Source organism: Azohydromonas aeria, from assembly GCF_009760915.1.
Taxonomy (GTDB): Bacteria; Pseudomonadota; Gammaproteobacteria; order Burkholderiales; family Burkholderiaceae_C; genus Azohydromonas; species Azohydromonas aeria.
This window is the reverse complement of record NZ_VIDQ01000057.1, coordinates 1-50,725: the sequence shown is the minus strand read 5'-3', so window position 1 is coordinate 50,725 and position 50,725 is coordinate 1. Positions and strand designations below refer to the sequence as shown.

The window sequence follows — 50,725 nt, the reverse complement described above, 5'->3', positions numbered from 1 at the left end:
TGCCGCCCGCGGCCGGCGCACGGCCGGCCGGCGTTGCTGCCGGCTGCGCCGGCGCGGCCGCCTCGCCCGGCGCTTCGGCGGCCGGCCGCGGCCAGGCCATCACCGACAGTGCCTGCGCCGCCGTGCCGGGCTGCGCCGCCATCACGACCACGGGCGTGTGCGCGACGGGCCGCGGCACCAGCAGCATCCAGCCGGCGGTGGCCGACAGCGCCGTCAGCGCCAGCACGCCCAGACCTTGAACTCCCCTCATCGCCATCTCCTCGTGTTGCCCGGGGACGATGCGTCCGCAACCGGGCCGCCGTCCGCGCCCGCTGCCGGCGGGCCTCTCTCATGCACCTGCACACAAGGTAGGCGCGCCGCGCGGCCGCCGCCTCCCCAGGGAGGTCTAGGTGCGAACCCGCGGCGCATGGCTCCGATGGAGGCAAGCCCCCGCCCAGGGGAGCCAGGCGCGGTGCGGCCAGGTCTCCCCCGGAAGCGGGGGCGGGAAAGCGCGAGGGGTTGGCCGAGCCGGCCGCCTGCTGCGCCGGGCGCGCGGAGGTCCGCTGCCTTCGGGCTCAGAACCGCGGCGGCTGCTGGGCCGAGGCGGCGTCCTGGCGCAGGCTTTCCTCCAGGTCGTCGAGCTGCTCGCGCGCGCGCGCCTGCAGCGCCGGCTGCGGGATGCGCAGCACGGTGTTGAGGGCCGCGCGCAGGTCGTCGTCGGTGCCCGAATGGGCCTCGACCCAGGCCTCGTAGGCCTCGATGCGCACGCGCTCGGACGAGTCCGTTTCCATGAGCGAGCGCAGCGTGCCTTCGGGCAGCATCAGCCCCTCGGCGCGCGCGTGCATCAGCGCCTGGTAGCGCACCGACTCGGCCGGGTCGCGCAGCCGCGGCAGCAGCCGGGAGACGTCGGGCGGGGCCAGCTCCGGGGCGGGGGTCAGCGCCGCCACCGGCGCCGCCGGCTGGGCCTGGGCCGTGGCCGACGGGCCGCAGCCCGGCAGCCCGCGCGCGCCCTGGCGGCACAGCTCGGCCAGCACCCAGGCCGGCGGCCGGTGCTGCACGCGGATGCTGGCGCTGCCGTCGGCGTGCAGCTCCACCTCCGGCGCGCCGGCATCGGGCGCGGCGCCGCTGCCCGTGACCTGCGGAAAGGCCAGCAGCGAGCCGCGCGACGCCGCATCCGCCGGCTCGGCTGCCGCGGTGGCCGCCGGCTCGGCCTGCGGCGGCCGGGCCAGCCCGTGCAGCAGCCATCCCGCGCTGGCCGAGCCGAGCACCAGCGCCAGCATCCCGATCCCCGATTGCAAGCTCATTGCCATTCCTTCTCCGCGCCGGTGCAGCCCGCCACAGCGCAGGCATAGTCCGGCGCTCGCGACAAATCCAGCACCGCCGCCGTAGCCGTTGGCACAGGAGGTAACGGCCGCGCGCACCGGCCCGCGATCGCGGCCCGCAGCGCCGCTGCAGGCAGCCGGCATGCCGGGCGGCGGCGCGGGGGGCGCAGGCGCGGTCATTCAATCGAGGAAAGGAACGGCATGGACAGGTGGTGGACCCGGCGGCCCGAGCCGCGCGTGCTGGCGGCGCTGCTGGCCGCGGCGGCGGGGCTGTGGCTCTTCATGGCACTGGGCGACGACATCGGCGAGGGCGAGACGCACGCGCTGGACCGCGCCCTGCTGCTGGCGCTGCGCAACCCGGCCGACCCGGCCGATCCGCTGGGCCCACGCTGGTTCGAGAGCTTCATGCGCGACCTCACCGCGCTGGGCAGCCATGGCGTGCTGGGCCTGCTGCTGCTGGGCGTGGCCAGCTTCCTGTTCCTGGCCGGGCGGCGGCGCACGGCGGTCTCGGTGCTGGCGGCGTGCCTGAGCGGCGCGCTGCTGTCGGACCTGCTCAAGGATCTGTTCGGCCGTCCGCGCCCGGACCTGGTGCCGCACGGCGCCTACGTGCTCACGCCCAGCTTTCCCAGCGGCCATGCGCTGCTGGCGGCGCTGGTGTACCTGACGCTGGCGGCGCTGGTGGCGCGGCAGCTGACACGGCGGCGGTTGCGGCTGCACGTGATGGCCTGCGCCGTGGTGCTGACGGTGCTGGTGGGTGCCAGCCGTGTCTACCTGGGCGTGCACTGGCCCAGCGACGTGCTCGCCGGCTGGATCATCGGCGCGGCCTGGGCGCTGGCCTGGTGGGGCATCGCGCAGTGGCTGCGGCCGCCGCCGCAGGCGCATTCGCCGGAACGGTGAGCGCCCCGGGCCGCCGCCGCCGGCCGTTGCCCGGACGCCACAAGCTGGCGTTGTCACGGACTGAAACCGCCCGACATGGGGATCATCCTGTCCCACCTGAGAGGGAGGCGCGCGGCGCGCATCCCGTTCCAACCGCTCGATCGACTCGTTTCGCAGGAGACAACGCATGACAAGGATCTCGACGCCCGCCCGCCCGTACAGCAGCCGGCTCAAGGCCGTGCCCGCCGCGCTGCTGGGGCTGCTGGGCTGCTCGCTGGCGCAGGCCGCGGGTTTCCAGCTGCTGGAGCAGAACGCCAGCGGCATCGCCAATGCCTACGCCGGCTCGGCCGCGGCCACCGACAACGCCAGCACCATCTTCTTCAACCCCGCGGGCATGACCGAGCTGCGCGACCGCGAGGTCTCGCTGGGCGGCTCGGTGGTGGACATCAGTGCCAAGTTCCGTGACAACGGCTCCCAGGTCGGCGCGCTCGCTGCCGCGGGCAACGGCGGCAACGCGGGCACGACCAACTTCGTGCCCAACGCCTACCTAAGCTGGAAATTGAGCCCGCAACTGTGGGCCGGCATCGGGGTGAGCGCACCGTTCGGGCTCAAGACGGAGTACGGGAATCCGTGGGTCGGCGGCGCCCATGCCCTGCACTTCGACGTCAAGACCATCAACATCAACCCGTCGCTGGCCTTCAAGGTCAACGACACGCTCTCGCTGGGCGCGGGCGTGAGCTACCAGCTGCTGGACGCGGACTACCTGCGCCTGGCGTCCGTGGCCACCCCCGGCCTTGCCGCCTCGACGGTGAGCTTCAAGGCCGATGACTGGTCCCTGGGCTGGAACGTGGGCCTGCTCTACAAGCCTTCGCCGGACACCCGCGTGGGCCTGTCCTACCGCTCGGCCATCAAGCACACCGTGTCCGGCGACCTGAAGGCGGGCGGGCTGGCTGGGGGGGTGCTGGCTCCGGCCGTCAATGGGCCGGCGTATGCACGCATCAAGCTGCCCGACACCGTGCTCCTGTCGCTGGCGCAGCGCGTGAATCCGCAGTGGGAACTGCTGGGCGACCTGTCCTGGACCGGGTGGGACAGCATCCAGGATGTGGACATCCGGCGCAGCGGCCCCACCGCGGCCAACCCCGACGCCGCCAACGGCCCGCCGGCGCAGACGCTCAAGGCCAACTTCCGCAACTCCTGGCGCATGGCACTGGGGGCGAACTACACCCTCGACAGCGCCTGGACGCTCAAGGGCGGCCTGGCCTACGACCGCACACCGGTGCGCGGCCCGAGCACCACGCTGGTGTCGCTGCCCGATGGCAACCGCCTGTGGCTGACCGCGGGCGCCCAGTGGCGCCTTTCGCCCGACAGCCGCATCGATTTCGGCGTCGCCTACATCCGCGTCAAGGACCCCAAGATCGACAACGACGAGGTGGCCCTGGGCCGTGGCCGCGTCACCGGCAGCTACGACAACCGCATCTGGATCCTGGGCGCGCAGTACTCGCAGTCCTTCTGATTCCTGCCGGCGCCGCGCCGCGCCGCGCGGCGCCGCGCTACGCACAAACCCCGGCTTGCGCCGGGGTTCTTCATGTCCCTAGAATAGAACGAACGTTCGTATTCCAGGCGATGCCATGACCCCAGCCCTGCGCTCTCCCGACGCTGCCGCCGATGCCCGCTCCGGCAAGGGGCGGGCCACGCGCGCGGTGATCCTGGACGCGGCGCTGACGCACGCGCTGCACGCGGGGCTGGAAGGCCTGTCCATCGGGCTGCTGGCCGAGCACACGCGCATGAGCAAGTCGGGCGTGTTCGCGCATTTCGGCTCGCGCGAGGAACTGCAGATCGCCGTCATCCGCGAGTACCACCGCCGCTTCTCGGCCGAGGTGTTCGAGCCCGCGCTGCGCGTGCCGCGGGGCTTGCCGCGGCTGCGCGTGCTGTTCGAGAACTGGCTGGAGCGGGTCACGGCGGAGCTGGCCGCGGGCTGCATCTACATCAGCGGCGCGGTGGAGTTCGACGACCGCCCCGGCGCCGTGCGCGACGCGCTGGTGGCGATGGTGGCGGACTGGCACGCGGCGCTGGAGCGCGCCATCGAGCTTGCGCTTGACGAGGGGCACCTGCGCGCCGAGGCCGACGCGGTGCAGCTGCGCTTCGAGATCCACGGGCTGATCCTGGCCGTGCACCACGACGCGCGGCTGCTGCGCCGCGACGACGCGCCGCGCCGCGCGCGCGCCGGATTCGACCGCATCGTCGAGCGCTGGGCCGCGGCGCCCGGCGGCGCCGACGCCACCGTCTCCCCATCGCCTGCCGCGCGCGGCTGAGCCCCTTCAACAGCCTTTCGAGGAGAAGCCCATGCCCCAGTACACGCCCCCGCTGCGCGACATGCAGTTCGTGCTGCACGAGATGCTGCAGGTCGCCGAGGTGTTCAAGGCCATGCCGCGGCACGCGGATGCCGACGCGGACACCATCAACGCCGTGCTGGAGGAGGCGGGCAAGTTCGCCGCGCAGGTGGTGCAGCCGCTCAACGCCGTGGGTGACCGCGAAGGTTGCACGCTCGACAAGGACACGCATGAGGTGCGCACGCCCACGGGCTTCAAGGCGGCCTACCAGCAGTTCGTCGAGGGCGGCTGGGGCGCGCTGTCGTGCGACCCCGGGCATGGAGGCCAGGGCCTGCCCATCGTGCTCAACCAGTGTCTCTACGAGATGCTGAATTCCGCCAGCCAGGCCTGGACCATGTACCCCGGCCTCTCGCACGGCGCCTACGAATGCCTGCACGCGCACGGCACCGAGGAGCAGAAGGCCCTCTACCTGCCCAAGCTCACCAGCGGCGAGTGGAGCGGCACCATGTGCCTGACCGAGCCGCATTGCGGCACCGATCTGGGGATGCTGCGCACGAAGGCCGAGCCGCAGCCCGACGGCTCGTACCGCCTCACGGGCCAGAAGATCTTCATCTCCGCCGGCGAGCACGACCTGGCCGAGAACATCGTGCACCTGGTGCTGGCGCGGCTGCCCGACGCGCCCCCGGGCAGCAAGGGGATCTCGCTGTTCGTGGTGCCCAAGTTCCTGCCCCAGGCCGACGGCGGCCTGGGCGAGCGCAACGGCATCTTCTGCTCGGCCCTGGAGCACAAGATGGGCATCCATGGCAACTCGACCTGCCAGATGGTGCTCGAAGGCGCGCACGGCACGCTCGTGGGCGAGCCGAACCAGGGGCTGCAGGCCATGTTCGTGATGATGAACGCGGCGCGGCTGGGGGTGGGGATGCAGTCCCTGGGCCTGACCGAGGTGGCCTACCAGAACGCCGTGGCCTATGCCCGGGACCGGCTGCAGATGCGCGCGCTCTCCGGCCCCAAGGCGCCGGACAAGCCGGCCGACCCGATCATCGTGCACCCCGACGTGCGCCGCATGCTGCTGACGGCGCGCGCCTATGCCGAGGGCGGCCGGGCGCTGGCGATGTACAGCGCGCTGCTGCTGGACCAGGCGCACGCGTCCGAGGACGAGGACGAGCGCCAGGAGGCGGCCGAGCTGCTGGCGCTGCTCACGCCCGTGGTGAAGGCCTTCCTCACCGACAACGGCTGGATCGCCACCTCCGAGTGCCTGCAGGTCTTCGGCGGCCACGGCTACATCGCCGAGTGGGGCATGGAGCAGTTCGTGCGCGACGCGCGCATCAACATGATCTACGAGGGCACCAACACCATCCAGGCGCTGGACCTGCTGGGCCGCAAGGTGCTCGCCGACAACGGCCGGCGCATGAAGATCTTCGGCGCCAAGGTGCGCGAGCTGATTGAGGAGGAAGGCGTCAACGAGGCGATGCAGGAGTTCGTCAACCCGCTGGCGGACCTGGGCGACAAGGTCGTGAAGCTCACCACCGAGCTGGGCTTCAAGGCCTTCCAGAACCGCGACGAGGTCGGCGCCGCGGCGGTGGACTACCTGCGCGTGTGCGGGCACCTGGTGTTCGCCTACCTGTTCACGCTGCAGGCGCGCATCGCGCTGCAGAAGCAGGACGAGGACGCGTTCTACCGCGCCAAGCTCGCCACCATCCGCTTCTACTTCGCCAAGCTGCTGCCCGAGACGGCCATGCTCATCCGCCGCGCGCGCAGCGGCGCGCAGCCGCTGATGGCGCTGGACGAGGCGCTGTTCTGATGCGCGCGCAACTGCTTGGCGCCGCGGCGCTGCTGGCCGTCGCGGCCGTGCCGGCGGCCGCCTGGGCCCAGCCGGCCACGCCGGTGGGCCTGTGGCGCACCATCGACGACGCCACCGGGCAGCCGAAGTCGCTGGTGCGCATCACCGAGTCCGGCGGCGTGCTCTCGGGCCGGGTCGAGCAGGTGCTGGACCCGGCCAAGGCGGACTCGCGCTGCGACGCCTGCAGCGACGAGCGCAAGGGCCAGCCCGTGCTGGGCATGACGGTGCTGCGCAACGTGCGCCAGGAGGAGCCCGGCCAGTGGGGCGGCGGGGACATCCTCGACCCGAACAACGGCAAGGTCTACAAGGTGCGGCTGCGGCCCGAGGACGGCGGCAGCCGCCTGGGCGTGCGCGGCTACATCGGGCTGCCGGCGCTGGGCCGCAGCCAGACCTGGCAGCGCGTGGAATAGCGGCGCCGCGGCGCGCCTTTCCTGGTCGCTTGCCCCTCGATTTCCTCTCCAAGCTTTCCAAGGAGACTTTTCCATGAGTCGATTCCAGGTCCGCAAGGCCGCCGTGCTCGGCGCCGGCGTGATGGGCACGCAGATCGCGGCCCACTTCATCAACGTGCGCGTGCCGGTGGTGCTGTTCGACCTGCCGGCGAAGGAGGGGCCCAAGAACGCCATCGTCGCCAAGGCGGTGGACAACCTGAAAAAGCTGAAACCCGCGCCGCTGGCGCTGGCCGAGGAAGGCGCGCTGATCCAAGCCGCCAACTACGACGACGACCTGGCGCTGCTGGCCGAATGCGACCTGGTGATCGAGGCGATCGCCGAGCGCATGGACTGGAAGCAGGCGCTCTACGAGAAGATCGCGCCGCACGTGGCGCCGCACGCCATCGTCGCCTCCAACACCTCGGGGCTGTCGATCACGCAACTGGCGCAGTCGCTGCCCGAAGGCCTGCGCACGCGCTTTTGCGGCATCCACTTCTTCAACCCGCCGCGCTACATGCAGCTCGTCGAGCTGATCCCGGCGCCGCAGACGGCGAGCGAGATCCTCGACCAGCTGGAGACCTTCGTCACCACCGGCCTGGGCAAGGGCGTGGTGCGCGCCAAGGACACGCCCAACTTCGTCGCCAACCGCGTCGGCGTGATGAACATGCTGGCCACGATGGTGGAGGCCGAGCGCTTCGGCCTGACGTACGACGTGGTGGACGACCTCACCGGCAAGAAGCTCGGCCGCGCCAGCTCGGGCACCTTCCGCACCGCCGACGTGGTGGGCCTGGACACGCTGGCGCACGTGGTCCGCACCATGCGCGAGCAGCTGCCCGACGATCCGTTCAAGGAGCACTTCGCCACGCCGCCGGTGCTTGCCGGCCTGATCGAGCAGGGCGCGCTGGGCCAGAAGGCCGGCGCGGGCTTCTACCGCAAGCAGGGCAAGGACATCCTGCGGCTCGACCCGGCCAAGCGCGAGTACGTGCCTTCGGGCGCCAAGGCCGACGAGATCGTCGGCCGCATGCTGAAGAAGGCACCGGCGGAGCGGCTGAAGCTGCTGCGCGAATCGACCAACCCTCAGGCGCAGTTCCTATGGGCGATCCTGCGTGACGGCTTCCACTATGCGGCGGTGCACCTGCAGGACATCGCCGACTCCGCGCGCGAGGTGGACCTCGCGCTGCGCTGGGGCTTCGGCATGAGCCAGGGCCCCTTCGAGCTGTGGCAGGCCGCGGGCTGGGCCCAGGTGGCGCAGTGGGTGCGCGAGGACGTCGAGGCGGGCAAGGCCTTGTCGAATGCGCCGCTGCCGGCCTGGGTGTTCGAGGGGTCCGTGGCCGAGCGCGGCGGCGTGCACGTGCCGGAGGGCTCGTGGAGCGCCTCGCAGGCGCGCTTCGTGCCCCGGCGCGAGCTGCCGGTGTATGAGCGCCAGCTGTTCCCCGAGACCGTGGCGGGGCTGGGCGCCGATGCCCTGAAGTCCGGCACCGAGCTGTTCCGCGAGCCCGAGCTGCGCGCCTGGACGCTGGACGGCGAGGTGCTGATCGCCAGCATCACCTCCAAGCTGCACCTGATCAGCCCGGATGTGACCGCGGCGCTGGTGAAGGCGGTGGAGCTGGCCGAGAAGCAGTTCAAGGCGCTGGTGATCTGGTCGCCCGACGAGATGTTCTCGGCCGGCGCGAACCTGGAGTCTTTGATGCCGGTGTTCATGGCCAAGGGTCCGGCCGGCATCGGGCCCGAAGAGCAGAAGATGCAGCAGATGATGCTGCGCGTGCGCTACGCCGGCGTGCCGGTGGTGGCCGCGATGCGCGGCATCGCCCTGGGCGGCGGCTGCGAGCTGGCGGTGCACTGCGCCAGGCGCGTGGCGGCGATGGAGAGCTACGTCGGCCTCGTCGAGGTCGGCGTGGGCCTCATCCCCGGCGCCGGCGGCCTGACCTACATCGCGCGCCGCGCCGCGGAGAAGGGTGCCGCCGCACCCAACACCGACCTACTGCCTTTCCTGAAGGACGGTTTCACGGCCGCAGCCATGGCCACCGTCGGCACCAGCGCGCTGGAGTCGAGGAAGCTGGGCTACCTGCAGGACGGCGACGTGGTCGTGCCGCACAAGGACGAGCTGCTGTTCGTGGCGCTCAACGAGGCGAAGGCACTGGCCGCTTCCGGCTGGCGGCCGCCCTTGAAGAAGGCTTTCCCGGTGGCGGGCCGCTCGGGCATCGCCACCATCGAGGCGCAGCTCGTGGGCATGCGCGACGGCGGCTTCATCAGCGCGCATGACTACCGCATCGCCCGCATGATCGCCGACGTGATCTGCGGCGGCGACGTGGACGCCGGCACGCCGGTGACCGAGGAATACCTGATGGCCCTGGAGCGCAAGCACTTCTGCGCGCTGCTGGGCCACCCCAAGACCCAGGAACGCATCATGGGCATGCTGCAGACCGGCAAGCCCGTGCGCAACTGAACACCGAACACGAGGACACACCACATGAGCACGGTGCAAGTTCAGGAGGCCTACGTCGTCGCGGCCACGCGCACGCCCATCGGCAAGTCGGGCCGCGGTTACTTCCGCAACACCCGGCCGGACGACCTGCTGGTGGCCGCGCTGCGTGGCGCGCTGGCGCAGGTGCCGTCGCTGGACCCGGCGGCGATCGAGGACGCCATCGTCGGCTGCTCCTTTCCGGAAGGGGAGCAGGGCATGAACGTGGCGCGCCTGGGCGTGCTGCTGGCCGGGCTGCCGTCGTCGGTGGGCGGCGCCACGGTGAACCGCTTCTGCGCCTCGGGCCTGACGGCGATCCAGATGGCGGCGGACCGCATCCGCGTCGGCGAGGCCGACGTGATGATCGCCGGCGGCGTCGAGTCGATGAGCCTGGTGCCCATGGGCGGCAACAAGCCGTCCTTCAACCCGGAGATGTTCACGCGCGACGAGAACGTGGGCATCGCCTACGGCATGGGCCTGACGGCGGAGAAGGTGGCGGCGCAGTGGAAGGTGAGCCGGCAGGCGCAGGACGAGTTTGCGCTGGCCTCGCACCAGAAGGCCGTCGCGGCGATCGCCAGCGGCGAGGTGCGTGACGCCATCACGCCGGTGGAGGTGGTGGAGCGCCGGCCCGACCTGGCCACGGGCGAAGTCATCAAGACCACGCGCCTGGTGGACACCGACGAAGGCCCGCGCCCCGACACCACGCTCGAAGGCCTGGGCAAGCTGAAGCCCGTGTTCGCCGCCAGGGGCAGCGTGACCGCGGGCAACAGCTCGCAGACCAGCGACGGCGCCGGCGCGCTGATCCTGGCCAGCGAGGCGGCGGTGAAGCGCTTCAACCTGCAGCCGCTGGCGCGCTTCGTGAGCTTCGCGGTCAAGGGCGTGCCGCCGGAGATCATGGGCATAGGCCCGATCGAGGCGATTCCCGCGGCCCTGAAGTACGCCGGGCTGCAGCTCTCCGACATGGACTGGATCGAGCTGAACGAGGCCTTCGCGGCGCAGGCCATCGCGGTGGTGGACAGCGTCGGCATCGACCGCGCCAAGCTCAACCCCTATGGCGGCGCCATCGCGCTGGGGCATCCGCTGGGCGCCACGGGCGCCATCCGCGCTGCCAACCTGATCCACGGGCTGCGCCGGCGCGGCGGGCGCTACGGCCTGCTCACGATGTGCGTGGGCACGGGGCAGGGCGCGGCGGGGATCTTCGAGCGGCTGTGAGGCCCATGTCCCCGGCGGGCTGATCAGCGCTCGCGCATCAGGGCGATCCAGCCCTCGGGGTCGCTGCTCCTGAGCTCGGCCAGTTCCGCGCGCAGCCGCCGCAGGCGCTGCGCGCGGTTTTCCTTCTTGAGCTCGCATACCTCCTGGGCGAGCTGCTTGAAGCGCCTGAGCGCCGGCTGCTCCTGCTGCGCGGGCGGCAGCGCGTCCACCAGCGCTTCCACGGCGTCCATCAATCGGCCGATCTGGCGACCGTAGCTGTAGCGGGCGAGCACCGCCTGCTCCACTTCGGGGGCCGAGGAGTTGCCGTGGTTGACGGTGACGTTGCCGAAGCTCCAGCCCGGGTTGACCGGCTGCCAGAGCTGGTCCGGGGCGAACTTCAGCCAGCCGCCGTCGCCCCCGGGCGGCCAGCGCAGGGTCCAGGCCCAGCCCTCGCGGCCGGACGTCGTGGCGTCGTTGCTCAAGGAAGCCTCCTGTCGTGATGCCCCAGCGGGCGCCGGTCGAGGATAGTCACGGCCGGTGCCGCGGCGGCACGCGGCTTACCGATTGCTACCGGGCGGCCCGGGTTGGGTCCCGGCCGCGCAAGGAGGAGCGATGAACCTGGGCACCCTCATCGAAACCCACGGCTACTGGATGCTGGCGCTGGGCTGCCTGCTCGAAGGTGAGACGGTGCTGGTGCTGGCCGGATTCGCTGCGCACAAGGGGCGGCTGGAGCCGGAAGCGGTGCTGTCCATCGCCACGGTGATGGCGATGGTGGGCGACCAGATCTACTTCTGGCTCGGCCGCTGGCGCGGGCCGCAGCTGCTGGAAAGGCATCCGAAGCTCGCGGCCAAGGCCGAGCGCGTGCACGTGCTGCTGGAGCGCTGGCACGCGCCGCTGATCATCGGGCTGCGCTTCGCCTACGGGCTGCGCATCGCGGGGCCGCTGTTCATCGGCGCGTCGCCGCTGCCGGCCTGGCGCTTCATCCTGTTCAACGGCATCGGGGCGGTGATCTGGGCGGTGCTGGTGGGCGGCATCGGCTGGGTCTTCGGCGCCGCGGCGCAGGCGCTGCTGGGCGAACTGCAGCACTACCAGATGGCGCTGATGGGCTCGCTCCTGGGCGCGGCGCTGCTGGTGTGGCTGTGGCGGCGGCATCGGCGGCGAGTGCATTGACAAAACGGTACTCGCCTGGAATTTGTGTATTCGTGTGTATATTGAGCTTCCCGCCAGGAGTTGCCATGCTGTATCCCGTCTACGTGCACATGGGTGACGCCACGCACGCGCACGGCGTGACCTTTCCAGACTTCCCGGGCTGCTTCGCCGCGGCCGATGACTGGGAGGGATTGCCCAACGCGATCCAGGATGCCGTGGAGGCACACTTTCACGACGAGCCCGAGGCGGTGCCGCCGCCCACCCCGCTGGAACAACTGGCCCGCGATCCGCAATACGAGGGCGGCGTGTGGCTGCTGGCCGAGGTGGACCTGAGCCGCCTCGACGCCAGGCCGGTACGGCTCAACATCAGCCTGCCGGCGCACCTGGTGCAGCGCATTGACGCGTGGGCCGACGCGCACCACATGACGCGCTCCGGGTTCCTCGCCAAGGCGGCGCAGGAAGCGATGCGCTGAGGCTCGTGTCCAATCCCGTCTTCGCCGACAACGGAGGAGACGGATTGGGACAAGCCGTGATGGTGCTGGGCACCACCAGCGGGGCGGGCAAGAGCTGGCTCGCCACCGCGCTGTGCCGCTGGTATGCGCGCCGGGGCCTGAAGGTCGCGCCCTTCAAGGCGCAGAACATGAGCAACAACGCGCGCGTGGTGCCGGGCCTGCACGGCCGCACGGGCGAGATCGGCAGCGCGCAGTACTTCCAGGCCCTGGCCGCGCGCGCCGTGCCCGAGGTGCGCATGAACCCGGTGCTGCTGAAACCCGAGCGCGACACCGCCAGCCAGGTCGTCGTGCTGGGCCAGGCCCGGCCGGACCTGATGGCCGTGCCCTGGCGCCACCGCAGCGAGCTGCTGTGGCCGCCGGCGCGCCAGGCGCTGCAGGAGCTGCTGGCGGAGAACGACCTGGTCGTCATCGAGGGCGCGGGCTCGCCCGCCGAGATCAACCTGCACGCCAGCGACTACGTGAACATGCGCACCGCGCTGGCCGCGCGCGCGGCCTGCCTGCTGGTCACGGACATTGACCGCGGCGGCGCCTTCGCGCACCTGTACGGCACGCACGCGCTGCTGCCGGCCGAGGAGCGCGCGCTGATCCGCGGTTTCGTGCTCAACCGCTTCCGCGGCGACGCGGCGCTGCTGGCGCCGGGACCGCAGCAGCTGCGGGACCTCACCGGCGTACCCACGGTCGGCGTGCTGCCGATGTGGCGCGAGCATGGCCTGCCCGAGGAGGACGGCCTGCACGACGCCGAGGGCGCGCGCGGCGAGGGCCTGCACGTCGCCGTGGTGGCGTACCCGCGCATCTCCAACCTCGACGAGTTCCAGCCGTTGCGCCGCCTGCCCGGCGTGCGCCTGACCTGGGCGCGCACGCCGGCCGAGCTGGCGGGCGCGGACTGGATCGTGCTGCCCGGCTCCAAGCACACCAGCGGCGACTTGGCGTGGCTGCGCGCACAGGGCTTCGAGGCGCCGATCCGCCGCCACGCCGCCGCGCACCGGCCACTGCTGGGCGTGTGCGGCGGGCTGCAGATGCTGGGCCGCGCGCTGCACGACCCGCATGGCGTGGACGGCGCCGGCCCGGGGCTGGACCTGCTGCCGCTGGAAACCACCTTCGCGGCGGAAAAGCTGCTGCGCCCGGGCCGCGTCGGCTTCGAGGCACTGCCCGCGCCCTGGGGCGCGCTGTCCGGCCTCGCGTTCGAGGGCTACGAGATCCGCCACGGCCGCACGCAGGCCGTGGACGGCTGCGCCGTGGCGCTGCGCAACGAGGCCGGCGAGCCCATCGGCTGGCAGCGTGGCAGCGTGCTGGGCCTGTACGCGCACGGGCTGTTCGAGTCGGGCGACGTGCTGCACGCGCTGTTCGGCGCGCGGGTGCGGCCGCTGGACGCGGTGTTCGACGGGCTGGCGGACTTCATCGACGGCCACTTCGAGCCGGGCGTGCTGGAGGCGCTGGCGCGGGGCGCCTGACGGGCCCGGCCAAGGTGTGGTTGCGCACGCAGCGCGCACCCGGGAATGGGCGTTGCCGACCGCCGTGCTTCCGCCGCCCTCCGGCGGCCGCAGTGAAGGAAGCATTCCATGGATTCCCCCGACGACTCCGCCATCCCGCCGCGCCGCGGCGCCCTGCGCCTGGGCGCGGGCCTGGCCCTGCTGGGCACCGGCGCCACGGCCACCGCGCAGAACGTCCCGGCCGGCGGCGCGCCCGCGCCCGGCGCCGCGGCGCAGCCGCCGCAGGACCCGCGCAGCGCCTACGCGCGCCCGCCGTTTCCGAAGCAGGAGCAGCCGCGCCCGGGCCTGACCAACAAGATGACGCCGCGCCCCGACCACGGCGAGCGCAGCTACCGCGGCGCCGGCAAGTTGCTTGGGCGCAAGGCGCTGATCACCGGCGGGGATTCCGGCATCGGCCGCGCCGCGGCCATCGCCTACGCGCGCGAGGGCGCCGACGTGGCCATCGGCTACCTGCCGGCCGAGGAGGAAGACGCGCGCGAGGTGGTGCAGCTCATCCGCGCCGAAGGGCGCAAGGCCGTGACGCTGCCGGGCGACATCCGCAGCGAAGCCTTCTGCCGCCAGATGGTCGAGGAGGCCGTCAGGCAGCTCGGCGGCCTCGACATCCTGGTCAACAACGCCGCCTTCCAGCAGGCGCGCGACTCGCTGGCCGAGATCACCACTGAGGACTTCGACGCCAGCTTCAAGACCAACGTCTACGCCATGTTCTGGATCACCAAGGCGGCGCTGCCGCATTTGAAGCCTGGCGCGGTGATCATCAACACGGCGTCCATCAACGCCTACGACCCCTCGCCCGAGATCTCGGATTACGCCGCGACCAAGGCGGCGATCACGTCGTTCACGAAATCCTGGTCGCGCCAGCTCACGCCCAAGGGCATCCGCATCAACGCCGTGGCGCCGGGGCCGTACTGGACGCCGCTGCAGCCCAGCTGCGGCCAGAAGATGGAGCGTCTCACCAACTTCGGCGGCGACACGCCCATGGGCCGCCCGGGCCAGCCGGCGGAGATCGCGCCGCTGTACGTGCTGCTGGCGGACCCGGCGTCGCCCTTCACCAGCGGCGACATCTTCGGCAGCACGGGAGGCAAGCCGCAGGGTTGAGGCCGGGCCGCGAACCCGGGCCTGCCGGACCTTCTTCCGGTGGGGTCCGGGACTGTCCCGGGACGGCCAATTGCTGACCTGCCTTGTCTTTTCACGCCAACTTTCCCGCCGTGCCTGTCGATGATGAACCCTTCGCCGCCCGGGCTGCCGCTGGGCCGTCCGGCGCGGCGGCTCCAGCGCCCGCCGCCGTGGTGTGGCACGCCGCCGCCCACGGCGGCATCGAGATCGAGAACCCCTCCTGGAGTGCCTTCACCGGCCAGCGCTTCGACGAGTACCGCGGCTGGGGCTGGAGCCAGGCCGTGCATCCCGACGACCGGGCCGAGGTCGCGGCGCGCTGGCGCCAGGGGCTGGCCGCGCGCGCGGTGGTGCTGCTGCAGTACCGGCTGCGCCGCTTCGACGGCGAGTACCGCGAGGTCATGGCGCAGGGCGCGCCGGTGTTCGCCGCGGACGGCGGCATCCGCGAGTGGGTGGGCACCTGCGTGGACGTGACGGCCGAGCGCCGCGCGCAGGAGGCGCTGCGCGCCAGCGAGGAGCGGCTGCGCTTCCTGGACCGCATCGGCCAGGCCGTGCGCGGCCTCAACGACGCCACCGAGATCATGGCCGTCACCGCGCGCATGCTTGGCCAGCACCTGGGCGCCACGCGCTGTGCCTATGCCGACGTGGAGCCCGACAACGACCGCTTCACCATCCGCAGCGACTGGGCCCGCCCGGGCGTGCCCAGCAGCGCCGGCGTGTACTCGCTGGACCTGTTCGGGCCACAGGCCACGTTCAACCTGCGCCGAGGGCGCCACCTGGTCGTCAACGACGTGGACCGCGAGCTCGGCGACGACGGCGGCGGGCGCATGTTCAACGCCATCGGCATCAAGGCCATCGTCTGCGCCGGCTTGGTCAAGGGCGGCCGCCTGGTGGCGATGATGGCCGTGCACCAGGCGCGGCCGCGGCGCTGGAGCGAGGCGGAGATCTCCGTGATCGCCGAGGTGGTCGAGCGCAGCTGGGCGCACATCGAGCGCGTGCGCGCCGACGCGCTGCTGCGCGAACAGGACCGGCACAAGGACGAGTTCCTGGCCACGCTGGCGCACGAGCTGCGCAACCCGCTGGCGCCGATCAAGTACGCCATCGCGCTGCTGCGCATGTCGGCCGACCCGGGGCGGCAGGCGCAGGCGCAGAACATCATCGACCGGCAGGCCACGCACATGGCGCGGCTCATCGACGATCTGCTGGACGTCTCGCGCATCAGCCGCGGGCTGATCACGCTGCAGCGCGAGGTGGTGCCGCTGCGCCGGCTGATGCAGGAGGCGGTGGAGACGGCGCGCCCGGCCATCGAGGCCGCGCAGCACCGGCTGGCGCTGCAGCTGCCCGACGACGCCGTGCTGCTCGACGCCGACCCGGCGCGCGTGGTGCAGGTCATCGGCAACCTGCTGACCAACGCCGCCAAGTACACGCCCGACGGTGGCGACATCCGCCTGGCCGGCTGGAGCGCGGGCGCGCGCGCGGTGGTGGAGGTGGTGGACAACGGCATCGGCGTGCCGCCGGACCAGCAGGGCAAGCTGTTCCGGATGTTCACGCAGCTGCACCACAGCGCCGCGCGCGCCAAGGGCGGACTGGGCATCGGCCTGTCGCTGGTGAAGAGGCTCGCCGAGATGCACGGCGGCAGCGTGCGCATGCACAGCGACGGGCTGGACGAGGGCAGCACGTTCACGGTGGAGCTGCCGCTGGCGCCCGTGGCGCGGCCGCCCGTGCCGATGGCGCCCGCACGCTCTGAAGGCGCACGCTCGGCGCTGCCGCGCGTGCTGGTGGTGGAGGACAACCCGGACGGGCTGACCATGCTGGTGGCGCTGCTGCAGGCGCTGGGCCACCGCGTGGCCTGGGCGGCGGACGGCCCCGCGGCGCTGTGCCAGGCGCGCGCCTTCGACCCGCAGCTGGTGCTGCTCGACCTGGGCCTGCCGGGGCTGGACGGCTACGAGGTGGCGCGCCGGTTGCGCGCCGAACCGCAGACCTCGGGCGCGGCCATCGTCGCGCTCACCGGCTGGGGCGCCGAGAGCGACCGGCGCCGCACGGCCGAGGCCGGCTTCGACGGGCACCTGACCAAGCCGGTGGAGCTGGACGCGCTGCGCGCGCTGCTGGCTCAGCACGCGCGGGTGTCGGGCTGAGGCAGCGGACATCGGCGCCGGCAGGGCATGCGACTTGCCGACCTTCGGGTTCCATCATTCCTCTGGAGAGCACCATGCCTGGATTCCTGGTCGGCCTCGTCATCGGCGCGGTTGCGATGTCCGCGTACTCGAAGAAGAAAGGCGGCGCGTCGCTGATGTCGTCGCTGCCGTCCCTGTCCTCCCTGGGCGTCGGCGGCAAGTCCTACCGCGAGACCGCGGCCTCGGGCGGGCGCGTGGACGAGTTTTCCAGCGCGGCGCAGTCGCCCATCCGCTCGGAGAACGTGTCCTCGGTCAACGCGGGGGACGGGACGCCCTCGGGGAGCAGCAGCGCCGGGACCGGTTCCAGCGCCAGTTCCGGCTCCGGCTCCAGCACCCTGGGCCAGCCGCTGACGGGCGGCACCGGCTCGGGCCTGGGAGGGCAGAGCCCAGCGGCGGGGTTGTCGGAGAGCCGGCATTGAGCGGCTGATCCAGCGTTCGGGCGCGCCACGGCTGAAGCCGTGGCGGCTGCGGCCAACAGCCGCTCGCGGTCCTGTGCCGGACGGTGCCCGCCGCCATCAAGACTGCGGTATTGAATTCACCGGCTAAATTGGGGCCCTACCTGTACCAGAATGGTTTGCTGGATGGTACAGGCCGCTGACATATTCACTCCAGCAGCTGATAAGCATTTGCCGGCCAGCGCGTGCTGACATAACAGGGGTTCAGCCGCAGGTAAGCGACAAGATTGTCCGGCCGGTAGGGATCACGTTGCAGCTCCTTCTGGCGTTGCAACACGCTCTCGTGGACATATTCCCAAGTGTTGAATTCATCCGAGTTGCCCGATGCGCGGTGCGCATCCAGCATGCGCTCATACCGGCCCATGACCTCGAATGCGGGCGACATGGAGTTGACCAGCCTTCCGGTCGGCTTCGGGCGCGTGGACAGATTGACGAGATTGTCGTCGAAACGCAGCCTGGTGCGGTCCTGCACGCGCTCGATCATCCAGCGGAAGGCCACGTCGGATAGCCCGGTATCCGGATAGCCTCCGCCGATATTGGAATGGGCTCCGGCAAACCAGGCCTGCTCCAGCCAGTTCCTGTCCTTGTCGCGCACGGGCTGCTGCCAAAGCGTCGGCGCAAAGGGCTTGCGCTTCTCGTCGATGGCCAGGGCGTGAAACGCATTCTTGATATGGCTGCTCAGCTGGGTATCGTGGAAATCGTACCGCTTGTGCAACAGCCGATTCAGCAGGCCGACGGGCACGCCGAGCGCACCGACCGTATCCCAGACACCGACGCATTCGATCTCGACGCCTTCGTGGGCATAGTTGTTGCGGAAAATCTTCGCGGCTTCGGAGGTCGGGCTCTTTTCCGGATCACGGTCCCGATACAACTCATAAGCCTGCCCGATCATGCCTTCGAACTGCAATTTCAACAGGCCGCTGTTGCGGATCAATCCGGCGAGGCTGCGCACCGTATAGGCACCGCGACTGAATCCGAAAAAGTACAACTGGTCTCCAGGCGTGTAGTTATGCACCAGGAATCGATAGCAATCCATGATGTTGTCGTCGATACCACGTCCCGTGGCGCCGCCGACGGCCTTGTCGAGGGCATTTCCGGTGCCCACGCCTTTCAGGTAATAGGCTATTTGCGACACCCCGTCTTCTGCCACCGGGCACAGGGTTCTTGCAATCTTCAGCACGTTGGTTGAAACGTCCACATCATCGTCGTCGCCATCCGGTGCATTCCAGGTCCCGTCCGCACAGATCACAAGCCGTCTCATGAGTGTCTCCTGGTTTCGGGCAGCTTTGCCGTTTCCTGTTCGAGGCCGGAAAACGGCGTGCTGGAGCAAGTTTGCGCGACCCGGCATTTGCGGAGACAACACGACAAATCATGCAGCCACCACGGTGCAGGGTCGTCCGCCATATTGATCCGGTTCGAAAGCGCAATCGCTCTCATGCGGCCGTCATGGTGACCTTGGTCCAGTGGCAATCCAGGAGCGGTTGCGGTTTGAGGCCAGCGAATGGAGCCGGATCGGCGGGTTCGACGCTGTCTCCTTCTCTCAAGGTCCGCAGACGCCGGCCGCTGCCTGCCTTCCACTGCGTTCCCGCTCCGCTTACTGTTTTTTTTCTCAGCTGGCTCACGCCATGAGCCATCCGCTCTGCTACCGTCCCCATTCGTCCGGCGGCCCCAGCGCCGCCGGGCGCTGACGATTCCACCCCGCGCCGCCGCGGGCGTGCCAGCGCCGCTCCAGCGCCTGCCCGCCGTCCCGCGCCGGCCGCCCAGTCCCCCGAACCAGAAAGCCTGCAGTCTTGGAGCACGCACGCATGCCGACACCCCGGGAACTCCTCGGCCGGCTGTTCGAATACATCGCTGAACAGGCGCGCGACATCGATCCGCGCGCCTTCGACCTCTCCCGCTTCGCGTCGCTGTTCCTGCGCGAACCGGCCCAATTGCTCGGCCTGCCCGGCCTCGAGTTCGACCGCCTCGACGCCGACGGCGCGCCGCTGTGGCTGCGCGTGCCGCGCCTGGAGCCCGTCGCGCCGCCGCCGGCCGAGGAGCGCTTCCGAAAGCTCCTCGTCGTCCCGGGCGACCCGGCCGGGCCGCCGCCGTCCGTCGATCAGTCCCAGCTCGACCACGCCCTGAACGACATCGCCCGCTTCGCGCTGCGCCTGGCGCCCGCGGCCGGCGCCGAAGCCGCACCGTCGGACAGCCGCGCGCTGGCCGTGCCGGCGCAGGGTGCGCTGGACGACGAGCTGCGCGAGCGCATCGAGCAGGCGCAGGCGCGCTTCCGCGCCGCGCTGCAGCGGGCGCTGGACGACGTCAGCGCCCGCTGGCGCGCCTGGGCCGACGTTGAAACGCCGCGTCGGCAAAGCATCGCGCTCTACGGCGAGCTGTTCGCGCTCATGCACCAGCTCGAAGCCCAGCAGACGAGCAAGCCGGTCGAGCTGGTCTGGGGCCTGGGCGTGGCGACCTGGCGCCTGCAGTGGGAAGACAAGCCCTTCACGTTCCGCTGCCCGCTGCTGACGCAGGCGCTGGAGATCACGCTCGATGCCGACACCCTGGCGCTGGAGCTGCGCCCGCGCAGCACCGCGCCGCGGCTGGAGCTCGATGCCTTCATCGCCTGCCAGGTGCCGGGCGCGGCGGAGCTGGAGATCTCCGGGCGCGAATGGTTGAGCCAGCAGCCGCTGGCGCCGTCGCCGTTCCAGCCCGAGGCGATCGAGCCGCTGCTGCGCCGCATCGCCGGCACGCTCGACCCGCAGGGCCGCTACCTCGAAGTGCTGGCCGCGGGCGGCGCCGTGCCGCCGGCCGGCGAGCACCTGGCCGTCACCGACGGCTGGGCGCTGCTGGCCCGGCCGCAGTCCAACAACTACCTGATCGACGACCTGCGCCGGCTGCGCGCCGGCCTGGAGGCGCTGCCCGACCTGCCCGGCGGCCCGGCCGCGCTGGTGACGCCGCCGCCCGACACCCCCGCTGACGCCGCGCCGCTGCCGCGGCTGCGCGGCCTCTCCAGCCGCGGCGGCGATGAGGACGGCAGCGGCGAGGTGCGCGAGCTGTACTTCCCGCTGCCCTACAACCAGGAGCAGGTCACGATCGTGCAGCGCCTGGAGCGCAGCGACGGCGTGACGGTGCAGGGCCCGCCCGGCACGGGCAAGACGCACACCATTGCCAACATCATCTGCCACTGGCTGGCCACGGGCCGGCGCGTGCTGGTGACCTCGCGCGGCGAGCCGGCGCTGCAGGTGCTGCAGGACAAGATTCCCGCGGAAGTGCGGCCGCTGACGGTGGCGCTGCTGTCCAGCGACCGCGAGGGCCTGCGCCAGTTCCAGGGCGCCATCGAGGCGATCCAGCACCGCGTCTCGCAGCTCGACCCCGAGGACGCGCGCCGGCGCATCGCCGCCACGCACGAGGCCATCGAGCTCGCGCACGCGGAGCTCGCGCGCATCGACCGCCGCGTGGACGCCATCGCCCGCGCGCAGCTGTCCACGGTGGAGATCGACGGCCGCTCGCTGCGCCCGCAACAGCTCGCCGAGCTGGTGCGCGAGGGCGAGCGGCGCTTCGGCTGGTTCGACGATGCGCTGGGCATCGGCGCCGACGCGGCACCGCCGCCGGACGAGGCCGCGGCCCAGGCGCTGCGCGAGGCGCGCCGCCGCCTGGGCGTGGACCTGGCCTACCTGGCCGAGCCGCCGCCGGCCATGGAGACGCTGCCGGAGTCGGCCGCGCTGGCGCAGCTGCACCAGGCGCTGCAGCGGCTGCGGCGCATCGAAGGCGAGCTGGCGCGCGGCGCGCTGCCCGCGCTGCAGGGCGAGCCGGAAGAGGCGCGCGCGCTGCTCGCGGCGGTGGAAGCGGCGCTGGAGCCGGCGCAGGCCTTCGAGAACACCGGCCAGGACTGGGCCCGCACGCTGCGCGCGCGCCTGGCCGAGCCCGGCTTCGAGGCCGAGCGCGAGGCGCTGGCCAAGCTGCTGGCCGAGGTGCCGGCGCTGGCGCAGCGCCGCGGCGAGTTCCTGCAGCGCCCGGTGGATGTGCCCAACGACGCGCTCGGTTGCACCCGCACCCGCGAGGCGGTGGAGCGCGCGGCGCGCCATGGAAAACCGTTCGGCTGGCTGCCGTTTGGCGACAGCGACGCGCGCCGGCGCGTGGCCGCCATCCGGGTCGAGGGCCGCGAACCGGCCACGGCCGAGGACTGGGCGCTGGTGCAGCGCTTCATGGCGCTGCAGTCGGCGTTTCAATCGCTGCTGCTGCGCTGGCAGCGGCTGGCGCCGGAGCTGGGGCTGCCGGCGCTGGCCGACGAGGGCGCGGGCGCGCTGCGCAAGCTGGAGCGGCTGGCGCTGATCGCCGGCCTGGCGCTGCGGCTGGCGCAGGACGTGGACGCCGCGCTGCCGCGCCGCGCGCAGGCGCTGCTCGCCGTGAACCCGCTGCCGGCGCCGGGCGGCGGCCACATGGTGTCGGTGGAGCAGCTGCAGCGGCTGCACCGGCAACTGAAGCGCCACCTCACGCACGAGGCCCTGGCCTCGGCGCCGCGCCAGCGGCAGGCGCTGCTGCAGCGCCTCGTCCGCGGCGGCGCGCTGGGCCAGCGCTGGCGCGACTTTCTTTCGCAGGATCTGGGCGGCGCGGGCATCGACGCCGAAAACTTCGCCGCGCGCGAGGCCGCGCTGCGTTTGGAAGGTGAGCGCGTGGCGGCGCTGGCCGATGCGCTGGCCGCCGTGCGCGAGGGCGCCGACCGCTTCGAGGCCGCCGGCGCGCCGCGGCTGGCGCAGCGGCTGCGCGGCGTGCCGGCCGCGCCGGGCCAGGAAGACGCCGTGCTGCCGCCGGACTGGCGCGAGGCCTGGACGTGGGCGCGCGCCCGCGCGCACGTCGAGGGCATCGAGGCCCGCGCCGAGCTCACAAAGCTGTGGGCGCGCCGCGCCGAGCTGGAGCAGGGCCTGTCGAAGCTCTATGAAGGCGTGGTGGCCCGCGCCGCCTGGCTGGCGACGCGGTCCGGCGCCTCGCTCAAGGTGCTCTCCGCGCTGGCCGGCTATGCCAACGCCATCCACCGCATCGGCCAGGGCACGGGGCCGAACGCCGCGCGCTACCGGCGCGACGCGCAGGCCGCCATGCGCGACGCGGCGCCAGCGGTGCCGTGCTGGATCATGAGCCACGCGCGGGTGTCGGAATCGATGCCGGCGGACATCGGCGCCTTCGACCTCGTGATCGTGGACGAGGCCAGCCAGTCCGACCTGTGGGCGCTGCCGGCCATCGCCCGCGGCAAGAAGGTGCTGGTGGTCGGCGACCACAAGCAGGTCTCGCCCGACAGCGGCTTCATCAGCAGCGCCCGCATCGACGACCTGCGCCAGCGCTTCCTGGCCGAGCAGCCCTTTGCCGCGGCCATGACGCCCGAGAAATCGCTGTACGACCTGGCGGCGCAGGTGTTCGCCGGGCAGCAGGTGATGCTGCGGGAGCATTTCAGATGCGTGGCGCCGATCATCGAGTACGCCAATCGCAATTTCTACGACCACGGCGTGCAGCCGCTGCGCGTGCCGCGCGAGGGCGAGCGCATCGACCCGCCGCTGGTGGACCTGTTCGTGGAGGACGGCCGCCGCGACCACCGCGACCGCAACGATGCCGAGGCGCAGGCGATTGCCGACGAGATCGGCGCGGTGCTGGCCGACCCGCGCCTGGCCGGGCGCACGCTGGGCGTGGTGTCGCTGCTGGGGCTGGAGCAGGCGCGGCACATCGACACGGTGGTGCGCGCGCGCTTCGACGCGGCCGAGCTGCTGCGCCGGCACTTCACCTGCGGCGACGCGCGCACCTTCCAGGGCAGCGAGCGCGACATCATGTTCCTGTCGCTGGTGGTGGACGCGCGGCAGTGCCGGGCGCTGTCGGGCAACGGCGCGGAGCAGCGCTTCAACGTCGCGGCCAGCCGCGCGCGCGACCGCATGGTGCTGGTGCGCTCGCTGCGCATGGAGGACCTGTCCGAGAAGGATTTGCGGCGCACGCTGCTCGCGCATTTCGAGAACCCGCTGCCCGGCGACGCGGCGGACGAGGCGGGGCAACCGCTGCGCGCGCTGTGCGAATCCGGCTTCGAGCGCGAGGTGTTCGACGCGCTGGTGCAGCGCGGCTACCGCGTGCGCCCGCAGGTGCGCGCCGGGGCCTGGCGCATCGACCTGGTGGTGGAGGGCGGGCATGACGCGCGGCTGGCGGTGGAGTGCGACGGCGACGCCTTCCACGGCCCCGAGCGCTGGCAGCAGGACGTGCAGCGCCAGCGCGTGCTGGAGCGCGCCGGCTGGGTGTTCTGGCGCTGCTTCGCCTCGACCTGGACGCTGCACCGCGACGCGGTGCTGGCCGAGCTGCTGCAACGCCTGGCCGAGCTGGGTATCGAGCCGCTGGGCGGCGCGCAGGTGCCCATGAACCTGGTGGAGCGGCGCACGTGGCGGGCGCCGGCCGCGTCGGCCGAGGCGCTGCGGCGGCTGGAGGAGGGGGTGGCGGGCGAGGCCGCGGCGGACGGGCCCTGAAGCCCGTCCCGTCCCGGCGCCGTCAGGCCTGGCGGCGGCGCCGGCTCGTCAGCGCGCCCAGGCCCAGGGCCAGGCCGGCCAGGGCCAGCGTGTCGGGCTCCGGCACGGCGTTGGGCGGCGTCGAGGGCGTGGCCATGCCGCCGTCGTTCACGGGCGTGCCGGTGCTGGGCGTGCTGGTGCCGGGCAGCTCCGTGCCGGGCGTGCCGGGCGTGCCGGTGTTGGGAACCGCGGCGGGCGCCGACAGCAGCGTGAAGGTCGCGAGCTGCTCGAAGAAATTCAGGCTGTTGTTCGTGAACGACTGGTCGGCCAGCGAAACGCGGAAGGACAGGCCCTTCGTGTCATTGAAGAGGAAATCGATCCAGTCGATGGAGTAATCCGCTTCCGCATCGCCGATCGGGCCTTCCACGGCGGTCACGATGCTCGTGACGGTGAAGGCTTGCGAAATGTCCGCCAGCTGGAGCGTGAAACTGGCGCTCAGCTCCAGCTTGTTGGTTTCGGCCTTGGTGATTTCAGGCGGGCCGTCCAGTTCCTTGCCCTTGTCCTTGCCGGTGCCCTTGATCTTGCTGGGCTCGCTGTCGTTGAAGCGGATGCTGCCGACGCTGAATGGGGCCGCCACGCCGAAGTCCGTATTGAAATTGACGGGGCCGGTCGCTGCCAGGAAATCGACGCCCAGCTGGTTGGTGCTGCCTGAACCGTAGGACGACGAGCTTCCGCCGTGGACGAACGCGATGTTCGTCAGCGTGAAGGACACCGGCGCCGCATGCGCGCCGCTCAGCAGCGACGCCGCCGTCGCCGCGGCGGCAACGGCCTTGAAAAGGGTTTTCAGGGGCTTGCTGGACATATGTGGACCTTTGTAGTTTTCCGAAATGAAGGGCCGGCGACAGGCCTTGGAAACTCAAACGCAGTTTGCATGCCATGCCCCGGAGTTCCAGTCCTTTCAATGGCTTGCGGTATTTGTAATGTCGTGAAGCCCGTCTTTGTCAAGTTTTCCGACATATTGCCAAATAACTGTATCTGCTGACATCTGGAGTATTCGGGCAGACGCGTGGCGTGGCCGTCACGCATACCGTGGAATTTGCAATGCCATGACATTTGGAGGTGAATTTCGATGTAGCCGCCGGGCCTGGGAAATTTGATTCGATGGTCGAGATTCCGGGGCGATGAATCGGGAAAGCCATGGGCGCCGCGGATGCCGGCCGGATCGGGGGCGGCGTCCTGGAGCCCGGGCGCCGGTGCCGGTGGGATGCTGCCTGCCGCCGCGGCGCCGGCCCGGTTGTGGGCCCTGCGTCACGGTCCGGCCACCTTCCCGGGGCGGGGCTGCGCGCGGCTCACGCACAATCCCGCCCTCGCGGCAGTGGGCAAACGGGTTGGTCAGGGAGTCAGAGGGAATGCAGCATGGTCTTTTCGACGCGGAGTCGCCGTCCGGCCCGGACAAGCCGGCGGCCCCGTCGCGGCGCAAGGCGCCGCCGCCCGCGCTCGAACTGATTCCCTACGGCAAGTACCAGGGCCAGCCGCTGTCGCTGCTGCTGGTGCATGCCGAGTACGCGCTGTGGCTCATGGGCGCGCGCCACGCGCACCTGCGCCGCCACCATCCGCAGCTGCTGCAGTGGCTGCACAAGCACTTCGGGCCGCCGGCGAGCACGCCGGAGCAGAACCGGCTGCAGAACCGCTTCCTGCAGCCCGACTTCTGCCTGCGGCTGCTGCTGCGCGTGAATCCGGACCTGCCGGCGCAGCTGGCCGCCACGGTGGCGCAGGACAACATCGTGCGCGGCTGGCAGGCGCGGCTGCCGGCGCGCATCGCCGAGCGCTACCAGGACTACGGCCTGGCCGCGCCGCTGGCCGAGGGGCAGGAGCCGCCGGAATCGCACCGCCGCCACAAGGCGCGCGTGCTGCAGGCGCTGGAGCGCGAGCTGCCGCGGCTGCTGGTGGAGTGTCCCGGCACGCCGCTGGACGCGGTGCCGGCCGTGCCGGCGGACGGCGCGCCCGTTGAGCGCTGGTGGGAGCCGGTGCTGCAGCTCGACGAGGCGCTGTTCGAGGTGGACGGCGCGCACGTGCAGTTCACGGCCCGTGCCCAGTGCCGCGTGCGCGTGGACGACGCCGCGCCGGGCGAAGGCGCGCTGGTGGACTTCGAATTCCATGACGAGGTGCGCATCGAGCTGCGTGCGCAACTGGGCGACGACTACCCGTCGGTGCTGCGCACCATGCGCGCCAAGCGCTGCAACGTGCTGCTCATCGGCCAGTTCGAGGCCGATGGCGCGTGCTGGGAGGAACTGGTCGAGATCTACGCCCGGCGCGGCATCCGCGTGGCGCTGCTCGACGAGGTGCTGGTCACCGCCGTGCCCACGTCGGTGCGCAAGTTGAAAGTGCCGGCGCTGGAGCCGGCGGCGCTGCTGGAGGCGGCGCGCGAGGCGCTGGAGGCCTTCGATGCCGAGTGGCTGCAGCGCGGGCGCGGGCTGCAGCCGCGGCTGGGGTTGTAAAGCCGGCCCGGTTGCCGCGCCGGCAATTCAACGGGGATTTCAGCCGGGGTTTCTGCCGGCGCGGGATTCGGCATGAATTTGCGCAATCGCCTGGCGAATCAGTTGCCGCGTGGCGTGGCGCAAATGCCCGGGAGAATTCCTGCGCGGGATCAGGATTCGCAACGCGGATTCGGCGATGACGGTCATGGTTCAACTCCGTTGGTTCAAATCATGAATGCCGTCGCGCGCTGATATTTACGACATCCACGCCCAAAATATAGGAAGCGGTGCTCGCCTGCGGATGTGCGTCGGCGACACCGTCTTGTCGGTTTGCGACATCGCGGTGTCGGATCGGAGCAGGGAGCCGGCGCCTCGGCCGGCTCCCGGAAACCGTAATCGTCAGTTCGGCGCCGGTGCCACCAGCGGCTTGCCCTTCTCGACCAGGTACACGCCGACCAGCTTGGCGGTGCCGGCGCCGTCGTTGTGGGCGTCGTGCGGCACGCCGGCCGGCACGGTGAAGGATTCGCCGGCCTTGACCAGGCGCGGCGCCTGGCCTTCCACCGTCAGCTGCAGCTGGCCTTCCATCACGTAGGCCACCTCGTCGCCCGGGTGCGTGTGGCGCCCGGCCGCGGCGTTGGCCGCCACGTCCACACGCACCACCACGGCTTCGCGGTTGGCGGCAAAGGACACGTCGTTGCGCGCCACCAGCGTGCGCGTCAGGCCCGAGGCCTGCGCCAGCACCGTGCCCACGCCCACCAGCACGGCGGCACCGATCAGAACCTGCTTCATACGGAACTTGGATTTCATCGAAAGACCTTTTGTCGTCATGAACGGAATCCATCCACGCTCCGCGCGGCGCGGACCGTGGCAGGGAATCTCCGGAAATGCCGGCACGTACCGCCTTGCACCGGCGCGCGAAGGATGCCCAAGCACCTTCCCGTCCGGCTTGAGTTCCGACAACCGGCCGGAAAAACCGGGACGAACCGGGACAAATTCACGCAGGCGCCACTACCCGCACCACCGATTCCCTGGCGTCGCGGAATCCCATGCGCCGGTACAGGCCGTGCGCGCCGTGGTTTTCGCTCATGACGTGCAGGAACGGCGTTTCCCCGCGCCGCAGCATCGCCCGCATGGCGTGCAGCATCAGCCGCCGCGCCCAGCCGCGGCCCTGGAAATCCGGGTGCGTGCACACGCCGCTGATTTCGCGCAACGGCCCGGCCGCCATGCGCTCGCCCGCCATGGCCACCAGCCGCTCGCCGTCGAATATCCCGAAATAGGCGCCCAGCTCGATGGTGCGCGGCCCGAAAGGGCCGGGGCGCGTGAGCGTGGCCAGCTCCAGCGCCTGCTGCGCATGTTGCGGGCCGAGCGCGACGATGTCGGCCGCGCCGTCGTCGCTACAGGGCGGCGGGCCGCCGTCCCAGATCATCTTGAACATCGTGCTCTCGGCCTCGATGTGCCAGCCCGCCGGCGCCGGGCCCGACCAGCCGTCGCAATAGAAGTGCTCGCCGGGCTCGCAACAAGGCCGCAGCGCGTCGAAATCCGGCCGGTCCTGGTCGGCGAAACCCACGATGGGCGAGAAACCCGGGGCGTAGCGCCGGGCCGTGGCGGTACCCACCGAGTACCTGATTTGCGGCCCGGACAGGGCATGCCAGACGATGTTGGCGAGAAGGTGCTCCATGCCGTGCCGAGCCCGTGATGTGTAGAGTTGGGGAAAAGGATACACATCGTGCGCACCAATATCGAGATCGACGACCAGCTGATGGAAGAGGCCTTGCGGCTTTCCGGCGCCAAGACCAAGCGCGAGGCGGTGGAGCAGGGGCTGCGCGCGCTGGTGCGGCTGCGGCGGCAGGAGGAGCTGCGCCAGCTGCGCGGCCAGCTCGACTGGCAGGGCGACCTGGAGCGGATGAGGACCGACCGGTGATCGTGGTCGATTCCAGCGTCTGGATCGACTACTTCCGCGGCACGCCGACGGCGCAGGCCGACGAGCTGGACCGGCTGCTGGGCCGGGAGCTGCTGGCCACCGGTGACCTGATCCTTGCCGAGGTGCTGCAGGGTTTCGCCAGCGAGCGCGACTTCAACCGCGCCCGACAGCTGCTCCTGTCGCTGGAGGTGGTGGAGATGGTGGGCGCGGACCTGGCCATCCAGGCCGCGCGCAACTTCCGCTCCCTGCGCGCGCTGGGCGTGACGGTGCGCAAGACCATCGACACGCTGATCGCCACCTGCTGCATCGAGCGCGGCCATGTGCTGCTGTATGCGGACCGGGATTTCGACCCTTTCGTGCAGCACCTGGGCCTGACGTCGGCGCTGCCGGCGGCGTGAAGCCGCCGCTGGGCACGTCAGGTCAATCCGCGCCCAGTGCCCGCTCCGCCGCCCGCACCGCGTGCAGCGTCGTGGTGTCGAACAGCGGCACCGAGGCGTCCTGCGGCCCGACCAGCAGCGTGATCTCGGTGCAGCCCAGGATGATGGCCTGCGCGCCGTGCTCGACCAGCCGCTCCATCACGCCGCGGAATGCGCGCCGCGACTCGGCGCGCACCTGGCCCAGGCACAGCTCCTCGTAGATGACGCGGTGCACCGTCTCCCGGTCCGGCGCCTCCGGCACGCGCACCTGCAGCCCATGGCGCTGGCGCAGCCGCTCCTTGTAGAAGTCCTGTTCCATGGTGAAGCGCGTGCCCAGCAGGCCCACGGTGGTGATGCCGGCGCGGCGGATCTCCTCGGCGCACGGGTCGGCCACGTGCAGCAGCGGGATGCGCACCGCCGCCTCGATGTCCGCGGCCACCTTGTGCATGGTGTTCGTGCACAGCACCAGGAAGTCCGCGCCCGCGGCCTCCAGCGCGCGCGCGGCCTGCGCCAGCAGCATGCCGGCCGAGGCCCAGTTGCCTTCGCGCTGCAGGCGCTCGATCTCGTGGAAATCGACGCTGTAGAGAATCACCTTCGCCGAATGCAGCCCGCCCAGGCGGGCCTTCACGGTTTCATTGACGAGCCGGTAATAGGGCACGGTGGATTCCCAGCTCATGCCGCCGATGAGGCCGATGGTTTTCAAGAACGCGTCTCCCTGCAGCTGTCCGCCAAGGCCATGGTGCCGGGCGGCTTTTCGTGGCCGCGCTCCTCGGCGGGCGGCGCGGGCAGCCAGTATGCACCGGCGCGCCGGCGGCTTCCGTCAGGCGGCAGCGGGGCCGCCGGCCATCGCCGAGTCCACGCGGCAAGCCGCCCCGGAAATAAAAACGCCGTCCGCAGGGCCGGGAAAACCAAAGCCACGTACCCGATTGCCGTGCCGGTATTGAAAAATAGCAACGCTTGCTCGTTGTTGCCCCATTTTTGAATTGGTGACACTGCGGGCAGCGGCCGCCAGGATTACCGTTGTGGCCATTTCGCAGTTTACGGTGCAGCGTCCGGCATGGTGAAAAACCAGGCTGCCGCACCGTCACGCCCGTCTCGAACGGGATTGGGGTCGCTGTGTGCGATTCAGGCAAGCGAGGTATCGCCATGGACAGAAAGTACCGGATTGCACTCTCCGTCCTGGGTTCGACGCTGCTTTGCACCCCGGTGCGCGCCATGGAAGCCTATGGCTGGGTGGCGCTCGCCGACAATGATTTTCACAAGAGCAAGTTTGCCGACCAGGTCAAGGCCCACGGCACCGATGATTTCGACAGCATGACCACGGCACAGGGCGACGTGGTGCTCGACTGCGGCAAGGCTCTGTTTCTCTATGGCGGCCGCAAGGCGCTCAAGGAGGCCTTCGACGGAACCCGCAAGGCATTCATCATCCAGAGCCGCTGCGACAAGCCCAGGAAACTGGCCGTATTCGTTTCCACCGTGGGCGTGCGCATGGGCCTGGCCACCAAGCAGATCATCATGATCACGCCGGCCAATTCGGACAGCGTGGGCACCATCGGCGAGGAATACATGTACAAATACCAGCCGGACAAGGATGCCAAGAGCAATCTCTACGAAACCATCGCGAAAAGCCAGCTGAAAAAAATGATGCTCTCTCTCGAAAAGTAGAAACCCGGGCCGGCATGCGCTCAAGCGCGAGGACATGATCATGACCGATATCGTCACGATGACCGTTCGGGGCCTCCTGGAAGCTGCCCATTGGCGGTCGGCGGCGGAACTGGAGCGGATGAGCTCCGAAGACCAGCGCAATACCCTGATCGTCGAGCTGGCCGGCCATACCAACCAGTCGGGCGGGTACTTTCAGGGTTTAGGCAACGAGGCGCTGGTCGGCCGCGGTGCCGTGGTCGTTTTCCTGCTGCGTGCCGGCTCCCATGACCGCGCCGCACTGGCGTGCATGAGCGACGCCGAGCAGCGCCAGGCCGTGATCGATGCCGTCAATCGCCATGCCGCCGTGACCGACATGCCCCTGACGGAATTGCAGGCGATGGACAGCCGCCAACTCGTGGCCCTGGGGCTGGAGTTGATGGCCGCACCCGTCGTCGATACCAGGCCGGCCCTGGGTGACGGCAGTTTCCGCAGGCCACTGCTCATCGACCCGGTGCGCAAGCTTCCGGACCCCGACGACCGTGGCTACGTGCAGATCGCGGCGCATGCGAATCCAGGCGTCGAACTGCAATTCAATACCGTGGAAAACAGGAGCACCCGGTCGGTGACAATGTCCGGCGTCAGGCTGGTGTTCGATCGGGGCGACGATTATCTCAAGCAGATGGCCTATCAGGGCAAGGACGTCCTGGACCTGAAATCCCTCGACCTGCGCGCGGACCAGATCATCATTCGCGTGCCGCTGCGGTTCCCGGGTACCGATGTGCGCATTCATGCGCGCGAGCTGATTTTCGAGGACTCGGGCGATGAATTCGCATGCATCGACACCACGCCGCTGCCGTTCGTGCAGGCAGCCCTGTGCCCGACCCGCAGCAAGGAAGGCAACCATCCCGCCGACAGCAGCGGCAAGCCCACTTTCATCGCGGCCGACGGCCGGCACGGCGAAAAGGCCGGTGACGTCCATCTGTACGTGCGCCGGATCCGGTGCCAGGGCAATGGCCGCAAGCGCTTCATCTGCAATGGAAGTCCGGGCCAGGCCGGCGAAATGGGTGGGCTCAAGCCCTACGAGCCCAAATCGGCCGATCAACCCGGTGCCGACAAGGGCAAGAATTTGCGCCCCGTGCAGATCAAGGACATTCGCGACCACTTGGGCAATTTGTCCGGCGTGGAGGAAAAAAGCGAGGGCCGCTGGCGCTGGCCCGACGGCGGTTTTGGCGCCGGCAGCCTGGAAGGGGTTTCCGGCCAGGATTTCGCCTTGAAGAACGACAAGGTCGTGCACCTGCGCCTCATACTCCACAACTGCAATTCGTACATTGCACGGGCGCGGCGCACGTTCTTCCCCAGCCTGGACACGATGCGTACCCTGGGCTGCGAATTCCTGGTGCCGGCAGGGGCGTTTCCGAATCCGGCACGCATCGGCTGCGTCGAGGGCGAGCTGGCCAAGTACAAGACACATGTCGATGGCAGCCGGCAGCGCCCCGGCGACGGCGAGGATGCCTATGCCGGCGGCAGGCCAGGCAACGGCGGCCAGGGCGGATCGGTCATCTCATGGATCGCCGGCATGCCGGCCGATCCGGCGCTGTGTGAGGTCGGCGGCGGTGCGTGCGGCCCGGAAACGCCGGCGGTCGCGGGCGGCGCTCCAGGCACGCCCCTGCCGGCGTACTGGGGCGAGATGTACGCGATACAGCGCGACGGCGTCATCGAGGCACCGCTGAACCCGACCTTCACGCTGACGCGGGTCGATGCCAAGCCCGGTGCCGGCGCAGCGGCGAAAAAGGGCGTGGACGGCGGCCGCGGTGCGGTTGAAACCCGGGCCGGCCCGCCGCGGGGCTGGCTGCATCCCCAGGCCGTGCAAGCGGTGGTGGCCTACGCCCAGGACGCCTACCGCAACGGCCACCGGACGACGGCGCGCCAGATGATCGGTCCCTACTACCATGCGCTGGCCTTTTCAGGCGAACCGCTGGGCCCGGAATTGAGCGGCAAGCTCAATGAAATCGTGGCGATGCGCAGCAACCTGGACAACAACCTCGATTTCTACGGCAACCCCGCCGGCTGGGTGCCCCGCCTGGATTTGAAGAGCAATTACCAGATCTGGCACTGGTTCAGCATCCAGTCATCGCGGGTGCTGTATTTTGCCTCCAAGCTCGAGCACCATTGGGACCGGCTCGACGACAAAAGCCAGGCCATTTCGCAGACCTCCCGTGCCGTAAAAAATGAAATGGTCGCCGTATCTGCGGCCCTGGGCACGGCCTATGCCGACCTGAAAGCGGCCAAGAAGGACCTGGACCGGTTGCAGGAGCAGTTCCAGGCCAGGCAGGCGGATGTGGACGCCCTGCGCCTGAAGGCCGCGGCACTGGCACGGACGAAAATCGAAGAGCAACGCATCTTCAGTGGCATGATGAAACTCGTCGGCGGCCTGGCGGAAATCATCCCCCTGGGCCAGCCCTTCCTGGGCCTGGCGGGCAAGTCGCTGGCCACGGTCGGCGACCATGACTGGACCCAGCCGGACTCCTCCAAACAATTGGCTTCGCTGTTCACAAAACTGGGCAAGCAGGCCGGCGATTTCCTGGAGAACAACGAGGATCTGCTGGTTTCTCTCAGCGGCTCCAGCGTACCCCGACCCGCCGGGTCGGCCGATGACCTGAAAGCCCAGATCAAGCAGGCCCAGGCCGCGGTGGAAGCCATAGAAGGCAAGGCCGATAAACTCAGCGCCGCAGTGGAAAATGAATGGACCGACGTGCTCGTGGGCGAACGCGAGCGGCTGGTGAGTGAGATCGATCTGGCCCGCAAGGCCATGCTCGATTTGCAGAAAAATGGCAATGCGGCACAGGCCAAGGCCAAGGGCGAGGAGCTTACGGCATTCGAGGCGGAACTGGCATGGAAGGCCGGCCTGAGAATGGACCGCGCTCGCAAGAAACTCGAAGACCAGCTCCAGAGTTTGAACAAGAGCGTCAAGGACAGCGCCAGGGCCAAGATGCTGCACGAGCAGGAACTTCTGGACAAAGTCAAGGCGCTGGAGCTCCGCAAGGCCGACTTCGCAAACCAGCTGGAAAATTACGCGGAAGACAAGAAGGCCGCGGAGAAAAAGACGAAGAACCTGCTGAGCAGCCTGTCCGGGCTGGGAGATGGTATTTCCAGGGTCGGTCAGGGCATCGTGGCCATGTGCGCGCCCTATGATGAGCAGGAGGTCGATCGGCAGGCGGAGAAGATCCTGGCCGGCAGCGAGCTGAAGGCTGAATACCTGAAACTGCTGGCCGACGTGAAGGACCTCAATGCCAGGAAATCATCGGCGGCCGGCGTATTCTGTCTGCAGCAAAAGCTGGTCGTGAACTACAGCGCACGGCTTTCGACCGCGATGTTGGAGCTCAATGCGCTGACCAGCCAGCGCCAGGTGGCGGACGGCGTGCTGGACCCCGGCATGAAGACGTACCTGCGCGGCATGCAGGAAAGGGCCCGCGCCCATTTGTTGTGGGCCCAGTACCACTTCGTCAAGGCCTGGCAGTACGAATACCTGGCTGACGTGGGCGACGACTTCTACAACCTGGAGCATTGGGTCAGCCGCTTTCTGGAGTTCGAGAAGCTGCGCAGCGGCATTGCCAACACGAAGAAGAAGCTCGATGAGCTGGACGAAAAGGACCAGGACAAGGTGATCAATACCTTCCTGACTGAGGATGATTTTGCGCAAATTGGCGAGTCCGTGCGGCAGGAACAGTCGCTGTCCCTGGTCAGGAACCTGCTGAACCAGCGTCAGCACCATCCGGGGCGGCAGCGCGAACGTTTCGACCTGACGCTCTCGGAGGCCCAGCTGGCTTGCCTGGCGCGGGACGGCAAGGTTTCCTTCAGTCTCGTGGACGATTTCCAGGTGGTCAGCCTCAAGGACGTGCATGCCACGATCGCGGACGTGAATCTCGAAGTTTTCCTGATCGACAGCCAGGACCAGAAGCTCAATGTCCGGATCGAGTTCGTGCACGCCGGCACGTCGATACTGCTGAAGGAAGACAGGAAATATTTCAAGTTCCAGAAGGCGCCGGCTGAACAGCCCATCGTCTGGCGCTTCGCGTACAGCCATGGTGTGTACCTGCGGCTGGTCAAGGACGAGGAAGAAGTCTGGACGTATTTCAGCAAGAAAATCATCAACAAGAACGAGGACGTTGAGGATGCGGCCAATGCCCTGCTCAAGGAGGAATTCGGCGAAAGCCTGAGCCTCAAATATACCGAGTACATGCCATCGGCCTTTTCACAGCTGACGCTGTGGCTCAACCGCGGACAGTTCGCGGATGCCGGCCAGTACCAGGCGTTCCTGCAGCGGATCGGCGGCATCTCGAAGGTGCAGTTCGCCGTGGACATCGTGCACCAGGGCACGAGCGACTGAGGCCGGCTCGGGGGCGGCGCAGTGCGGGCGGCGGCCGCTGCGCCCCGATCCCCGTCGCCCGGACCGCGCGTTCCCGCCTTCGCGCCTTCCCGGCCTGGACCCGTGCCGATACCCGCGGTGCGGCAGCGCAGGCGTCGGCGCCGCTGCGGCGGGCCGGCGTCGAGCGCAAAAAATGCGATCTGCCGGGCAAGAGGCGGCGCAGTGCCTGCGCTGCAGGCGACAATCCCCGGCTCGCGGCACCCGAGGCCGGCCTGCGGCCGCCAGCGGGGCGCGACACGAGCCAGGAAGGCTGCGGGCCCAGGGGTCCGCAAGCCCGGCGGCGCGCAGGCCTGGATGCAGACACCTTTCCGGCAACCAGAAATCAACAATTTGGTATTTGAATCATGTTACCCAGCAACTCGAAACTCTCGCGCATCGGCATCTTCTACGACGGCAATTTCTTCCGGCGCGTGAGCAATTTCTATTCGGCCCAGCATCCGCGGCATGCCCGCATCAGCATCGAGGGTTTGCACAATTACATCCGCTCGCGCGTGGCGGCCGAGGAAGGCACCGACGTCAAATTCACGCAAATCGTCGATGCCCATTATTTCCGTGGCCGCGTCAAGGCGCGCGAGGCCGAGGAGCGCGACATGCTCTACCAGGAGCGCTCCTTCGAGGACGTGCTCATGCACGAGGGCATCACCACCCATTACCTGCTCATGGGCCGGGACGGGGAAAAGGGCATCGACGTCTGGCTGGCGCTCGAAGCCTTTGAAATGGCCATCTACAAGCGTTTCGACGTGCTGGCGCTGATTGCCGCCGACGGCGATTTCCTGCCGCTGGTGCGCAAGCTCAATACCCTGGGCACCCGCGTGATGCTGCTGGGCTGGGATTTCTCCTTCACCGACAACGCCGGCAACCTGCGCGAAACCCGCACCTCGCAGCTGCTCTACAACGAGGTGACCTATCCGCTGCGCATGGGCGAGATCATCGACGCCCCCGGCAGCGAGGACGACGCCACCGTCAACAGCCTGTTCTACCGGCCCGAGCTGCGCTCGGCGGAGCCGCGCGGCGAGGCACGCTCCGAGGCCCGGCCGGACTTCCGGGCCGAGACGCGCATGGAAGGGCGCATCGAGGCGCGGCCCGAAGGGCGCAGCGAGGGGCGTCCGGACTTCCGCCCCGACTACCGCTCGGCGCTGCCGGCGGCCGTGCTCACCGCGCCGCCCACCGGCAACTGGGCGCCCACGCCGCCGCCCGACTCCGAGACCCTGGAGCATGGCCGCATCGCCAACCTCAAGGAAACCTACGGCTTCATCACGCCCGACACCGGCGGCGACAACGTCTTCTTCCCGTTCAGCTCGCTGCCGCCGGGCGACGCCCAGCGCCTGCGCCCGGGCATGCGCGTGTCCTACGAATTCGTGTTGGGCGACCGCGGGCCCATGGCGCCCAAGGTGTGGATCGATCCGAACCAGGAGTGATGTCCACTGGCCATGGCCGGTGAAGTATTCCGTTCGCCCCGAGCTATCGAAGGGTGGACGGCCCGCACTGCGCGTGGGCACCCGAGCCTGTCTGCCGGTCGCTACCGCGGCACCAGCATGTAGGCCTCGATGTTGCGGCCCCCGCCGGCGGTATTGAACTGGCCCACGCCCACGATCACGCCGCTGTCGTTGATGCCGTGCGCGTCACCCAGCGCCCACCAGCCGGTGTTCACGGCCGAGGGCAGCCGGTCCAGCGCCACGGAGGTGTTGCCGCTGTTGCGCCAGACCCGCGCCCGCGCGCGCGGGTCGGCCGTGCCCTCGAACTTGTAGCCGGCCACTTCCTTGAGGTTGTTGAGCGCCAGGCCGAAGGTCGGGAAGCCGGGCTCGGCCGTGAGCCGCTTGTAGAAGTTGCCGGACAGCAGGAAGCCCACCGAGGCGAACAGCTCCTGGCCGGCGGGATACATGTGGCCGGCGATGTCGCCGTTGTCGTTGATGGCGCTGGGCACCAGGTTGTCGAAGCCCGCGGGAATGCGCAGCAGCTGCGGGCGCTGGCCCTTGAGCTGGCGCACGCCCTGGCGCACGCGCTCGCCGGCCACGTCGAGCTCGCGCCAGCCGACGATGTCGCCGCGGCGGTTGATGGCCGTGGCCTGCGCCGCCACGCCGCCCCAGGCGCCCAGGTCCACCACCGTGCCGCCCCTCCAGTACGCCGCGTGGCGCACGCCGGGCGCGACCTCGGACCAGCCCACGATCTCCGAAAAATGGTTGATGGCCGCGGCGTAGGAGCTGCCCCCGCCCAGCGAGGGCAGCGTCGTGATGTGGTCGAACTTCCAGCGGAAGGCCTGCGTCAGCGTGCCCTGCTGGAACCAGCCCACCACCTCGCCCAGGCCGTTGACGCCGGTGCCCTGGCCGGGGCCGTCGGTGTGGATCACGCGCGGCGCGAACCCGGGCATGAACAGCGCCGGCCGGTACCCGCCGGCAATGTTGAGGGTGACGTAGCCCGCGGCCTTGTGGTTGGGGCTCAGCGCCAGCGCGAAGCTGCTGCCGCCCTGCACCGTGCCCAGCCGCAGCGTGCGGTAGCCGCGGCTGCCGGTGGCTTCCGCAGCTGCCGTGTCCGCGGCGCCTGTGGCGTTTTCAGCGCCGCCCGAGGAATTGGCGGCCTGGGCGCCCTGCAGGAAACCGGCTGCCAGCAGCGAAAAGGCAATCATCATGGGTTTCACGGACCCCTCCATGAAAATAAGCACGCAAATTCGTCATGCGGGGTGGAGCCTAGCAACGCAAAACTCTTTTTAAACCCCCGACACGGGCCATTGATGGCAGGGCGGATAAGTTTGCATATCGCCTGCGGCCGTGAAAACTGCCGAATATTTGGTATCAGAGTTTTACGGCTGGCCTTGTCGGCGGGTGAAGCAACAATTTGGGAATGCTGTTTGCCTCGGCGCGCCGCCTTTCCTGGCGGTTATTTGAGAAGAATCTCGGGCATTCAGTACACGAAATTCATTCCGCCGCGCGCAGCGGCAGCGTCACGCTGAAGGTGCTGCCCGCGCCGGGCTGGCTTTGCAGCGCCAGCTCGCCGCCCATCATCGCCACCAGCCGCTTGACGATGGCCAGTCCCAGGCCCGTGCCGCCGAAGCGGCGCGTGGTGGAGGCGTCGGCCTGGGTGAAGGGCTCGAAGATGGCCTGCTGCTGCTCCGGCGCGATGCCGATGCCGGTGTCGCTGACGTCGAAGCGCAGCCCCTTGCGGCCGTCCTCGTGGTGCAGCGCCTGCGCGCGCAGCGTCACCAGCCCTTCGGGCGTGAACTTCACGGCGTTGTTGAGCAGGTTGAGCAGCACCTGCTTCAGGCGCATCGGGTCGCCGCGCAGCCGCTCGGGGAAGTCGTCCGCGACGTCGAGCTGCAGCCGCAACGGCTTGCCCGCGGCCAGCACCTCGGCCTGCGCGCGCAGGTCGTGCAGCAGCGGCCGCGGCTCGAAGGCCACGTCCTCCAGCCGCATCTCGCCCGCCTCGATCTTGCTCACGTCGAGCACGTCGTTGACCAGCGCCAGCAGCTGCGTGCCGGCGCTGGCGATGTGGTCCACGTACAGCCGCTGCTTGTCGGGCAGCGCCATGCGCTGCAGCAGCTGCGACAGGCCGATGACGGCGTTGAGCGGGGTGCGGATCTCGTGGCTCATGTGCGCCAGGAAGGCGCTCTTGGCGTGGTTGGCGGCCTCGGCCTGCTCGGTGCGCCGGCGCAGCGTCTGCTCGTGGCGCTGGCGCTGCGCGGCGCGCAGCAGGGCGTGCAGCAGCAGCGCCAGCACCGCGAAGCCGCTGGCCACGCTCAGCGCCGCCGCCAGCGGCGAGGGCAGGCGCAGCCGCTGCGCGAACGGCGCCAGCGCCTGCACCCGCACTTCCCACTCCCGCCCGAACACCTCCAGCCGCAGCGCCTTGACGCCCCGGGAGCCCGCCTCGCGCCAGCCCGCCGAGGCGAAGAAGCGCTCGGCCTCTCCCCAGGGCCGCAGGTCGCCCAGCGCCAGCGCCAGCGCGCCGTCGCGGCTGTCGAAATCGGCCATCACCTCGTCGGCCACCAGCGGCATCACGGCCCAGCCGTAGGTCGCCTGCGCGCGCTCCTCGGGCCGCAGGCTGCCGCCGCGTGCGTACACGGGCAGCGACAGCACGAAGCTGCGCGGCTGCGCCGTGCCGTCCTGCGCCAGTGCCAGCGGCGCGGAGATGCGCGGCTCGCCGCTGAGCATGGAGGCGCGCAGCGACTCGCGCCGGCGCAGCTCGGTGGCCAGGTCCAGGCCCTCGACGGCGGCGGCGCCGGCTGTGGGCGGCTCCAGGAACATCAGCAGGTAGCGCTCGCGCGCGTCCAGCCCTTCCGGGTTGAGCTCGCGGATGCGAAAGCCCGGCTCGCCCTTGCGGCGCATCTCCTCCATGAAGGCCTCGTCCTGGTCGCGCGGCATGCGGCGCACGAAGCCCACGCCGCGCGCGCCGGGGAAGCGCTCGCGCAGGTCGAAGGAGCCGGCAAAGCGGCGGAAGGCCTCGCGCGTGAGCTGCTCGGCCGAGCCGCCGGCCACGCGCACCGCGCCGCGCGTGGCGAAGAGCGCGTACTCGTAGGAGCGCATGCGCTGGCGCAGCTGCGCGGCCACCTGCGCCGCGGCCGCGTCGAGCTCGGCCTGCAGCCGCGCCTGGTTGGCGCGGTGCTGGGCCCAGCCGGTGGCGCCGGCGGCCACCAGTCCCGCCACCAGCACGGCCAGCGTCCAGCGCAGCGCCAGCACCGAAGCCGGGGCCGGGTCGCGGGCCGCGCCAGGCCGGGATGCGGTTGCCGTGTCATGCATCCCGCCATTAGAGCAAGGCGCGGCGGCAACACCCCCTCCAACGGGTGATGGCCAGGCCCGCGCGGCACCCCTGTAATGCACATCCTGTTACCCCCTTGGAGGGAACGCGTTCTCGCCGCCGTCGCGGCAGCCGCGTCCCGCGATCCAGGGTCGTTTCCTCACCCGACATCCTTGCCATGCTGCTCCATGCCCGTTCCCTGCCGTCTTTCCTGCACGTTCTCGACGTCGGCGGGCCGGGCCGGCCGGCGCAGGCGCGGCTGAAGGATGCCGCCGGTGCCGCCGGCGCGGTTGCGGGCGCACCGGGCGCGCTGCCCGCGCAGGAGCAGTCCATCCCGCCGGAGGGGGATGGCGCGGCGGCGCGGTTTCATGGCGAGGACGGCATGGCGCTGCTGTCCGCCCTGGCGGGCTGAAGCCAGGCGCGCCGGACCGGCTTCAGTCCGTGTCTGGCGCGTCGCCGCCGGCATCCGCCGCCACGCCGCCGGGGGCCGCGCCGAGGTAGCGCGCGAGCCCGGCTTCCAGCTCCGACTGCCAGGCCGCGGGGCTGAGGATGCGCAGGTGCGGCATCCAGTAGCGCACGATGGGCAGCACCTGGCCGGCGTGCGCGGCCTGCATCGACACGATCAGCGCCCCGTCCTCCAGCGCCTGCTCGATCTTCTGGCTGGCGATGAGTTTTCTTCGCCTGAAATGCGGCGCCGCCTCGGCGCTGATGCGCAGCACGACGCGCTCGCGCGCCTGCCACAGCGTGTCGTCGTCGGCCAGCGCGCGCTCGGTGCCGGGGTCGGGCTCGAAGGCGCTGTCCGTCACGCGCAGGGCCTGCATGCGCGACAGCGAGAAGGTCTTGAATTGCCCGGCGTCGCGTGCGGCCAGGTACCACGCGCCCTTGTGGCGCAGCAGCCGGTAGGGCTCGACGCCGGCATAGGCCTGCAGCCGGCCCTCGTCCTTGCGCAGCTCGAAGCCGATGCGCCGGTGCGCGACGATGGCGTCCTCGAGCGTGCGCGCCAGCGCCGGGCGCGCATCGGGTGCCGGCGCCGGGCCGGCCAGCACGCTGCGCTGCACGCGCGCCTCGAACAGCTCGCGTGCCAGGTCGTCGCCGGGCAGTTGCGCGCGCACCGCCGCCAGCGCGGCCAGGTGCTCGATGTCGCGCGTGGTCAGGCGCCCGGCGAAGGCGGCGTCGAGCCGCCAGGCGCCGCGCTCGCGCTCCAGCGGCAGGAACGACAGCCGCCGCGCCAGGTCGCGCCGCAGCGTCGCGGCGCTCACGCCCAGCTCCGCGGCCAGCGCGGCGGGCGCCAGCCGCTCGCCGTGGTTGAGTTTCACCAGCAGCAGCGCGAGGCGGCGGGCAAGGGTGTCGGAAGCGGGCATGGCACTGCGGGGAAGGCCGCCCGGCGCGGCCGTGGCCGGTCAGGGACGGGAGCCGGGCCGCGGTCTGGTCCGGGCGGCACGGCGGGCAAGGCGAAGGAACCTTGCAGATGGGGCCGCCGGTGCCGCAGGCAAGAGGACCGGCAGCGCGCCCGGCGCGGCGCCATGCGGCCCGGAGGCCGGGCCGCGCGCGGGCTCCTGCCTCTCAGTGCCGGCGGCCCTGGCCGTGCTGCTGCTGGCCGTGGCTGCCGGCCTGCCCGCCGCCATGGCTGCCGCGCCCGGTGCGCTGCTGCAGCTCGTCGATGCGCTCGGAGGCCTGCGCCTTGGTCAGCGTCTCGTCGAAGTCCTCGCCGGCCTCCTCGCACAGCGTCTTGAGGTAGGACTTCTGTGCCCCGGTCATGGCCTCGTCGCCGGTGACCCAGTCCTGTGGGTCCTTCTGCATGTTGCTCTGCTCGGCTTCGGATTGAAGGTGCTTGTCGGTCATGGTCATCTCCGTTGACTGGATGGATGTCCAGTATCGGCAAGCGGTGTGCCGGCTTATCGGGCCATGACAGATCGGGTTTCAACCCAGGCGGCGCAGGGCTTCGGCGGGATTGAGGTTCAACACATTGGTGTCAATGACGGCTCTCACGGCGCCGGGCCGCGCTGGCGTCGCTCGGCACGTGCCGCCTTGATCTCCGCCTGGATGTCGTCCATCGAGAGGGGCTCGATGCCGGCTGCTTCGACGCGGTCGGCAATGGACAGCAGCGCGTCCGCCGCACGGCGGCGTTCGAGCGCGTCATGGAGCAACTGTCCCAGGGCCTGTGGCGTCAGCAATCCCGCTTCGCGGGCCGCCTGCACGGTCGCATCGGGCAGGTCGATCTGGATGGTGGTCATGGGTTGCTCCTTTTTCGCTCGGCTTGGTTCAGCGCCGGGCCGACAGCGCATTGTCCGCCGCCGCCGGCCACAGCCCCTTGCCGGCCAGGCGCGCGCCGTCGAAGCGCACCCAGCTCTCGGCGCCGTAGTGGCGCAGCGAGCGCGCCAGCGCCTGCAGCGCCCCGGGGTCGGCGGCGGCGACCACGACGGTGGGCGCGGCGGCGCCGGGCACGGCCCAGGCCAGGGCCGATCCGGCACCCATCGCCGCACCGTCCGGCGGCGCCAGCCCGAAGCCGGCGGCCACGGCTTCGGGCGGGCCCAGGCCCAGCAGCAGCGCCGGGCGGGCACGGTCCCACTCCGATGCCGGCACCGGCGCGCCGGCCCCGGGCAGCAGCGACGCGGCCAGCGCGCGCGCCGCGTCGCGGCCCTCGGCCGCCATGGCGTCCGGCACCACGGCCTGCGCCGCCGGCTGCAGCAGCAGCCCGCGCAGCACGGCCGGGCGCTCGCCCGCGGCCAGGCGGCGGAACACGTCGCCCTCCGGATCGACGCGCAGCGCCAGCGGCCGCGAGCGCGTGGCGATGTCCACGCGCGCCTGCGCGCCGTCGAGCGCCACCACGTGCGCCTCGGGCCCGCGCTCGGTGTCCACCACCACCGGCACCTGCAGCGTCCAGGGCGCGCCGTCCGGCGACTGCGTGAGCGTGAGGCCCACGCCGTCCTCGCGCCAGGCCACGTCGCGCAGGCCCAGCGCCGGCGCGCCGGCGCGCGTGACCCATTGGGAGAAGAAGGCGCCCAGCTGCTGGCCCGAAGCCGCCTCGAAGGCGGCCTGCAAATCGTCCCAGCCGGCCTCGGTGCCGCGCCGCGCGGCCCAGAAGCGGCGCAAGCCCGCGTCGAAGGCTTCCGTGCCGATGCGCCGGCGCAGCATGTGGAAGACGAAGGCCGCCTTTCCATAGCCCACGACCTGGTCGCGCGCATGCGCCTTGGTGACGAAGGCGGCCAGCGGCGTGTCGCCTTCCGCCGGCAGCGCGGCGAAGTCCAGCAGCCAGTCGCGGCGCATGCGCGCCTGGGCGGCGGCGTCGGCCAGGGCGTAGTCGCTCTGGTAGGTGGTCAGCCCCTCGGCCCAGTTGCCGCCGCCCGCGCGCACGCGCACGCCGTTGCCCCACCAGGTGTGCAGCACCTCGTGCGGCAGCGAGCGCGCGCGCATGAAGGGCAGCGCCACGATGGCGCGCGAGACGTAGGTCAGCCCCGGGTAGCCCAGCCCCACCGGGTCCGGCCCGGTGAGCACGTCGAAGCCGGCGTAGGCGTAGGGGCCGATGCGCGCGGCGTAGCGGTCGATGTGATGCGCCACGTCGTCCAGGTAGTCCGGCGCCAGGCGCGCCACCTCGGCATGGAAGCAGGCGCGCAGGCGCAGCCCGCGGTGGGGGCGGGTTTCACAGGTCCAGGGCCCGGCGAAGAGCGTGGGCGGCTCGCCGGGGTAGGCGGTCCAGTCGGCGCGGTTGCCGCCATCGGCCTCGCGCTGCTCGTGCCGCAGCGCGCCGGTGAGCGCGGCCTGCTGGCCGGCGGGGGTGCGTACCCGCAGCGCGACGGTGTCGGACTCGGCCAGGCGCGGGTACCAGGCCGCCTCGCCCGGCAGCCACGTGCCTTCGGGCGCCACGCGCGGCGGCTCGTCGCCGGCCAGGCGCCCGCCGTAGCGCAGCGCCAGCGCGCGCGTGCCCGGCGGCAGCGCGATGCGCAGCCGCTCGCCCTCGCGCGTGAAGGGCAGCGCGCGGCCGCGCGCCGTGACGCGCTCGACCCGCAGCGCCTCGGCCAGGGTCAGCGTCACGCTGCCGCGCAGGCCCGGCGGCAGCGTGATGCGGTCCTCGCCCTGTAGCGCGTGCGCGGCCGGGTCCAGGCGCAGGCTCAGGTCGTGGGAGGCGGCCGCGGGCGCGGCGGCCTGCAGGGCGCCGGCCTGGCAGGCCAGCAGCAAGGGAAGGAGACGAATGCGAAAGCGAAGGCTCAAGTCGGGTTCCCCGGCCGGTTGGGGGCTCAACCCAGCGGCGACACGCCGAACAGCCAGGCGTGGGCGCGGGTGACGAAGAGCGCGTACAGCGCCAGCCCGGCGACGAGGGCGATGGCGTCGTTGGCCGCGCGCGGCGGGGCGCCGGGCACGGGGCCGCGCGGATGCCGCTTGACGGAGATGCGGTCCGCCACCGCCCAGGCCAGGAAGCCGCCGAAGAGCAGCAGATCGGCCAGCGTGCCGTTGGCCAGCAGGTGCGCCAGCGCCCACAGCTTCACGGCCACGAGCATCGGGTGCTTCGCCGCCGCCTTGATGCGCCCGGGCAGGTAGGCCGCCAGCAGCAGCGGGAACACCGGCAGCATCAGCAGCAGCGCCAGGTGGCGCGTCCACAGCGGCGGGGTCCACAGCACCAGCGGGTCCTGGCGCGCCCAGCCGTAGCCCACGATCAGCGCCGCGAAGCCCGCCAGCGACACCAGCGAGTACAGCCCCTTCCAGGGCCCCTCGCCGTGGCGCGCGATCCAGCCGCGGCGCCATTCGGGAGCGAGGATCGACACCGAGTGCGTGCCGAGGAACAGGATCAGGCCGAGCAGCAGCAGCGTCATGGCGGGCTTTCGCGGGCGGTGGAGGTGCGCCCGATCATAGGCGCGCACTCCGATGCGCCCGCAACCTCGGCCCTGGCCTGCGCTTCAGTCGCGCCGCTGCTCCAGCTGCCACATGCGCACGCACAGGTCGATGGCGCGCGCCATGGTCTCCAGGCGGTTCTGCAGGATGCAGTAGTCGGCCATGCGCGCCGGGCCCTGGATGAAGCGCCGCACCTGCTGCTCCCAGTCGTCGACGGCGCTGCGCGCGCGCTCCAGGCCCTCGACGGCGTGGTCCTGGGTGAGCAGCCCGGCGCGCTCGATCAGCGCCTGGATCTCGCGGATGCGGTCGCGCCACAGGCTCTCCAGCCGCTCGCCGGGCAGCGCTTGGCACAGGTGCTGGATGCGCGCGCGGTTGAGCTGTATCCAGAAGTGCTGCAGCAGGTCGGCCAGCGATTCCAGCTCCGCCGCCTCGTCCTGGCGCAGGCGCGTCGGGCCCGGGCCGCCGAACGCGCTGAGGAAGGAGGTAGAGGGCGGCCGGTAGCGGGCGCGGGGTCGGAGGTTGGACATGGCGGTTCCTGCATCTCGGTGACTCTTCAACACGGCGCCGCGCTGCGTCGCGCCACCGGAAACGGCAAGGCCCGGTGCCTGCCGCGGGCCGCCGCGACCGCCGCCGAAGGTCGTTCGGGCGGCTGGGGCACGGCAGCGGGCGAATGGCGGCGGCAAGGGCTTGGGTGCGGGGCGGCAATGCGGCAGGGGTTACCCGGTACCTCAGCAAACCGCTTACCCATTGCCCGGGAGAATCACGGGGCTCATTTCCGGGGGGCACACTGCCTTGAAAAACGCCGTGCCCGCCCCCGGCGCGCGCGCCGGAAGCGAATCGACACGGTTTTTCTGCCGTGTACCCTCAAGTTCCGGCGCGCCGTGCCGATCGCGACTCAGCGGGGCTGCGTCGCCAAGGCCTCCGTCCTGACGCCGTTGCCGGCCGCCCCATCGCGGCTGCGGCATGTTTTCCCTGCCATGAGCGCCCCGAATTCCGATTCAGCCCCCACTCAGCCTCAGCCCCTGCCTGAGCCGAGCCTGGCCGCGCCCGACGCGGCGGCGCGGCTGCGCGTGGAGCTGGTGCTGATGGCGGCCTGCCTGGCGCTGGTGGCGGCGACGGTGCTGTTCCTGTGGCAGGCGCGGGAATCGACGCTGGCGCAGGCGCGCCAGACCACGTCCAACCTGGCCGAGACGCTGCTCGACCACATGGACGCCACGCTGCGCGAGTCGGACAACTTCATGGCGCTGGTGTCGCGCTCGGTGCTGCTGCCCTACGAGGACGGCGGCGGCGCCACGCAGGCGCTGCGCGACGAGATCCTGCGCCACCTGAGCGAGCAGCCGGCGCTGCACGACGTCTACGTCTACGACAGCAGCGGCACGCTGGTGGCGAGTTCCTACGCCACGCGCCGCCACGAGGTCTCCGCGCGCGAGCGGGACTGGTTCAAGCTGCACCGCGCCAGCACCCGCGACGACCTGATGCTGGGCGCGCCCTACCGCGTCGAGCCGCACGGCGAGTGGGTCGTCCCGCTGACGCGGCGGCTGGCCTACGCCGACGGCAGCTTCGCCGGCGTGGTGGTGGGCGCGCTGTCGATGGCGCACCTGCAGCGCTACCTGGACCGCTTCGACCTGGGGCCCGATGCGCTGATCGCGCTCAACAACGCCGAGGCCCAGGTGCTGGCGCGCCGCCCCTTCAGCGAGGCCGCCATGGGTGCCGACCTGCGCCAGCGCGACGCCACGCTGTACCGGCGCGCCGACCTGAAGGCCGCTTCGGGCAGCTACATGGCGGTGTCGCCGCTGGACCGCATCGAGCGCCTCTACAGCTTCAGCCGCTCGCGCGGCTACGGCTTCACGGTGGTGGTGGCGATGTCGCGCCGGCACGTGCTGGCCTCGTGGCAGCGCTCGGCGGCGGTCAGCTCGCTGGCGGTGGCGGCGGTGGTGGCCGGGCTGCTGCTGGCGGGCGTGCGCATGCTGCGCGCGCTGCGCCAGCAGCAGGCGCTGGCCGACGAGCTGCAGCGCTCGCACCGGCGCCTGGCCGAGATCCAGCGCGCCATCGACGTGCACGCGGTGGTGGCGGTGACGGACGTGCGCGGCGTGATCGTCTCCGTCAACGACCGCTTCTGCGCGCTGTCCAAGTACAGCCGCGAGGAGCTCGTCGGCAGCCCGCACAGCATCGTGCGCTCGGAGCGGCACCCGCCGGCGTTCTTCCGCCAGATGTGGCGCACCATCGCGCGCGGCGGCATCTGGCAGGGCCAGATCGAGAACCGCGCCAAGGACGGCAGCACCTACTGGGTGGACACGACCATCGTTCCGCTGCTCAACGAGCGCGGCAAGCCCTGGCAGTACATCGCCATCCGCACCGACATCACCGAGCTGCGGCGCACGCAGCTGGAGCTGGAGACGGCGCACGAGGAGCTGGCGCGCAGCAACCAGGAGCTGGCGCGGCTGGCGGCCTTCGACCCGCTCACGGGCCTGGCCAACCGGCGCCGCTTCGACCAGGCGCTGGACGACGCGCTGCGCGCGGCGCGGCGCGACGGCGAGCCGCTGGCGCTGCTGATGATGGACGTCGACCGCTTCAAGCTGTTCAACGACAGCTACGGCCACCCCGCGGGCGACGCCTGCCTGCGCCGCGTGGCCATGGCGCTGCGCGGCGTCTCGCGCCGCCCGGGCGACCTGGTGGCGCGCTGGGGCGGCGAGGAGTTCGCGCTGCTGCTGCCGCGCACCGACGCCGAAGGCGCGCGCGTGGTGGCCGAGCTGGTGCGCCGCGCGGTGCAGCTGCTGGCCATCGAGCACCGCCACGGCGAGACGGGCCGCGTCACGCTCAGCGTGGGCCTGCACAGCCTGCTGCCCGGCCCCGGCACCAGCGTGACGGAGCTGGTGGAAGGGGCCGACCGCGCCCTCTACGCCGCCAAGCGCGGCGGGCGCAACCGCGTGGTGACGCTGGAGGAGTCGCTGGCGCTGGCGGACACGCCGGTTTCGGCCTCGACACCGCCGCCGTGACGAGAAATTCGACGGGGGAGGAGTGAAATGAAGAGCCTGATTGCACGCCAGCAGTCCTACCGGGACCGGCAGTTCTACAACGAGCACGTCAAGGCCGGCATTTCACGCAACGTGAAATTGCACGATGCCATCGACAATCCGGCCAGCAGCGCAGCCGCTTGCCTGAATGTGCTGGGTTATCTGAATCAGAATCCAGGCTTCATCCAGCCGTTTTTCCACAGCTTCGGCCTGGAAATCGAGGAGGTCATCGGGTTCCCTTCGGGCGTGGATTTCGGCGGGGAAGTGTATGACGACCGCGGCCCCATCGTTTTCGAATGGATCGGCCCGCGCAATTCTCCCATCAATGAAAAAGGCGGCGCGCGCGGCTACCTGAAGACCAGCGTCGATGCCTTCATGCTGGCGCGGGTCAACGGCAAGGTGTCGCAGGTCCTGATCGAGTGGAAATTCACGGAAACCTACGAAGGCGGCAATTTCCTGCACCGCTTCGGCGGGCTCCGGGGCGTGGAGCGGCTGCGGCGCTATGCGGACATCCTGGCCAGGCAGCGTTCTGAAAATTTCCCCTTTGATTTCGATGCCGAGGATGGACGCGGGCTGGCCGATTTTTCCTATGAACCCCTGTACCAGTTGCTGCGCACCACGCTGCTGGCCAGGGAAACCACGGGCATGCTCCTGGGAGAGCACCGGATCGAGGATTATTTCGTCCTCCACCTGGCCCATTCGGAAAACACCACCCTGCTCAACGTGGGCAGGAAGCACCTGCGCTACTGCCCCGGGCTGGCGCATGTCGGCGGCGGCATGAATCTGCACCAGCTCTGGACTTCACTGCTTTCGGCGCAGGAGCGGGGACATTTCGCCAGCGGGTACTGGAACCAGGCCTTGCCGGTGCTCGAAGACGCGTCGAATTACCTGCAGGAGCGCTACGGCGCGCAGGCGTAGCGGCATCGCGGCAGGGCGGCGCGGCGGCGCCGCGGGCTCAACGCCTCACTGCGCCGCCCTGGTGGTGAGCCCCGGCACCGGCACCAGCATGAAGGCGCGCATCAATTGCCCGCCGCCCGCGGGCCGGATCGCGCCCTGGCCCACGATCACGCCGTTGTTGTTGATGTCGGCGGCCTCGGTGAGCTGGTACCAGCCGGCGGCCTTGGCCGCGGGCAGCACCGACAGCGCCGTGTTCGTGACCGCGCCGGCCGGCACGTCCCAGGCCCAGGCGTTGTTGGCCGGGTCGCCCAGCCGGTCGTGAATGAAGCCCACCACCTTGCGGCTGTTGTTGAGCGACAGGCCCACGCTGCCGAAGCAGCAGCCCGCCGCGGTGATGCGCTTGACGGCGTTGCCCTGCACGATGAACGAGGCGGCATCCATCGGGAAATTGCTGGCCTCCACCGACAGCGAACCGGCCATGTCGCCGTTGCCGTTGATTTCCGTGGGCACGATATTGTCGAAACCGGCCAGCGGGCTGAATACCTGCATCAAGCCGCCGCTGCCCAGCCGCACGGCCTGCTTCACGAGCTTGCCGTTGACCCATTTCTGCCTGAAGCCGGCAATGACGCCGCTGTTGTTGATGGCCGTGGCTTGGGCCGAGATGCCGCCCCAATTACCCAGGTCGGTGAGCAGGCCATTCTGGAACTTGAATGCCCGGGTGACGCCGGGCGAGGTTTCGAAATAGCCCACCACCACGCCGCTGTCGTTGATGGCCGCGGCATGGTTGGCGCCGCTGAAGGGCGAGGGTATCTGCACGATGGCGTTGTTGGTCCATAGGAAGGCACGCCGCGTCGTGCCCTGCAGGAACCAGCCCGACACCTGGCCCGAAGCGTTGATGCCGGTGGCCTCGCCGCGGCCGTCGGTGGCGATCCACTTGGGAATCTGGCCGGCGGCGAATATCGCCGGGCGCTTTCCGCCCAGGATGTTGAAACTGACCCAGCCGGCCACCTTGCCGTTGCTGCTGACCGACTTGGCATAACTGCTGCCGCCCTGGACGCTGCCCAGGTTGTACACCTTGTATTGCGTGCCATGAAAATGCAGCGCGCCGTGGGCGGTGGCCAGATCGTCGGCCCGGTTGGCCAGCGCGGTACTCACGAAGGCGGTATTCACGAAAGCGGTCGCGGCCAGCGCGGCCAGGAAATGGATGCGGCGCATGGGTTCCTCCAGGCAGACGTTTCCTGTCTGCGCACGCAACCTTAGTTACCGGCCTGCCCGCTCGCATCCCGCTCCTTTGGGAGGCGGCATGGCTCCGAAAACGACCGGAGCGGACCTTTTCGGCTTTGACAACATCGGAAAGGGCGCTATTTAGCAAATGCCGTTCCCAGAATGGCGAAATGCCCGCGCCGCCGCTGCCGGCTGTACCCGCGCGCCGTCAGCTTTGAAAAAAATGTTGTTGCGCCCGCACCACCGGGTTCCCAATCCGGCCGGACGTGTTGGATACTGTATGGAAACACAGTATTCAAAACTCGCCCATGCCCGACATCCCGCCGCCTCGCTCCCATGCTTCGAATTCCGCGCTGGCCGCGTTGCCGCCGGCGGTGGCGGCCGGGTTGTGGCGGGGCAGCGAGCTGGGGCCGGCGCCGGTGGCTGCCTGGGCCACGGGTTTCGAGGCGCTGGACGGTGAGCTGCCCGGCGGCGGCTGGCCGGGCGGGGCGCTGACCGAGCTGCTGCAGCCGCAGCCCGCGGTGCTGGAGTGGCGGCTGCTGGGCCCGGCGCTGGCGGCGCTGGCGGCGCGGGGCCGGCGCGTGGTGCTGGTCAATCCGCCGCGCCCGCCGCATGCGCCGGGGCTGCTGCAGTCGGGGCTGGACCCGCACCAGCTGGTCTGGGTGCGGGCCGACAGCCCGTCGCAGCAGCTGTGGTGCACCGAGCAGCTGCTGCGCTCGGCCGAGGGCGTGGTGGTGGCCTGGCTGCCGCAGGCGCGGCCGGAGCAGCTGCGGCGGCTGCAGCTGGGCGCGCAGGGCGGCGGTGGCGGGCCTGGCGATGACGCCGCTGCGCTGCCGGCCTTCGTGTGCCGGCCGGCCGCCGCGCGTCACGAGCCCTCGGCCGCGCCGCTGCGGCTGTTGGCCGCGCCGGGCGACACGCCCTGGACGCTGAAGGTGCGCCTGCTCAAGCGCCGCGGCCCGGCGCACGAGGGCGAGATCGAGCTCACCAGCGTGCCGCAGGGCCTGCGCGCGGTGCTGCCCGCGCGCACGCGCCGGCCGGGCGCCGTGCCGGCGCGGCACGAGGCGGCGGCGGCGCTGCCGCAGCCGCAGGGCGTCGCGTCGGAGCCTTCGTCTTCTCCCGTCCTGGAGCGCAGCGATGCTGTGGGCCGCCGCCTGCACGCCCGCGCCGCCCACTGAGGCGGCGGCACTGCCGGCGCTGCAGGCGCTGACGCACTGGGCGCTGCAGTTCACGCCGCGCGTGGCGCAGGTCGAGGAGGCGGTACTGCTGGAGCTGCGCGCGAGCCTGCGGCTGTTCGGCGGCGCGGCGGCGCTGCGCGCGCGGGTGGCGGCCGAGGCGCCGGAGCTGGGCGCCGCGGCGCTGAGCTGGGGCGCGCCCACGGGGCTGGCGGC

Annotated in this window: 41 protein-coding genes and 2 pseudogenes; 25 read left to right on the top strand and 18 right to left on the bottom strand. The window is 70.7% G+C overall.

The features are described from left to right. A pseudogene (locus FJ694_RS25750) lies at positions 1-250 on the bottom strand (hypothetical protein); the annotation flags it as partial. A gap of 304 nt (positions 251-554) precedes the next feature. Then, positions 555-1,283 carry a hypothetical protein gene (locus FJ694_RS25745; protein ID WP_157270183.1) on the bottom strand — a complete coding sequence of 243 codons (729 nt, stop codon included), beginning with the start codon at positions 1,281-1,283 and terminating at the stop codon, positions 555-557. Between the two features lie 219 nt (positions 1,284-1,502). On the opposite strand from FJ694_RS25745, the gene FJ694_RS25740 reads away from it, so the two are divergent. The 7 genes from FJ694_RS25740 to FJ694_RS25710 all read left to right on the top strand — a co-directional run bounded on the left by FJ694_RS25740 (position 1,503) and on the right by FJ694_RS25710 (position 10,448). Continuing rightward, the gene (locus FJ694_RS25740; RefSeq protein WP_157270182.1) at positions 1,503-2,198 is read left to right on the top strand and encodes a phosphatase PAP2 family protein; all 696 of its coding nucleotides are present in this window, start codon (positions 1,503-1,505) and stop codon (positions 2,196-2,198) included. A gap of 166 nt (positions 2,199-2,364) precedes the next feature. After that, on the top strand, positions 2,365-3,690 hold the full coding sequence (locus tag FJ694_RS25735; RefSeq protein WP_157270181.1) for an OmpP1/FadL family transporter: 1,326 nt from the start codon (positions 2,365-2,367) through the stop codon (positions 3,688-3,690). Between the two features lie 115 nt (positions 3,691-3,805). Then, positions 3,806-4,489 carry a TetR/AcrR family transcriptional regulator gene (locus tag FJ694_RS25730; protein WP_157270180.1) on the top strand — a complete coding sequence of 228 codons (684 nt, stop codon included), beginning with the start codon at positions 3,806-3,808 and terminating at the stop codon, positions 4,487-4,489. 31 nt (positions 4,490-4,520) lie between these two features. Continuing rightward, positions 4,521-6,308, top strand: a complete 1,788-nt coding sequence (locus tag FJ694_RS25725; RefSeq protein ID WP_157270179.1) for an acyl-CoA dehydrogenase C-terminal domain-containing protein — start codon at positions 4,521-4,523, stop codon at positions 6,306-6,308. After that, positions 6,308-6,757 carry a DUF2147 domain-containing protein gene (locus FJ694_RS25720; protein WP_157270178.1) on the top strand — a complete coding sequence of 150 codons (450 nt, stop codon included), beginning with the start codon at positions 6,308-6,310 and terminating at the stop codon, positions 6,755-6,757. Before FJ694_RS25725 ends, FJ694_RS25720 begins: the two co-directional genes overlap by 1 nt. A 73-nt stretch (positions 6,758-6,830) precedes the next feature. Further along, positions 6,831-9,221 carry a 3-hydroxyacyl-CoA dehydrogenase/enoyl-CoA hydratase family protein gene (locus FJ694_RS25715; protein WP_157270177.1) on the top strand — a complete coding sequence of 797 codons (2,391 nt, stop codon included), beginning with the start codon at positions 6,831-6,833 and terminating at the stop codon, positions 9,219-9,221. Positions 9,222-9,245: 24 nt separating this feature from the next. Further along, positions 9,246-10,448: an acetyl-CoA C-acyltransferase gene (locus FJ694_RS25710; RefSeq protein WP_157270176.1), complete on the top strand. Its 1,203-nt coding sequence runs from the start codon at positions 9,246-9,248 to the stop codon at positions 10,446-10,448. Between the two features lie 23 nt (positions 10,449-10,471). On the opposite strand, the gene FJ694_RS25705 is transcribed toward FJ694_RS25710, so the two are convergent. After that, positions 10,472-10,909 (bottom strand): hypothetical protein, encoded by a 438-nt coding sequence (locus FJ694_RS25705; RefSeq protein WP_157270175.1) that lies wholly within the window; start codon positions 10,907-10,909, stop codon positions 10,472-10,474. A gap of 130 nt (positions 10,910-11,039) precedes the next feature. Between FJ694_RS25705 and FJ694_RS25700 the strand changes: the two genes are divergently transcribed. From FJ694_RS25700 to FJ694_RS25675, 6 genes are all read left to right on the top strand, one after another. Next, entirely contained in the window at positions 11,040-11,597 is a 558-nt protein-coding gene (locus FJ694_RS25700; RefSeq protein WP_157270174.1) for a DedA family protein, read from the top strand. A gap of 65 nt (positions 11,598-11,662) precedes the next feature. Beyond that, complete coding sequence (locus tag FJ694_RS25695; RefSeq protein ID WP_157270173.1) at positions 11,663-12,049, top strand: type II toxin-antitoxin system HicB family antitoxin; 387 nt, start codon at positions 11,663-11,665, stop codon at positions 12,047-12,049. Between the two features lie 59 nt (positions 12,050-12,108). Further along, the gene (locus FJ694_RS25690; RefSeq protein WP_157270186.1) at positions 12,109-13,539 is read left to right on the top strand and encodes a cobyric acid synthase; all 1,431 of its coding nucleotides are present in this window, start codon (positions 12,109-12,111) and stop codon (positions 13,537-13,539) included. A gap of 108 nt (positions 13,540-13,647) precedes the next feature. Next, complete coding sequence (locus FJ694_RS25685; RefSeq protein WP_157270172.1) at positions 13,648-14,673, top strand: SDR family oxidoreductase; 1,026 nt, start codon at positions 13,648-13,650, stop codon at positions 14,671-14,673. A 110-nt stretch (positions 14,674-14,783) separates the two neighbouring features. Then, positions 14,784-16,823, top strand: coding sequence for a PAS domain-containing hybrid sensor histidine kinase/response regulator (locus tag FJ694_RS25680; RefSeq protein WP_198320995.1), 2,040 nt, complete (start codon positions 14,784-14,786; stop codon positions 16,821-16,823). A gap of 74 nt (positions 16,824-16,897) precedes the next feature. Continuing rightward, positions 16,898-17,281, top strand: coding sequence for a hypothetical protein (locus tag FJ694_RS25675; protein WP_157270170.1), 384 nt, complete (start codon positions 16,898-16,900; stop codon positions 17,279-17,281). Positions 17,282-17,465: 184 nt separating this feature from the next. On the opposite strand, the gene FJ694_RS25670 is transcribed toward FJ694_RS25675, so the two are convergent. Continuing rightward, positions 17,466-18,578 carry a T6SS phospholipase effector Tle1-like catalytic domain-containing protein gene (locus tag FJ694_RS25670; RefSeq protein ID WP_157270169.1) on the bottom strand — a complete coding sequence of 371 codons (1,113 nt, stop codon included), beginning with the start codon at positions 18,576-18,578 and terminating at the stop codon, positions 17,466-17,468. 544 nt (positions 18,579-19,122) lie between these two features. On the opposite strand from FJ694_RS25670, the gene FJ694_RS25665 reads away from it, so the two are divergent. Continuing rightward, positions 19,123-23,787 (top strand): PDDEXK-like endonuclease domain-containing protein, encoded by a 4,665-nt coding sequence (locus tag FJ694_RS25665; RefSeq protein ID WP_157270168.1) that lies wholly within the window; start codon positions 19,123-19,125, stop codon positions 23,785-23,787. A gap of 22 nt (positions 23,788-23,809) precedes the next feature. Here the strand turns inward: FJ694_RS25665 and FJ694_RS36795 are convergent, their stop codons facing one another. Continuing rightward, the gene (locus tag FJ694_RS36795; protein WP_198320994.1) at positions 23,810-24,628 is read right to left on the bottom strand and encodes a PEP-CTERM sorting domain-containing protein; all 819 of its coding nucleotides are present in this window, start codon (positions 24,626-24,628) and stop codon (positions 23,810-23,812) included. A 547-nt stretch (positions 24,629-25,175) separates the two neighbouring features. On the opposite strand from FJ694_RS36795, the gene FJ694_RS25650 reads away from it, so the two are divergent. Beyond that, positions 25,176-26,264, top strand: coding sequence for a hypothetical protein (locus FJ694_RS25650; RefSeq protein WP_157270167.1), 1,089 nt, complete (start codon positions 25,176-25,178; stop codon positions 26,262-26,264). Between the two features lie 39 nt (positions 26,265-26,303). Here FJ694_RS25650 and FJ694_RS25645 read toward each other — a convergent pair whose 3' ends face one another. The 3 genes from FJ694_RS25645 to FJ694_RS25635 form a co-directional block, all read right to left on the bottom strand. Then, complete coding sequence (locus FJ694_RS25645; RefSeq protein WP_157270166.1) at positions 26,304-26,450, bottom strand: hypothetical protein; 147 nt, start codon at positions 26,448-26,450, stop codon at positions 26,304-26,306. Between the two features lie 192 nt (positions 26,451-26,642). Next, on the bottom strand, positions 26,643-27,032 hold the full coding sequence (locus tag FJ694_RS25640) for a cupin domain-containing protein (RefSeq protein WP_232540223.1): 390 nt from the start codon (positions 27,030-27,032) through the stop codon (positions 26,643-26,645). 205 nt (positions 27,033-27,237) lie between these two features. After that, entirely contained in the window at positions 27,238-27,921 is a 684-nt protein-coding gene (locus FJ694_RS25635; RefSeq protein WP_157270164.1) for a GNAT family N-acetyltransferase, read from the bottom strand. 48 nt (positions 27,922-27,969) lie between these two features. Here FJ694_RS25635 and FJ694_RS25630 point away from each other — a divergent pair, with 48 nt between their 5' ends. Beyond that, on the top strand, positions 27,970-28,164 hold the full coding sequence (locus tag FJ694_RS25630) for a type II toxin-antitoxin system VapB family antitoxin (RefSeq protein ID WP_157270163.1): 195 nt from the start codon (positions 27,970-27,972) through the stop codon (positions 28,162-28,164). Next, positions 28,161-28,562: a type II toxin-antitoxin system VapC family toxin gene (gene vapC, locus FJ694_RS25625; RefSeq protein ID WP_157270162.1), complete on the top strand. Its 402-nt coding sequence runs from the start codon at positions 28,161-28,163 to the stop codon at positions 28,560-28,562. Before FJ694_RS25630 ends, vapC begins: the two co-directional genes overlap by 4 nt. Positions 28,563-28,584: 22 nt before the next feature. Here the strand turns inward: vapC and FJ694_RS25620 are convergent, their stop codons facing one another. Then, entirely contained in the window at positions 28,585-29,283 is a 699-nt protein-coding gene (locus tag FJ694_RS25620) for an aspartate/glutamate racemase family protein (protein ID WP_157270161.1), read from the bottom strand. A gap of 443 nt (positions 29,284-29,726) precedes the next feature. Here FJ694_RS25620 and FJ694_RS25615 point away from each other — a divergent pair, with 443 nt between their 5' ends. The 3 genes from FJ694_RS25615 (at position 29,727) to FJ694_RS25605 (ending at position 36,068) form a co-directional block, all read left to right on the top strand. After that, positions 29,727-30,245: a hypothetical protein gene (locus FJ694_RS25615; protein ID WP_157270160.1), complete on the top strand. Its 519-nt coding sequence runs from the start codon at positions 29,727-29,729 to the stop codon at positions 30,243-30,245. 40 nt (positions 30,246-30,285) lie between these two features. Then, a complete protein-coding gene (locus FJ694_RS25610; protein WP_157270159.1) occupies positions 30,286-34,611 on the top strand; it encodes an AAA family ATPase in 4,326 nt (1,441 codons plus the stop codon). Positions 34,612-34,994: 383 nt separating this feature from the next. Then, positions 34,995-36,068, top strand: coding sequence for an NYN domain-containing protein (locus FJ694_RS25605; RefSeq protein WP_157270158.1), 1,074 nt, complete (start codon positions 34,995-34,997; stop codon positions 36,066-36,068). Between the two features lie 101 nt (positions 36,069-36,169). Here FJ694_RS25605 and FJ694_RS25600 read toward each other — a convergent pair whose 3' ends face one another. Then, positions 36,170-37,276, bottom strand: a complete 1,107-nt coding sequence (locus FJ694_RS25600) for a hypothetical protein (protein ID WP_232540224.1) — start codon at positions 37,274-37,276, stop codon at positions 36,170-36,172. A 286-nt stretch (positions 37,277-37,562) separates the two neighbouring features. After that, positions 37,563-39,377, bottom strand: coding sequence for a CHASE domain-containing protein (locus FJ694_RS25595; RefSeq protein WP_157270156.1), 1,815 nt, complete (start codon positions 39,375-39,377; stop codon positions 37,563-37,565). Positions 39,378-39,553: 176 nt separating this feature from the next. On the opposite strand from FJ694_RS25595, the gene FJ694_RS25590 reads away from it, so the two are divergent. Then, positions 39,554-39,787, top strand: a complete 234-nt coding sequence (locus FJ694_RS25590) for a hypothetical protein (RefSeq protein WP_157270155.1) — start codon at positions 39,554-39,556, stop codon at positions 39,785-39,787. 22 nt (positions 39,788-39,809) lie between these two features. On the opposite strand, the gene FJ694_RS25585 is transcribed toward FJ694_RS25590, so the two are convergent. The 6 genes from FJ694_RS25585 to FJ694_RS25560 all read right to left on the bottom strand — a co-directional run bounded on the left by FJ694_RS25585 (position 39,810) and on the right by FJ694_RS25560 (position 44,729). Next, positions 39,810-40,736, bottom strand: coding sequence for a WYL domain-containing protein (locus FJ694_RS25585; RefSeq protein WP_157270154.1), 927 nt, complete (start codon positions 40,734-40,736; stop codon positions 39,810-39,812). Positions 40,737-40,938: 202 nt separating this feature from the next. Then, positions 40,939-41,217 (bottom strand): DUF3072 domain-containing protein, encoded by a 279-nt coding sequence (locus tag FJ694_RS25580; protein WP_157270153.1) that lies wholly within the window; start codon positions 41,215-41,217, stop codon positions 40,939-40,941. 143 nt (positions 41,218-41,360) lie between these two features. Further along, positions 41,361-41,609 carry a hypothetical protein gene (locus tag FJ694_RS25575; protein WP_157270152.1) on the bottom strand — a complete coding sequence of 83 codons (249 nt, stop codon included), beginning with the start codon at positions 41,607-41,609 and terminating at the stop codon, positions 41,361-41,363. Positions 41,610-41,637: 28 nt separating this feature from the next. Beyond that, positions 41,638-43,584 (bottom strand): M1 family metallopeptidase, encoded by a 1,947-nt coding sequence (locus tag FJ694_RS25570; RefSeq protein ID WP_157270151.1) that lies wholly within the window; start codon positions 43,582-43,584, stop codon positions 41,638-41,640. Positions 43,585-43,610: 26 nt separating this feature from the next. Next, positions 43,611-44,183, bottom strand: coding sequence for an NnrU family protein (locus FJ694_RS25565; protein ID WP_157270150.1), 573 nt, complete (start codon positions 44,181-44,183; stop codon positions 43,611-43,613). Positions 44,184-44,267: 84 nt separating this feature from the next. Next, the gene (locus tag FJ694_RS25560; protein WP_157270149.1) at positions 44,268-44,729 is read right to left on the bottom strand and encodes a Rossmann-fold NAD(P)-binding domain-containing protein; all 462 of its coding nucleotides are present in this window, start codon (positions 44,727-44,729) and stop codon (positions 44,268-44,270) included. A 450-nt stretch (positions 44,730-45,179) separates the two neighbouring features. Between FJ694_RS25560 and FJ694_RS25555 the strand changes: the two genes are divergently transcribed. Both FJ694_RS25555 and FJ694_RS25550 read left to right on the top strand, forming a co-directional pair. Further along, positions 45,180-47,198, top strand: coding sequence for a diguanylate cyclase domain-containing protein (locus FJ694_RS25555; RefSeq protein ID WP_198320992.1), 2,019 nt, complete (start codon positions 45,180-45,182; stop codon positions 47,196-47,198). A 27-nt stretch (positions 47,199-47,225) separates the two neighbouring features. Continuing rightward, positions 47,226-48,134: a PGN_0703 family putative restriction endonuclease gene (locus FJ694_RS25550; protein WP_157270147.1), complete on the top strand. Its 909-nt coding sequence runs from the start codon at positions 47,226-47,228 to the stop codon at positions 48,132-48,134. Positions 48,135-48,179: 45 nt separating this feature from the next. On the opposite strand, the gene FJ694_RS25545 is transcribed toward FJ694_RS25550, so the two are convergent. Continuing rightward, a complete protein-coding gene (locus FJ694_RS25545; RefSeq protein ID WP_157270146.1) occupies positions 48,180-49,328 on the bottom strand; it encodes a DUF3466 family protein in 1,149 nt (382 codons plus the stop codon). A 317-nt stretch (positions 49,329-49,645) separates the two neighbouring features. On the opposite strand from FJ694_RS25545, the gene imuA reads away from it, so the two are divergent. Beyond that, positions 49,646-50,512: a translesion DNA synthesis-associated protein ImuA gene (gene imuA / locus FJ694_RS25540; RefSeq protein ID WP_157270145.1), complete on the top strand. Its 867-nt coding sequence runs from the start codon at positions 49,646-49,648 to the stop codon at positions 50,510-50,512. Further along, positions 50,472-50,725, top strand: a pseudogene (locus FJ694_RS25535) (DNA polymerase Y family protein); the annotation flags it as partial. The gene imuA and the pseudogene FJ694_RS25535, both read left to right, overlap by 41 nt.

Bases quoted from the DNA above. Each gene is read 5' to 3' on its own strand.
- FJ694_RS25745 (WP_157270183.1), bottom strand. From the start codon at position 1,283: ATGAGCTTGCAATCGGGGATCGGGATGCTGGCGCTGGTGCTCGGCTCG.
- FJ694_RS25740 (WP_157270182.1), top strand. From the start codon at position 1,503: ATGGACAGGTGGTGGACCCGGCGGCCCGAGCCGCGCGTGCTGGCGGCG.
- FJ694_RS25735 (WP_157270181.1), top strand. From the start codon at position 2,365: ATGACAAGGATCTCGACGCCCGCCCGCCCGTACAGCAGCCGGCTCAAG.
- FJ694_RS25730 (WP_157270180.1), top strand. From the start codon at position 3,806: ATGACCCCAGCCCTGCGCTCTCCCGACGCTGCCGCCGATGCCCGCTCC.
- FJ694_RS25725 (WP_157270179.1), top strand. From the start codon at position 4,521: ATGCCCCAGTACACGCCCCCGCTGCGCGACATGCAGTTCGTGCTGCAC.
- FJ694_RS25720 (WP_157270178.1), top strand. From the start codon at position 6,308: ATGCGCGCGCAACTGCTTGGCGCCGCGGCGCTGCTGGCCGTCGCGGCC.
- FJ694_RS25715 (WP_157270177.1), top strand. From the start codon at position 6,831: ATGAGTCGATTCCAGGTCCGCAAGGCCGCCGTGCTCGGCGCCGGCGTG.
- FJ694_RS25710 (WP_157270176.1), top strand. From the start codon at position 9,246: ATGAGCACGGTGCAAGTTCAGGAGGCCTACGTCGTCGCGGCCACGCGC.
- FJ694_RS25700 (WP_157270174.1), top strand. From the start codon at position 11,040: ATGAACCTGGGCACCCTCATCGAAACCCACGGCTACTGGATGCTGGCG.
- FJ694_RS25695 (WP_157270173.1), top strand. From the start codon at position 11,663: ATGCTGTATCCCGTCTACGTGCACATGGGTGACGCCACGCACGCGCAC.
- FJ694_RS25690 (WP_157270186.1), top strand. From the start codon at position 12,109: ATGGTGCTGGGCACCACCAGCGGGGCGGGCAAGAGCTGGCTCGCCACC.
- FJ694_RS25685 (WP_157270172.1), top strand. From the start codon at position 13,648: ATGGATTCCCCCGACGACTCCGCCATCCCGCCGCGCCGCGGCGCCCTG.
- FJ694_RS25675 (WP_157270170.1), top strand. From the start codon at position 16,898: ATGCCTGGATTCCTGGTCGGCCTCGTCATCGGCGCGGTTGCGATGTCC.
- FJ694_RS25670 (WP_157270169.1), bottom strand. From the start codon at position 18,578: ATGAGACGGCTTGTGATCTGTGCGGACGGGACCTGGAATGCACCGGAT.
- FJ694_RS25665 (WP_157270168.1), top strand. From the start codon at position 19,123: ATGCCGACACCCCGGGAACTCCTCGGCCGGCTGTTCGAATACATCGCT.
- FJ694_RS36795 (WP_198320994.1), bottom strand. From the start codon at position 24,628: ATGTCCAGCAAGCCCCTGAAAACCCTTTTCAAGGCCGTTGCCGCCGCG.
- FJ694_RS25650 (WP_157270167.1), top strand. From the start codon at position 25,176: ATGCAGCATGGTCTTTTCGACGCGGAGTCGCCGTCCGGCCCGGACAAG.
- FJ694_RS25645 (WP_157270166.1), bottom strand. From the start codon at position 26,450: ATGACCGTCATCGCCGAATCCGCGTTGCGAATCCTGATCCCGCGCAGG.
- FJ694_RS25640 (WP_232540223.1), bottom strand. From the start codon at position 27,032: ATGAAGCAGGTTCTGATCGGTGCCGCCGTGCTGGTGGGCGTGGGCACG.
- FJ694_RS25635 (WP_157270164.1), bottom strand. From the start codon at position 27,921: ATGGAGCACCTTCTCGCCAACATCGTCTGGCATGCCCTGTCCGGGCCG.
- FJ694_RS25615 (WP_157270160.1), top strand. From the start codon at position 29,727: ATGGACAGAAAGTACCGGATTGCACTCTCCGTCCTGGGTTCGACGCTG.
- FJ694_RS25610 (WP_157270159.1), top strand. From the start codon at position 30,286: ATGACCGATATCGTCACGATGACCGTTCGGGGCCTCCTGGAAGCTGCC.
- FJ694_RS25605 (WP_157270158.1), top strand. From the start codon at position 34,995: ATGTTACCCAGCAACTCGAAACTCTCGCGCATCGGCATCTTCTACGAC.
- FJ694_RS25600 (WP_232540224.1), bottom strand. From the start codon at position 37,276: ATGATGATTGCCTTTTCGCTGCTGGCAGCCGGTTTCCTGCAGGGCGCC.
- FJ694_RS25595 (WP_157270156.1), bottom strand. From the start codon at position 39,377: ATGCATGACACGGCAACCGCATCCCGGCCTGGCGCGGCCCGCGACCCG.
- FJ694_RS25590 (WP_157270155.1), top strand. From the start codon at position 39,554: ATGCTGCTCCATGCCCGTTCCCTGCCGTCTTTCCTGCACGTTCTCGAC.
- FJ694_RS25585 (WP_157270154.1), bottom strand. From the start codon at position 40,736: ATGCCCGCTTCCGACACCCTTGCCCGCCGCCTCGCGCTGCTGCTGGTG.
- FJ694_RS25580 (WP_157270153.1), bottom strand. From the start codon at position 41,217: ATGACCGACAAGCACCTTCAATCCGAAGCCGAGCAGAGCAACATGCAG.
- FJ694_RS25575 (WP_157270152.1), bottom strand. From the start codon at position 41,609: ATGACCACCATCCAGATCGACCTGCCCGATGCGACCGTGCAGGCGGCC.
- FJ694_RS25565 (WP_157270150.1), bottom strand. From the start codon at position 44,183: ATGACGCTGCTGCTGCTCGGCCTGATCCTGTTCCTCGGCACGCACTCG.
- FJ694_RS25560 (WP_157270149.1), bottom strand. From the start codon at position 44,729: ATGTCCAACCTCCGACCCCGCGCCCGCTACCGGCCGCCCTCTACCTCC.
- FJ694_RS25555 (WP_198320992.1), top strand. From the start codon at position 45,180: ATGAGCGCCCCGAATTCCGATTCAGCCCCCACTCAGCCTCAGCCCCTG.
- FJ694_RS25550 (WP_157270147.1), top strand. From the start codon at position 47,226: ATGAAGAGCCTGATTGCACGCCAGCAGTCCTACCGGGACCGGCAGTTC.
- FJ694_RS25545 (WP_157270146.1), bottom strand. From the start codon at position 49,328: ATGCGCCGCATCCATTTCCTGGCCGCGCTGGCCGCGACCGCTTTCGTG.
- imuA (WP_157270145.1), top strand. From the start codon at position 49,646: ATGCCCGACATCCCGCCGCCTCGCTCCCATGCTTCGAATTCCGCGCTG.